52 protein-coding genes and 1 pseudogene (1 of these 53 running past the window's edge) are annotated in these 54,846 nt (G+C 69.4%); 19 read left to right on the top strand and 34 right to left on the bottom strand.

Features of this window, described 5'->3' with window-relative positions; genetic code table 11:
• Positions 1-131: 131 nt before the first annotated feature.
• The 3 genes from NUG21_RS01705 (at position 132) to NUG21_RS01695 (ending at position 3,192) form a co-directional block, all read left to right on the top strand.
• A complete protein-coding gene (locus tag NUG21_RS01705) occupies positions 132-1,091 on the top strand; it encodes an aldo/keto reductase (RefSeq protein WP_160946813.1) in 960 nt (319 codons plus the stop codon).
• Positions 1,088-2,125: an NADPH-dependent curcumin/dihydrocurcumin reductase gene (locus tag NUG21_RS01700; RefSeq protein WP_263392100.1), complete on the top strand. Its 1,038-nt coding sequence runs from the start codon at positions 1,088-1,090 to the stop codon at positions 2,123-2,125. The genes NUG21_RS01705 and NUG21_RS01700 overlap by 4 nt, the downstream gene beginning before the upstream one ends.
• Positions 2,126-2,322: 197 nt before the next feature.
• A complete protein-coding gene (locus tag NUG21_RS01695) occupies positions 2,323-3,192 on the top strand; it encodes an IclR family transcriptional regulator domain-containing protein (protein WP_242081477.1) in 870 nt (289 codons plus the stop codon).
• Between the two features lie 242 nt (positions 3,193-3,434).
• Here NUG21_RS01695 and pcaC read toward each other — a convergent pair whose 3' ends face one another.
• The 8 genes from pcaC to NUG21_RS01655 form a co-directional block, all read right to left on the bottom strand.
• Positions 3,435-3,827 carry a 4-carboxymuconolactone decarboxylase gene (gene pcaC, locus NUG21_RS01690; RefSeq protein ID WP_160946816.1) on the bottom strand — a complete coding sequence of 131 codons (393 nt, stop codon included), beginning with the start codon at positions 3,825-3,827 and terminating at the stop codon, positions 3,435-3,437.
• Positions 3,828-3,867: 40 nt separating this feature from the next.
• Positions 3,868-4,647 carry a 3-oxoadipate enol-lactonase gene (pcaD, locus tag NUG21_RS01685; RefSeq protein ID WP_160946817.1) on the bottom strand — a complete coding sequence of 260 codons (780 nt, stop codon included), beginning with the start codon at positions 4,645-4,647 and terminating at the stop codon, positions 3,868-3,870.
• Positions 4,648-4,758: 111 nt separating this feature from the next.
• Entirely contained in the window at positions 4,759-6,111 is a 1,353-nt protein-coding gene (locus tag NUG21_RS01680) for a 3-carboxy-cis,cis-muconate cycloisomerase (protein ID WP_263392099.1), read from the bottom strand.
• A gap of 66 nt (positions 6,112-6,177) precedes the next feature.
• Positions 6,178-6,735, bottom strand: a complete 558-nt coding sequence (gene pcaG, locus NUG21_RS01675; protein ID WP_263392098.1) for a protocatechuate 3,4-dioxygenase subunit alpha — start codon at positions 6,733-6,735, stop codon at positions 6,178-6,180.
• A 4-nt stretch (positions 6,736-6,739) separates the two neighbouring features.
• Entirely contained in the window at positions 6,740-7,459 is a 720-nt protein-coding gene (gene pcaH, locus NUG21_RS01670) for a protocatechuate 3,4-dioxygenase subunit beta (RefSeq protein ID WP_263392097.1), read from the bottom strand.
• A gap of 86 nt (positions 7,460-7,545) precedes the next feature.
• Positions 7,546-8,754, bottom strand: coding sequence for a 3-oxoadipyl-CoA thiolase (gene pcaF, locus NUG21_RS01665; protein ID WP_263392096.1), 1,209 nt, complete (start codon positions 8,752-8,754; stop codon positions 7,546-7,548).
• A complete protein-coding gene (locus NUG21_RS01660; RefSeq protein WP_184502834.1) occupies positions 8,751-9,422 on the bottom strand; it encodes a 3-oxoacid CoA-transferase subunit B in 672 nt (223 codons plus the stop codon). The genes pcaF and NUG21_RS01660 overlap by 4 nt, the downstream gene beginning before the upstream one ends.
• On the bottom strand, positions 9,410-10,099 hold the full coding sequence (locus NUG21_RS01655; protein WP_160946822.1) for a 3-oxoacid CoA-transferase subunit A: 690 nt from the start codon (positions 10,097-10,099) through the stop codon (positions 9,410-9,412). The genes NUG21_RS01660 and NUG21_RS01655 overlap by 13 nt, the downstream gene beginning before the upstream one ends.
• A 328-nt stretch (positions 10,100-10,427) precedes the next feature.
• On the opposite strand from NUG21_RS01655, the gene NUG21_RS01650 reads away from it, so the two are divergent.
• Genes NUG21_RS01650 through NUG21_RS01640 form a run of 3 tightly spaced genes read left to right on the top strand, consistent with a single transcriptional unit; the run spans position 10,428 to position 13,326 of the window.
• The gene (locus NUG21_RS01650; protein ID WP_160946823.1) at positions 10,428-11,504 is read left to right on the top strand and encodes an aromatic ring-hydroxylating dioxygenase subunit alpha; all 1,077 of its coding nucleotides are present in this window, start codon (positions 10,428-10,430) and stop codon (positions 11,502-11,504) included.
• Between the two features lie 32 nt (positions 11,505-11,536).
• Positions 11,537-12,286, top strand: coding sequence for a GntR family transcriptional regulator (locus NUG21_RS01645; RefSeq protein WP_160946824.1), 750 nt, complete (start codon positions 11,537-11,539; stop codon positions 12,284-12,286).
• A 56-nt stretch (positions 12,287-12,342) separates the two neighbouring features.
• Entirely contained in the window at positions 12,343-13,326 is a 984-nt protein-coding gene (locus NUG21_RS01640; protein WP_263392095.1) for a PDR/VanB family oxidoreductase, read from the top strand.
• Positions 13,327-13,415: 89 nt separating this feature from the next.
• Here NUG21_RS01640 and NUG21_RS01635 read toward each other — a convergent pair whose 3' ends face one another.
• The gene (locus tag NUG21_RS01635; RefSeq protein WP_160946826.1) at positions 13,416-13,904 is read right to left on the bottom strand and encodes a nuclear transport factor 2 family protein; all 489 of its coding nucleotides are present in this window, start codon (positions 13,902-13,904) and stop codon (positions 13,416-13,418) included.
• A gap of 29 nt (positions 13,905-13,933) precedes the next feature.
• On the opposite strand from NUG21_RS01635, the gene NUG21_RS01630 reads away from it, so the two are divergent.
• Positions 13,934-14,125 (top strand): hypothetical protein, encoded by a 192-nt coding sequence (locus tag NUG21_RS01630; protein WP_263392094.1) that lies wholly within the window; start codon positions 13,934-13,936, stop codon positions 14,123-14,125.
• A gap of 225 nt (positions 14,126-14,350) precedes the next feature.
• Here the strand turns inward: NUG21_RS01630 and pobA are convergent, their stop codons facing one another.
• Complete coding sequence (gene pobA, locus NUG21_RS01625) at positions 14,351-15,529, bottom strand: 4-hydroxybenzoate 3-monooxygenase (protein ID WP_263392093.1); 1,179 nt, start codon at positions 15,527-15,529, stop codon at positions 14,351-14,353.
• A gap of 93 nt (positions 15,530-15,622) precedes the next feature.
• On the opposite strand from pobA, the gene NUG21_RS01620 reads away from it, so the two are divergent.
• On the top strand, positions 15,623-16,522 hold the full coding sequence (locus tag NUG21_RS01620) for a helix-turn-helix domain-containing protein (protein WP_263392092.1): 900 nt from the start codon (positions 15,623-15,625) through the stop codon (positions 16,520-16,522).
• A gap of 292 nt (positions 16,523-16,814) precedes the next feature.
• Here the strand turns inward: NUG21_RS01620 and NUG21_RS01615 are convergent, their stop codons facing one another.
• From NUG21_RS01615 to NUG21_RS01580, 8 genes are all read right to left on the bottom strand, one after another.
• Positions 16,815-18,284, bottom strand: coding sequence for a benzaldehyde dehydrogenase (locus NUG21_RS01615; RefSeq protein WP_263392091.1), 1,470 nt, complete (start codon positions 18,282-18,284; stop codon positions 16,815-16,817).
• 37 nt (positions 18,285-18,321) lie between these two features.
• Positions 18,322-19,089 carry a coniferyl-alcohol dehydrogenase gene (locus tag NUG21_RS01610; RefSeq protein WP_160946830.1) on the bottom strand — a complete coding sequence of 256 codons (768 nt, stop codon included), beginning with the start codon at positions 19,087-19,089 and terminating at the stop codon, positions 18,322-18,324.
• A gap of 30 nt (positions 19,090-19,119) precedes the next feature.
• A complete protein-coding gene (locus tag NUG21_RS01605; protein ID WP_263392090.1) occupies positions 19,120-20,082 on the bottom strand; it encodes a SphA family protein in 963 nt (320 codons plus the stop codon).
• 235 nt (positions 20,083-20,317) lie between these two features.
• Positions 20,318-20,803, bottom strand: a complete 486-nt coding sequence (locus tag NUG21_RS01600) for a MarR family winged helix-turn-helix transcriptional regulator (RefSeq protein WP_242081627.1) — start codon at positions 20,801-20,803, stop codon at positions 20,318-20,320.
• Between the two features lie 138 nt (positions 20,804-20,941).
• Entirely contained in the window at positions 20,942-22,264 is a 1,323-nt protein-coding gene (locus NUG21_RS01595; protein WP_263392089.1) for a spinster family MFS transporter, read from the bottom strand.
• A gap of 14 nt (positions 22,265-22,278) precedes the next feature.
• A complete protein-coding gene (locus tag NUG21_RS01590) occupies positions 22,279-23,685 on the bottom strand; it encodes an alginate export family protein (RefSeq protein WP_263392088.1) in 1,407 nt (468 codons plus the stop codon).
• Between the two features lie 79 nt (positions 23,686-23,764).
• Positions 23,765-25,630, bottom strand: a complete 1,866-nt coding sequence (locus tag NUG21_RS01585; protein WP_263392087.1) for a feruloyl-CoA synthase — start codon at positions 25,628-25,630, stop codon at positions 23,765-23,767.
• An 81-nt stretch (positions 25,631-25,711) separates the two neighbouring features.
• Positions 25,712-26,542, bottom strand: coding sequence for a p-hydroxycinnamoyl CoA hydratase/lyase (locus NUG21_RS01580; protein WP_010343733.1), 831 nt, complete (start codon positions 26,540-26,542; stop codon positions 25,712-25,714).
• Positions 26,543-26,852: 310 nt separating this feature from the next.
• On the opposite strand from NUG21_RS01580, the gene NUG21_RS01575 reads away from it, so the two are divergent.
• Positions 26,853-27,170, top strand: a complete 318-nt coding sequence (locus NUG21_RS01575; protein ID WP_317852474.1) for a hypothetical protein — start codon at positions 26,853-26,855, stop codon at positions 27,168-27,170.
• Positions 27,171-27,425: 255 nt separating this feature from the next.
• Here the strand turns inward: NUG21_RS01575 and NUG21_RS01570 are convergent, their stop codons facing one another.
• The 4 genes from NUG21_RS01570 to NUG21_RS01555 all read right to left on the bottom strand — a co-directional run bounded on the left by NUG21_RS01570 (position 27,426) and on the right by NUG21_RS01555 (position 30,305).
• The gene (locus NUG21_RS01570) at positions 27,426-28,316 is read right to left on the bottom strand and encodes an alpha/beta hydrolase family protein (protein WP_263392086.1); all 891 of its coding nucleotides are present in this window, start codon (positions 28,314-28,316) and stop codon (positions 27,426-27,428) included.
• 2 nt (positions 28,317-28,318) lie between these two features.
• Positions 28,319-29,419: a DUF3182 family protein gene (locus tag NUG21_RS01565; protein ID WP_263392085.1), complete on the bottom strand. Its 1,101-nt coding sequence runs from the start codon at positions 29,417-29,419 to the stop codon at positions 28,319-28,321.
• A 41-nt stretch (positions 29,420-29,460) separates the two neighbouring features.
• Positions 29,461-29,661, bottom strand: a complete 201-nt coding sequence (locus NUG21_RS01560; RefSeq protein WP_160946837.1) for a hypothetical protein — start codon at positions 29,659-29,661, stop codon at positions 29,461-29,463.
• 221 nt (positions 29,662-29,882) lie between these two features.
• Positions 29,883-30,305 carry a hypothetical protein gene (locus tag NUG21_RS01555; RefSeq protein ID WP_263392084.1) on the bottom strand — a complete coding sequence of 141 codons (423 nt, stop codon included), beginning with the start codon at positions 30,303-30,305 and terminating at the stop codon, positions 29,883-29,885.
• 312 nt (positions 30,306-30,617) lie between these two features.
• On the opposite strand from NUG21_RS01555, the gene NUG21_RS01550 reads away from it, so the two are divergent.
• Together NUG21_RS01550 and NUG21_RS01545 are read left to right on the top strand one after the other, a co-directional pair.
• Entirely contained in the window at positions 30,618-32,240 is a 1,623-nt protein-coding gene (locus NUG21_RS01550) for a SulP family inorganic anion transporter (protein WP_263392083.1), read from the top strand.
• Positions 32,241-32,409: 169 nt separating this feature from the next.
• Positions 32,410-32,931, top strand: a complete 522-nt coding sequence (locus tag NUG21_RS01545) for a cupin (protein ID WP_263392082.1) — start codon at positions 32,410-32,412, stop codon at positions 32,929-32,931.
• Positions 32,932-32,933: 2 nt separating this feature from the next.
• Here the strand turns inward: NUG21_RS01545 and NUG21_RS01540 are convergent, their stop codons facing one another.
• Positions 32,934-34,106, bottom strand: a complete 1,173-nt coding sequence (locus tag NUG21_RS01540) for a putative peptide maturation dehydrogenase (protein WP_242159143.1) — start codon at positions 34,104-34,106, stop codon at positions 32,934-32,936.
• A gap of 118 nt (positions 34,107-34,224) precedes the next feature.
• On the opposite strand from NUG21_RS01540, the gene NUG21_RS01535 reads away from it, so the two are divergent.
• Positions 34,225-34,542 carry an NHLP-related RiPP peptide gene (locus NUG21_RS01535; protein WP_160946842.1) on the top strand — a complete coding sequence of 106 codons (318 nt, stop codon included), beginning with the start codon at positions 34,225-34,227 and terminating at the stop codon, positions 34,540-34,542.
• On the opposite strand, the gene NUG21_RS01530 is transcribed toward NUG21_RS01535, so the two are convergent.
• The 4 genes from NUG21_RS01530 to aceB form a co-directional block, all read right to left on the bottom strand.
• Positions 34,525-37,053 carry a putative peptide modification system cyclase gene (locus NUG21_RS01530; protein ID WP_263392081.1) on the bottom strand — a complete coding sequence of 843 codons (2,529 nt, stop codon included), beginning with the start codon at positions 37,051-37,053 and terminating at the stop codon, positions 34,525-34,527. The genes NUG21_RS01535 and NUG21_RS01530 overlap by 18 nt on opposite strands.
• Positions 37,054-37,082: 29 nt before the next feature.
• A complete protein-coding gene (locus tag NUG21_RS01525; RefSeq protein ID WP_263392080.1) occupies positions 37,083-38,126 on the bottom strand; it encodes a GGDEF domain-containing protein in 1,044 nt (347 codons plus the stop codon).
• A 232-nt stretch (positions 38,127-38,358) separates the two neighbouring features.
• Entirely contained in the window at positions 38,359-39,654 is a 1,296-nt protein-coding gene (gene aceA, locus NUG21_RS01520; protein ID WP_242081503.1) for an isocitrate lyase, read from the bottom strand.
• 142 nt (positions 39,655-39,796) lie between these two features.
• Positions 39,797-41,440: a malate synthase A gene (gene aceB / locus NUG21_RS01515; protein WP_242159140.1), complete on the bottom strand. Its 1,644-nt coding sequence runs from the start codon at positions 41,438-41,440 to the stop codon at positions 39,797-39,799.
• 108 nt (positions 41,441-41,548) lie between these two features.
• On the opposite strand from aceB, the gene NUG21_RS01510 reads away from it, so the two are divergent.
• The gene (locus tag NUG21_RS01510; RefSeq protein ID WP_160946847.1) at positions 41,549-42,517 is read left to right on the top strand and encodes a LysR family transcriptional regulator; all 969 of its coding nucleotides are present in this window, start codon (positions 41,549-41,551) and stop codon (positions 42,515-42,517) included.
• Positions 42,518-42,553: 36 nt separating this feature from the next.
• Here the strand turns inward: NUG21_RS01510 and NUG21_RS01505 are convergent, their stop codons facing one another.
• Positions 42,554-43,471, bottom strand: coding sequence for a LysR family transcriptional regulator (locus NUG21_RS01505; RefSeq protein ID WP_160946848.1), 918 nt, complete (start codon positions 43,469-43,471; stop codon positions 42,554-42,556).
• 92 nt (positions 43,472-43,563) lie between these two features.
• Between NUG21_RS01505 and NUG21_RS01500 the strand changes: the two genes are divergently transcribed.
• The 4 genes from NUG21_RS01500 (at position 43,564) to NUG21_RS01485 (ending at position 46,586) form a co-directional block, all read left to right on the top strand.
• Entirely contained in the window at positions 43,564-44,481 is a 918-nt protein-coding gene (locus NUG21_RS01500) for an alpha/beta hydrolase (RefSeq protein ID WP_160946849.1), read from the top strand.
• Positions 44,482-44,593: 112 nt separating this feature from the next.
• Positions 44,594-45,316, top strand: coding sequence for a helix-turn-helix domain-containing protein (locus tag NUG21_RS01495; RefSeq protein WP_160946850.1), 723 nt, complete (start codon positions 44,594-44,596; stop codon positions 45,314-45,316).
• Positions 45,317-45,618: 302 nt separating this feature from the next.
• The gene (locus NUG21_RS01490; RefSeq protein WP_263392079.1) at positions 45,619-45,921 is read left to right on the top strand and encodes a TfoX/Sxy family protein; all 303 of its coding nucleotides are present in this window, start codon (positions 45,619-45,621) and stop codon (positions 45,919-45,921) included.
• Positions 45,922-46,235: 314 nt separating this feature from the next.
• Entirely contained in the window at positions 46,236-46,586 is a 351-nt protein-coding gene (locus NUG21_RS01485) for a VOC family protein (RefSeq protein WP_263392078.1), read from the top strand.
• Between the two features lie 33 nt (positions 46,587-46,619).
• Here the strand turns inward: NUG21_RS01485 and NUG21_RS01480 are convergent, their stop codons facing one another.
• Positions 46,620-47,252 carry a TetR/AcrR family transcriptional regulator gene (locus tag NUG21_RS01480; RefSeq protein WP_019796467.1) on the bottom strand — a complete coding sequence of 211 codons (633 nt, stop codon included), beginning with the start codon at positions 47,250-47,252 and terminating at the stop codon, positions 46,620-46,622.
• 96 nt (positions 47,253-47,348) lie between these two features.
• Here NUG21_RS01480 and NUG21_RS01475 point away from each other — a divergent pair, with 96 nt between their 5' ends.
• The gene (locus tag NUG21_RS01475; protein ID WP_263392077.1) at positions 47,349-48,401 is read left to right on the top strand and encodes an MBL fold metallo-hydrolase; all 1,053 of its coding nucleotides are present in this window, start codon (positions 47,349-47,351) and stop codon (positions 48,399-48,401) included.
• The gene (locus NUG21_RS01470; protein ID WP_263392076.1) at positions 48,398-49,327 is read left to right on the top strand and encodes an SDR family oxidoreductase; all 930 of its coding nucleotides are present in this window, start codon (positions 48,398-48,400) and stop codon (positions 49,325-49,327) included. Before NUG21_RS01475 ends, NUG21_RS01470 begins: the two co-directional genes overlap by 4 nt.
• Before the next feature lie 125 nt (positions 49,328-49,452).
• Here NUG21_RS01470 and lepB read toward each other — a convergent pair whose 3' ends face one another.
• The 5 genes and pseudogenes from lepB to NUG21_RS01445 all read right to left on the bottom strand — a co-directional run.
• Entirely contained in the window at positions 49,453-50,082 is a 630-nt protein-coding gene (gene lepB / locus NUG21_RS01465; RefSeq protein WP_263392075.1) for a signal peptidase I, read from the bottom strand.
• Between the two features lie 134 nt (positions 50,083-50,216).
• A complete protein-coding gene (locus tag NUG21_RS01460; protein ID WP_263392074.1) occupies positions 50,217-50,609 on the bottom strand; it encodes a hypothetical protein in 393 nt (130 codons plus the stop codon).
• Positions 50,610-50,828: 219 nt separating this feature from the next.
• Positions 50,829-52,988: a peptidyl-dipeptidase Dcp gene (dcp, locus tag NUG21_RS01455; protein WP_242081515.1), complete on the bottom strand. Its 2,160-nt coding sequence runs from the start codon at positions 52,986-52,988 to the stop codon at positions 50,829-50,831.
• Between the two features lie 233 nt (positions 52,989-53,221).
• The gene (locus tag NUG21_RS01450) at positions 53,222-54,187 is read right to left on the bottom strand and encodes an isoaspartyl peptidase/L-asparaginase family protein (protein ID WP_242081628.1); all 966 of its coding nucleotides are present in this window, start codon (positions 54,185-54,187) and stop codon (positions 53,222-53,224) included.
• A gap of 216 nt (positions 54,188-54,403) precedes the next feature.
• Positions 54,404-54,846, bottom strand: a pseudogene (locus NUG21_RS01445) (cyanophycinase) (its annotated part continues 169 nt past the right edge of the window); the annotation flags it as partial.

Genomic DNA, 54,846 nt, shown 5'->3' with positions numbered 1-54,846 from the left:
CCGGCAAGGCCGAATGTTGCACTCCCGTTAGCGCGGATCACGCTGGCGGAACGCTGTTTTCGCGAGCATTTGACGGTTGCCAAACCCCTGGCGACTATCCTGTCGCCTTTCCCCACAGTGGAGCGTTTTCCATGCTGCACACGCGCGAACTCGGCCGCTCCGGCCTGCATGCGGCACCGTTGGCGTTCGGCGGCAACGTGTTCGGCTGGAGCGCCGACGCCAAGACCTCCTTCGCCCTGCTCGACGCCTTCGTCGAGGCCGGCTGCAACCTCATCGACACCGCCGACATCTACTCGGCCTGGGTGCCCGGCAACCACGGCGGCGAATCGGAAACGCTGATCGGGCAGTGGCTCAAGCGCAGCGGCAAGCGCGACAAGGTGCTGATCGCGACCAAGGTCGGCAAGTGGGCCGAGCGCCCGGGCCTGTCCGCCGACAACATCGCCGCTGCCGCAGAGGACTCGCTGCAGCGCCTGCAGACCGACGTCATCGATCTGTACCAGGCGCACGAAGACGACGATTCGGTACCGCTGGAAGCGACGCTGGCGGCGTTCGGGCGGCTGATCGAACAGGGCAAGGTGCGCGCGATCGGCGCCTCCAACTACAACGCCGCGCGCCTGCGCGAGGCATTGAACGTCTCCGCGCAGTACGGCCTGCCCCGCTACGAGACGCTGCAGCCGGAGTACAACCTGTACGACCGCGCCGGCTACGAGGCCGAGTTGGAGCCGCTGGTGCGCGAACAGGGCCTGGGCGTGCTGTGCTACTACGCGCTGGCCAGCGGCTTCCTCAGCGGCAAATACCGCCGCGCCGAAGACGCCGGCAAGAGCCAGGCACGCGGCGCCAGCGTGGTCGCGCGCTATCTCAACGCGCGCGGCCTGCGCATCCTCGCCGCGCTGGACGACATCGCCGGCAAGCATGCCGCCACGCCCACGCAGGTGGCGCTGGCCTGGTTGATGGCGCGGCCCGGCATCGTCGCGCCGATCGCCAGCGCGACCAGCCTGGACCAGTTGCAGGACCTGCTCGCCGCCGCGCGCCTGCAGCTGTCGGCCGAAGACATCGCGCAATTGAATACCGCAAGTGAGGAAACCGCATGACCGCCCCCACCCAGACCACCCGTATCGTGCTCGCCTCGCGCCCGCAGGGCGCGCCGGGCACCGACAACTTCCGCACCGAGCAGGCGCCGCTGGCGCCACCTGGCCCGGGCCAGGTGCTGCTGCGCAACCGCTGGCTGTCGCTGGACCCGTACATGCGCGGGCGCATGAGCGATGCGCCGTCCTACGCGCCGCCGGTGCAGCTGGGCGAGACCATGGTCGGCAGCACCGTGGCCGAGGTGCTGCAATCCAATTCCCCCGACCACGCGCCGGGCGATCTGGTGCTGGTGCAGAACGGCGGCTGGCAGACCCATCTGGTCGTCGACGGCGCCAGCCTGCGGCGCAAGCTCGATCGCGACTCGCCGCTGCCGCCGAGCACCGCGCTCGGCGTGTACGGCATGCCCGGCTTCACCGCCTATGCCGGCCTGCACGAGATCGGCAAGCCGCAGCCCGGCGAGACCGTCGCGGTGGCCGCGGCCACCGGCCCGGTCGGCGCGACGGTGGCGCAGATCGCCAGGCTGCGTGGGGCGAAGGTGATCGCCATCGCCGGGGGCGCGGAGAAATGCCGCTACCTGCGCGAGGAACTGGGCGTGGACGTGGCCCTGGACCACCGCGCCAAGGACTTCGCCGAGCAGTTGCGCGCCGCCGCGAGCGACGGCATCGACGTGTACTTCGAGAACGTCGGCGGCCACGTGTTCGATGCCGTGCTGCCACTGCTCAACGACTTCGCGCGGGTGCCGGTGTGCGGCACCATCGCCACCTACAACGCCAACGGCGCCCCGCCGCCGGGGCCGGACCGGCTGCCGGCGCTGATGGGCCAGGTGCTGCGCCAGCGCCTGACCTTGCGCGGCTTCATCGTCGGCGACTTCGTCAAGCTGTACCCGGAGTTCCTGCGCGAGATGGGCGCGTGGCTGGCCGAGGGCCGTGTGCGCTATCGCGAACACGTGGTGGACGGGCTGGAGAACGCCCCGCAGGCCTTCATCGACATGCTCAGCGGCGGCAACTTCGGCAAGCTGGTGGTGCGGTTGGGCGACTGAGGCGAGATGTCCCGTAGGAGCGGCTTCAGCCGCGACCGGGCTTCCATGGGAACGCCCGGTCGCGGCTGAAGCCGCTCCTACGAGACGCATGGGGTTCATCCGCTACAGGGTGGATTGCGGCCCTCGCGCGCACCGCGGCATCGACGCCCGCGGATGCAGCCACTACCATCGGACGCATTGCCGCCGCCGCCGCTTCCATGTCCGATTCCCCGCGTCCCCCTCGCGCACGCCGCACCGCGCGTGCCGCCACCGCCCCCACCCCGCCCGAGCGCGGCCTGGCCGCGGAGCTGATGCGGCGCATCGGCGAGTGCGAAGGCGACCCGAACTTCATGACCTCGCTGGCGCGCGGCCTGGCCGTGCTCAGCGCCTTCGGCCAGCACAGCCGCGACGTCAGCATGGCCCAGCTCAGCGCCGACACCGGCATCCCGCGCGCGGCGGTTCGGCGCGTGCTGTACACGCTGGAGAAGCTGGGCTACGCCGGCACCCACGGCCGCGGCTACGTGCTGCTGCCGCGCGCACTGGGCATCGGCAGCGGCTACCTGTCCACCGCCGCCCTGTCGGTGGCGGCGCAGCCGGTGCTGGATGCGCTGCGCGACGACCTGCACGAGTCCTGCTCGCTGGGCGTGCTCGATGGCGACGACCTGCTGTACGTGGCGCGCGCGGAAACCGTGCGGATCATGTCGATCGGCCTGCGCGCCGGCAGCCGCCTGCCCGCCTACTGCACCTCGATGGGCCGGGTGCTGCTGGCGGCGCAGCCGGGCGACACCTTGAACAGCTACCTGGACCGCAATCCGCTGCGCCCGCGCACCGAACGTACCGTCACCGACCGTGCGCAGTTCCAGGCGCTGCTCGAACGCGTGCAGCGCGACGGCCATGCGGTCGTCGACCAGGAACTGGAGATCGGCCTGCGCTCGGTGGCGGTGCCGGTGCGCAACCGCCAGGACCGCGTGGTGGCCGCGCTCAATGTCGGCAGCTCGGTGGCGCGGATGACCCTGGGCAGCCTGCAGAGCACGGTGTTGCCGGCACTGCGCCACGCGGCGCAGCAGTTGAGCCGCGTGCTGGACTGACCCTCATCCGCCCTGCGGGGCAGCTTCCCCGAAGGGCCGTGGTCCCCGGTGGGGCGAAGGGAAAGCCCCTCTCCCTCCGGGAGAGGGGTTGGGGTGAGGGTACGGGGCGCGAAGCGCGCGCGGATCTGGCTTGCGCGAGGCACCCGTCGCAGGACAGACAGCAGGCACACTGCGTGCCGCTTGCGACGAGTCGGCGCTAAACCGCAGGCGCCATCATCCTGCCGCGGCAGCGGCGCCCGCGCTCAGTCCGCCGCTTCGGCGGCCTGCTCGGCCAGGATCGGCGCGGCCAGGGCGAAGGCGTGGTTGGCCGCGGGCACGCCGCAATAGATCGCGGCCTGCAGCAGCACTTCCTTGATCTCGTCGGCGCTGACGCCGTTGTTGCGCGCGGCGCGAACGTGCAGCTTGAACTCCTCGTCGTGGCCGCGGGCCACCATCATCGCCAGGGTCAGCAGCGAACGCGTGTGCCGCGGCAGGCCCTCGCGGGTCCATACCGTGCCCCAGGCGGTGCGGGTGATGAACTCCTGGAATTCCTCGGTGAACGGCGTGCGCGCGGCCAGCGAGCGGTCGACGTGGGCATCGCCGAGCACCGCGCGGCGCACCTGCAGGCCGGCGGCGTAGCGTTCGTTCTCGTGCATCGGGGCAACTCCTGGAACGTGGGGAAAAGGCGAGCGCGATCTACTGCAACAGGAAGCGCAGCAGCGCGTCGTTGAAGGCGTGCGGCGACTCCACGTTGCACAGGTGGCGGCCATGCACCTCGGCATACTCGCCCTGTGCCACCTGCGCGGCGATGGCCTGCAACTCGGTCGGCGGGCACACCGGATCGTCGTGCCCGGCCACGGCCAGCACCGGCACGCGGATCTCGCCCAGGCGCGCACGGAAGTCGGCCTCGGCCAGCGCCTGGCAGCAGCCGATGTAGGCCTGCGCGTCGGTGGCGCGGAAACTCTCCAGGATCGCCTCGACGGTACCCGGCTGCGCCTCGGCAAAGGCCGGGGTGAACCAGCGCGTGCGGGTGCCTTCGCACAGCGGCGCCAGGCCCTCGGCGCGGACCTGATCGATGCGCGCCTGCCAGCTTTCGGCGCTGCCGATCCTGGCCGCGGTGGCGCACAGGGTGAGGCTGAGCAGGCGCTCGCCGGCGTGCAGGCCCAGCCACTGCCCGGTCAGCCCGCCGATCGACAGGCCGCAGAAGTGGCTGCGTTCGATCGACAGTGCATCCCAGAGCGCCACCACGTCGCCGCCGAGATCGGCCATGGCGTACGGTGCGGGCGCGGCGGTGGAAGCGCCGTGGCCGCGGCGGTCGTAGCGCAGCACGCGGAAATGCGGCGCCAGCGCCGCGATCTGCGCGTCCCACATGTGCAGGTCGGTGCCGAGCGAATTGCACAGGGTCAGCCACGGACGGCCTTCGCTGCCGTCGATGCGGTAATGCAGACGATGCGTGGGCAGGTCGAGGATCGGCATGGTCGGCGCTCGCTTGGAGAGGGGATTGGGCCGTCGCGCAGCAAACCGCGCGGCACCGGCAAGTCTAGAACGTGTCGCCGACACTGCGGCAGACAGGCACGGCGCGGCGCCTCACCCGCGCGACTGCGCGGCGAGCACGCGCTCGATCCACACCGCGGCCATGCCGCGCCAGCTATCGCTAGCGAACAGCGCATCCAGTTGCGCCGGCGCCAGCACCGCGGTCACCTGTGGCTCCTCGGCCAGCACCGCGCGCAGGTGCTGCTGCGTGGCCAGCGCACGACGCACCGCCGTTTCCACCAGCGCGTGCGCGGCAGCCTTGCCCAGCTGGGCGGCGAGAGTCACCGCCACCGCCTCGGCGTAGAGCAGGCCGCCGTGGCTGTCCAGATGCGCGGCCATGCGCGCACGGTCCAGTTCCAGGCCCTCGGCCAGCACCCGCACCTGGGCGAGGCTGCCGGCGCTCAGGCGCACCAGTTCCGGCAGGGTCTCCCATTCGGCATGCCAGCCGCCGACCGCGCGTTCGTGTTCCTGCGGCAGCGCCGCGAACAGGGTCGCGAGCAGGCCCGGTGCGCGCGTGGCCGCGGCGATCGCGACCACGCAGCCCACCGGATTGCGCTTGTGCGGCATCGCCGAGGAACCCCCCTTGCCCGCCGCGGCGGGTTCGAAGGCCTCGGCCACTTCCGACTGCATCAGCAGGGCGACGTCGCGGCCGATCTTGCCGAGGCTGCCGGCGAGCAGCGCGAACGCCGCGCCGATCTCGCCGATCCGGTCGCGCGCCGCATGCCAGGGCAGCGCCGGCAGCGGCAGGCGCAACTCCGCCGCCAGCGCCTCGGCCACCGCCAGGCCTTGCGACTGCAGCGCGGCCAGGGTGCCGGCGGCGCCGCCGAACTGCAGCACCAGCGCATCCTCGCGCAGCGCCTGCAGGCGCCGACGACTGCGCTGCAGCGCGTCCAGCCAGCCCGCGGCCTTCAGCCCGAAGGTCACCGGCACCGCCTGCTGCAGCAAGGTGCGTCCGGGCAGGCCGGTGTCGCGCTCGCGCTGCGCCAACGCCGCCAGCGCCGCGCACAGCGCGTCCAGTTGCGCCTCCACACGGTCGAGCGCGGCGCGCAGCTGCAGCACCGCGCCGCTGTCGATGATGTCCTGGCTGGTCGCGCCCCAGTGCACCCAGCGCGCGGCGTCCTCATCGGCGGCGGCAACCTGCGCGGTGAGCGCCTTGACCAGCGGGATCGCCGGATTGCCGGCCAGCGCGGTGGCGGCGGCGAGCGCGGCCACGTCGTAGCGCGCGGCATCGCAGGCGGCGGCGATCGGCGCCACCGCGCTGGCCGGGATCACTCCGCAGCGCGCCTGCGCGCGTGCCAGCGCCGCTTCCACGTCGAGCATGGCCTGCAGGCGCGCGCGGTCATCGAATAGTGCATCGACGGCCGGATCGCCGAACAGCGGACGCAACAGGGACTCGGAGACGCTCATCGGTTCGTATGCGGTGGAGAGATCATGCAGCGTAACCGCTGCGGACTGTGCGGGATGTCGCCGCGCTCAGTAGCGGAAGAACACGGTCTCGTGCTCGCCCTGCATGCGCACGTCCCACTGGTAGCGGTTGGACGCCATCGGTTGCGCGATCAGGGTGGCGCGGCGCTCGGCCGGCACCTGCGCCAGGATCGCATCGCCGTTCAGGTCGTCGTCGCCGAAGTACAGCCGCGTCGGCGCGGCGCGCAGCAGGCCGCGCATGAACACCAGCACCACCAGGTGCGGCGCCTGCAGGCCCTTGGGCCCGGCGACGCGCCCGGGCTTGACCGTGCGGAAGGCGAAGCGGCCCTGCACGTCGGTCGGCACCCGGCCCCAGCCGTGGAAGGCGGGATCGTGTTCGCCGCGGCGCGGATCGGCGGCATGATCGTAGATGCCGGCGGCATCGGCCTGCCAGATTTCCAGCAGCGCATCGCCGACCGGCACGCCATGTCCGTCGAACACGCTGCCGGCGATCTCCACATGGGTGCCCTGCGCCTGCGCCGGCGCGATCTCGGTGCGGTACAGCGGCTCCAGCCCGATCCGGTAGTAGGGGCCGACCGTCTGCGAAGGGGTTGCCTGGAAACTCATCGCCTCACTCCCAAGGGGTCTGCTTGCGTCCGCGCAGGACGATGTCGAAACGGTAGCCCAGCGCGAACTCGTTGGCGGTGTTCTCCCAGTCGAACGTGGAGACCATGCGCTCGCGCGCCTTGGGATCCTCCACGCAGTTGAAGATCGGGTCGAACGCCAGCAGCGGATCGCCGGGGAAATACATCTGCGTGACCAGGCGCTGGCCGATGCCGTCGCCGTGCAGCGAGAAATGGATGTGCGCCGGGCGCCAGGCGTTGTAGTGGTTGCGCCACGGATACGCGCCGGGCTTGATGGTGGTGAAGCGGTAGCGGCCGTGGTCGTCGGTCAGCACCTGGCCGGTACCGGTGAAGTTGGGATCCAGCGGCGCATCGTGCTGGTCGCCGGCGTGCAGGTAACGGCCGGCGGCATTGCACTGCCAGACCTCGACCACGCTGTGGCGCACCGGCTTGCCGTTCTCGTCGAGCAGGCGTCCGCTGACGATGATGCGCTCGCCCAGCGGCGCGCCGGGGAAGCCGGCGGTGAGATCGGCGGCATGTGCGCCCAGGGTGGTGCGGTCCAGGGTCGGGCCGGTGGCCTCGGACAGGGTCAGCGGGATCGCGATCGGATCGCGGGTCGGGCCGCGCGCGCCGGTGGAGGCGTAGGGCGGATGCAGATAGGCCGGCTGCGTCCCGGGGTACGGGCGGCGATAGCCGAGCAGGGGATCGAGGGGGGTGTCGTCGCGCATCGTGCGGTCTCGCTGGCTCCGCGCGGAGCCGGTTGGCTGGAAGGATGATGCAGGCGTGCGGGGCGCAGCGTCGATGGGGCGAGCGGCTACAGCCGCTCGATCGCCAGCGCCACGCCCTGGCCGACGCCGATGCACATGGTCGCCAGCCCGCGGCGGCCACCCGTGGCCTCGAGCTGGCGCAACAGGGTCAGGGCCAGGCGCGCGCCGCTCATGCCGAGCGGGTGGCCGAGCGCGATCGCGCCACCGTTGGCGTTGACGTGCGCGGCATCGTCGGCGACGCCGAGTTCGCGCAGGCAGGCCAGGCCCTGCGCGGCGAAGGCTTCGTTGAGTTCGATCGCATCGAAGTCGCCGATGGACAGCTCCAGCCGCGCCAGCAGCTTGCGCGTGGCCGGCACCGGACCGATGCCCATGTAGGCCGGCTCCACGCCGGCGCTGGCGAAGCCCAGCACGCGCGCGCGCGGGGTCAGGCCCAGCGCCTGCACCTGCGCGGCGCTGGCCAGCAGCAGCGCGGCGGCGCCGTCGTTGATGCCCGAGGCGTTGCCGGCGGTGACCGTACCGGGCTGGCGGAAGATCGGCTTGAGCCTGGCCAGGGCCTCGGGCGTGGTGTCGGCGCGCGGATGTTCGTCGACACCGACCTCGATGGTCTCGCCGCGCTTCCTACCCGGGGCGGTCACCGGCACGATCTCGCCGTCGAAGAAACCGGCCGCCTGCGCGGCGGCGGTACGCTGCTGGCTGCGCAGCGCGAAGGCGTCCTGGTCCTCGCGCGAGATGCCGTGGCGCGCGGCCACGTTCTCGGCGGTCTCGCCCATCAACTCCACACCATAGCGCTGCTGCATCTTCGGATTGACGAAGCGCCAGCCCATGGTGGTGTCCTCGAGCTGCTGGTTGCGGGCGAAGGCGCTCTCGGCCTTGCCCATCACCCACGGCGCGCGCGACATCGACTCCACGCCGCCGGCGATGGCCAGGTCCAACTCGCCGGCGCGGATGCCGCGCGCGACGGTGCCGATGGCATCCAGGCCCGAGCCGCACAGGCGGTTGACCGTGCTGCCCGGCACGCTGAACGGCAGGCCCGCCAGCAGCAGGCTCATGCGTGCCACGTTGCGGTTGTCCTCGCCGGCCTGGTTGGCGCAGCCCAGGTAGACGTCGTCGATGCGCGCCGGATCCAACTGCGGATGCCGCGCCAGCAGCGCCTGCAGCGGCACCGCGCCGAGATCGTCCGCACGCACCCCGGCCAGGGCGCCGCCGTAGCGGCCGATCGGCGTGCGGACGCCGTCGATGATGTAGGCCTCGTTCATGCCGCCTCCGTGGAATCGGCCAGGGTCAGCGCCAGCCCGGTGGCCTGGCGCAGGTCGTCCAGGCTCACGCCGGCGACCAGTTCGAGCACGCGCGCGCCGTCCGGCCCCAGCGCAAACACGCCCAGGTCGGTATACACCCGCGACACGCAGCGCAGCCCGGTCAACGGATAGCTGCAGGCGTTCACCAGCTTCGGTTCGCCGCGCTTGGTCAGCAGTTCCATCATCACGTAGACCTGCTTGGCACCGATCGCCAGGTCCATCGCGCCGCCGACCGCGGGGATGGCATCGGCCGCGCCGGTGCTCCAGTTGGCCAGGTCGCCGTGCACCGACACCTGGAACGCACCGAGCACGCACACGTCCAGGCGCCCGCTGCGCATCATCGCGAACGAGTCGGCGTGGTGGAAATAGCAGCCGCCGGTCAACAGCGTCACCGGTTGCTTGCCGGCGTTGATCAGGTCCAGGTCCTCCTGCCCCGGCGGCGGCGCCGGCCCCATGCCGAGCAGGCCGTTCTCGCTGTGCAGGAAGATTTCCTTGTCCGCCGGCAGGAAGTTGGCCACCGCGGTCGGCAGGCCGATGCCCAGGTTGACGTAGGCGCCCTCGGGGATGTCGCGCGCCACCCGCGCGGCCAGCGCATTGCGGTCGATGCCGCGGCTGCTCAATGCGTGCATGCGTCCTCCCGCGTGGCGCTCACCGCCACCAGCCGTTGCACGAAGATGCCCGGGGTCACCACCGCTTCCGGATCCAGCGCGCCCAGCTCCACCACCGTGTCCACCTGCACGATCGCGCAGGTCGCGGCCATCGCCATCAGCGGGCCGAAGTTGCGCGCGGTCTTGCGGTACACCAGGTTGCCCCAGCGATCGCCGCGGTAGGCCTTGATCAGCGCGAAGTCGGCGCGGATCGGATACTCCAGCACGTAGTGGCGGCCGTCGATCTCGCGGGTCTCCTTGCCGGCGGCCAGTTCGGTGCCGTAGCCGGTGGGGGTGAAGATCGCGCCCAGGCCGTTGCCGGCGGCGTGGATGCGCGCGGCCAGGTTGCCCTGCGGCACCAGTTCCAGTTCCAGCTCGCCGGCGCGGTAGGCCGCGTCGAAGTGCTGCGAATCGCTCTGCCGCGGGAACGAACACACGATCTTGCGCACGCGCTTGTGCTTGATCAGCGCGGCCAGCCCGGTCTCGCCGTTGCCGGCATTGTTGTTGACGATGGTGAGTTCGCGCGCGCCCTGTGCGATCAGCGCGTCGATCAGCGCATCGGGCATGCCCGCGGTGCCGAAACCGCCGATCATCACCGTGGCGCCATCGTGGATGTCGGCCACGGCGGCGGCGCACGAGGCCATGGTCTTGTCGATCATCGGCGCCGCTCCGCCGTCGCCGGCCGGGGGCGCAGCGCACAGGGGCGCAGGCGCATTACGGGGTGTGCCACGACATCCTCCTCCAGGTCGCTTCGGGAGGCCACGTTAGGCCCGCTCCGGCGGGCGGTCAATCCGATTATCGGATGCATAGTTCGATAAACGAACAATTTAACGATGCGGCAACGGCGCGCCGCCTCGTCCCTGTTGTATACATTGGGCCGTCGTCCCGCATCGGGCGACGGTGCGATGGCAGTGCAAGTCCGCCATTCGCCCGCAACACGCAAGGATCTTTCCCCAGCCTGTTGTATACACAATCGAGGTCGCCGCCATGCAGTCGTCCGCTCCGGCATTTCCGCTCAATGCCTGGTACGCCATCGCCTGGGATCACGAGGTCAAGCACGCGCTGCTGCCGCGCAAGGTGTGCAATCTGGACATCGTGCTGTACCGCACCAGCAGCGGCCGCGTCGCCGCGCTCGAGGACGCCTGCTGGCATCGCCTGGTGCCGTTGTCGATGGGCCGGCTGCGCGGCGACGACGTGGTCTGCGGCTACCACGGCCTTGTCTACGACGCGAACGGGCGCTGCGTGCACATGCCCTCGCAGGACACCATCAATCCGTCCGCCTGCGTGCGCCGCTTCCCCACCGTGGAGCGGCACCGCTACGTCTGGGTGTGGCCGGGCGATGCGGCGCTGGCCGATCCGGCGCTGGTGCCGGACCTGCACTGGAACGACGACCCGGCCTGGGCCGGCGACGGCCGCACCATCCACGTCAAATGCGACTACCGGCTGGTGCTGGACAACCTGATGGATCTGACCCACGAGACCTTCGTGCACGGCTCCAGCATCGGCCAGGACGAGGTCGCCGAGGCGCCGTTCGACGTGGTCCACGGCGAACGCAGCACGGTGGTCTCGCGCTGGATGCTCGACATCGACCCGCCGCCGTTCTGGGCCTGGCAGATCGAACACGCGCACGGCTACCGCGGCAAGGTCGACCGCTGGCAGATCATCCGTTTCGAGGCGCCGTGCACCATCGCCATCGATGTCGGCGTGGCGGTGGCCGGCAGCGGCGCGCCGCAGGGCGACCGCTCGCGCGGCGTCAACGGCTACGTGCTCAACACCATTACTCCGGAAACCGACCGCACCTGCCACTACTTCTGGGCGTTCGCGCGCAACCATTCGCTGCACGAGCAGTCGATCACCACGCGCCTGCGCGACAGCGTCAGCGGTGTGTTCGGCGAGGACGAACTGGTGCTGGAAGCGCAGCAGCGCGCCATCGACGCGCACCCGGACCACGTGTTCTACAACCTCAACGTCGATGCTGGCGGCATGTGGGCGCGGCGCCTGATCGAGCGCATGGTCGCCGCCGAGCAGCGCAACCAGGACCTGCAGCTGCGCATGGTCGGCTGAGCCCGCCCCGCCCTGTCGCACAGGAACCCGCCATGCCCGCCGCGCATCCGTTCCGCTCCAGCGCCGCACAGACCACCCGCGCGCTGCTGGAACTGCGCGAACTGATCCTGGCCGGCGAGCTGGCCGCCGGCGAACGCCTGTCCGAGGTCGCCCTGGTGGAGCGCCTGGGCGCCTCGCGCACGCCGGTGCGCGCCGCCCTGCAGCGGCTCGCCGAGGAAGGCCTGGTGCAGCCGCTGCGGGGCGGCGGTTACGCGGTGCAGGCATTCGACGAGCGCGACGTGGACGATGCCATCGAACTGCGCGGCACCCTGGAAGGCCTGGCGGCGCGGCGCGCCGCCGAACGTGGCGCCGATCCGGCACTGCTGGCGCAGGCGCAGGCGCTGCTGGCCCGGATCGACGCGGTGCTGGCGCCGCGACCGCTGAGCGAGCAGGCCTTCGCCCACTATGTCGACTGCAACGCGCAGTTGCACGCGCTGCTGTTCGAGATGGCCGGCAGCGCGCTGTTGTCGCGCGAGTTCGCGCGGGTGACGCAGCTGCCGTTCGCCTCGCCCAGCAGCTTCGTGCTCGAACGCGCCCAGGCTGCCACCGTGCTGTCGATCGCGCAGGACCAGCACCGCCAGGTGCTGGACGCGATCGTGCGCCGCGAAGGCGCGCGCGCCGAAGCGCTGATGCGCGAACACGCGCGGCTGGCGCAGCGCAACGCCCACCACGCCCTGCACGACCAGAACGCGCTGGGCCAGATTCCCGGCAGCCGCCTGCTGCGGCGCCGCCCGCCCGCCTGATCGCGGCGCGCGTCGTACCCGCCTCCCCTCCCCTTCCCCGCCTGCCGGACCCCGCCATGCGCAAAGACACCCAGTGGACCATCGCCCGCGTCGTCGCCGTTGCCACGCCGTGCCAGGACGTACGCGAGATCGTGCTCGATCCGGGCAGCGCCAGCCGCCCCTTCACCGTGGGCAGCCATCTCGACGTGCGCGTGCGCATCGGTGACGCCTGGCACGAGCGCTCCTATTCGCTGGTCGGCGAGCCTGCCGCCGATGGCCACTACCGCATCGCCGTGCGCGCGGTGCCAGACAGCCGCGGCGGTTCGCGCGCGATGTGGGCGCTAGCGCCGGGTGCGCAATTGGAGATCTCCTCGCCCAACAACCATTTCGCCCTGGACGAGACCGCCGAGCACATCGTGCTGGTCGCCGGCGGCATCGGCATCACCCCGATCCTGGGCATGGCGCAACGGCTGGCGCGCGGGCGCATCCCGTTCCAACTGCTCTACGCCGGCCGCAGCCGCGCCAGCATGGCCTACCTGGAGCATCTGCAGGAGCTGCTTGGCGAGCGCCTGCAGCTGTTCTGCCCGGAGCATCTGGGCCAACTCGAGCTGGCCGCGCAGATCGCGCAATGGCCGCGCAACGCCGACGTCTACGCCTGCGGCCCGCTGCCGTTGCTGCACGAACTGCGGCAACGCTGGCGCGACGACGGCCGCGCCCGCGCGCGCCTGCATTTCGAGACCTTCGGCAACAGCGGCAACGCACCGGCGCAGCCGTTCGTGGTGCAGGTGCCGGCGCTGGGCAAGACCGTGCAGGTCGCCGAGAACGAGTCGCTGCTGGATGCGCTGAGCGCGGCCGGCGTAGAAGTCATGGCCGACTGCCGCCGCGGCGAATGCGGCCTGTGCGTGGTCGAGGTGCTGGAAGCCGCCGCGCCGCTGGACCATCGCGACGTGTTCCTCAGCGACGAGCAGCGCCACAGCAACCGCAAGCTGTGCGCCTGCGTCTCGCGCGCGCTCGGCGGCAGCCTCAGCATCGACACGGGCTACCGCGCCGACGCGTTCTGACGCCTGCGCGCATTCCCCTCTCAGCGCGCGCAGGCGCCGTCCACGCGGGTGGACGGTACCTGCCAGCGATCAACGCGCGCGACGCGACCTCACTTGGTCGCCGCGTCCCAATGCTCCTGGATCTTGCCGTTCTGGATGCGGAACATGTCGAACCAGGTGGTGGTGTAGGTCTTGCTGGCGTCCTTGGGATCGGGCAGCGTGCGCACCGACACCAGGGTCACGTAGTCGCCCTCGGCCAGGATCGCCACCAGCGGCAACTGCACGCGCGGCTGGATCGGCGTCGGCTTGACGAAGGAGGTCAGGAACGCCAGGAACGCATCGCGGCCGTTGGCCACATTCGGGTTGTGCTGGATGTAGTCCTTGGCCATGTACAGCGGCGCATATTCGGTGTGCCCGGCTTCGAATACGATGCGCCAGAAGTCGTAGACCAGGCGCTTGTTGGCGGTGGTGCGCCAGTCCTCGCCGTGCAGCAGCTGCGCGTGGTTGGGATTGGCGGTGACCGCGGTCTGCGCGAACGCGGACGCGGCGGGGAGCGCAAGCAGCAGCGCCAGCAGGCAGGCCTGAAAGCGGATCTTCATGGAAGACTCTCCGATGGGGGAACAGGGAAATGCGCGATGACGACGCGCTGCCGCGATGCGCGGCAGCGATGGCACCGGCGCGACTGCAGCGTAGCAACGCGCACGGCCTGCGCAACGCAGGAAACCGCGGAAAACACGCGGATTTACCGGCTTTTTTCCTGGTCTGGGAGAATCGCCACAATTACCTCGACCTCAGAAATGGCGAAGTAACACGCACCTAAATGTGCGTATGCAGCGCATGGCGCAGCGACGCGTTGACGGTCCGCACCATCATCCACCGGCTCGTTTGATCGCCATCATCGATTGCGATGATCGACGACTCTTCTGTCGAGAGCGGGGATTCGGGATTGGGGATTGGAAGAAAGCGGAGACGGGCGCGATCAACATGCGAAGAGGGACTGGGACCCGCGTGGCAAATCCCCAATCCCGACTCCCCAATCCCCGCTCTAAACCGCCAACGGCAGTCCCGCGTAGTTCTCGGCGATGGTCGCGCGGCCGGCCGCGCTGCCGAGCAGGTAGTCCAGTTCCGCATCGTGCAGGCGGCGGCTGAACGCGTCCTCGTCCGGGAAGCGATGCAGCATCGTGGTCATCCACCAGGAGAAGCGCTCGGCCTTCCACACGCGTTGCAAGGCCAGTTCCGAATAGCGCTGCAGCGGCGCGTCGCTGTGCTCTTGCTGCGCTTGCGCGAACAGCTGCGCGAGCAGACCGACGTCACCGGCGGCCAGGTTCAGGCCCTTGGCGCCGGTCGGCGGCACGATGTGCGCGGCATCGCCGGCCAGGAACAGGCGGCCGTACTGCATCGGCTCGGCGACGTAGCTGCGCAGCGGCGCGATGCTCTTCTCCAGCGAGGGGCCGGTGACCAGCGCCTGCGCCACGTCGTCGGGCAGGCGGCGGCGCAGTTCGTCCCAGAAACGCTCGTCCGACCAGTCCTCGACCCGCTCGTCCGCCGGCACCTGCACGTAGTAGCGGGTGCGGGTGGGCGAGCGCATGCTGCACAGCGCGAAGCCGCGCGCGTTGCGCGCATAGATCAGTTCGTCGGCCACCGGCGGGGTGTCCGCCAGCACGCCCAGCCAGCCGAACGGATAGACCCGCTCGTACACGCGCAGCACCTCGGCCGGGATGGCGCGGCGGCTGACCCCGTGGAAGCCGTCGCAGCCGACCACGTAGTCGCAGTCCAGGCGCTGCGCGGCGCCGTCGTGCACGAAGCGCAGCCAGGGCTGCCGCCCGTCGATGTCGTGCAGCTGCACATCCTCGACGGAATAGAGGGTGGTGGCGCCGGCGGCGCGGCGTGCGTCCATCAGGTCGCGGGTCACTTCGGTCTGGCCGTAGACGGTGACCGCACGGCCGCCGGTCGCCGCGCTCAGTTCGATGCGTTCGCGGCGCTGCTCCAGCGCCAGCTCGAAGCCATGGTGGACGATGCCTTCGCGCTGCATGCGCGCGCCGGCACCGGCGGCGCACAGCAGGTCGGCGGTGCCCTGTTCCAGCACGCCGGCGCGGATCCGCGACAGCACGTGCTCGGGCGTCTGCCGCTCGACGATGACGGTGTCGATGCCGTGGCCGTGCAGCAACTGTCCGAGCAGCAGCCCGGCCGGGCCGGCGCCGACGATGGCGACCTGGGTACGCATGCGTCTTCCGAAGGATGGGACCGACGCACAGTGTTCCGGCTGCGGCGTGCCGAGGACATGGATCATTGCGATCGATTTCGGTACTTTTCGCCGATGCCCCGCACCGCTTCAGCTGCCGCCACGTCACCGGTCACGGTCCCGGCCTTCCGCCTGTACGGCGAGACCGGAGACCGCGAGACACCGGACCTGTTGCACTGGGAATCCATCGCCGCGCGCAGCCGCCTGCACGACTGGCACATCCGCCCGCACCGCCACGACGACCTGCTGCAACTGCTGTATCTGCAGCGCGGCAGCGCCGGCCTGCACTTGGACGGAACGCAGCAGCGCCTGCGCGGGCCGTGCCTGCTGCTGTTGCCGCCGCTGTGCGTGCATGGCTTCCGCTTCCAGCGCAACGTGCGCGGCCATATCGTGACCGTGTCGGCACCACTGCGGCAGCGCCTGGCGGCGCAGTGGCCGAGCCTGGAGGAGGCGCTGACGCGGCCGGCCTGCCTGCCGGCGGGCGAGCAGCACCCGATGCTGGACGCCTGCTTCGCCGCCATCGCCGCCGAACACGCGCAGCGCCGCCCCGGCCGCGAACCGATGCTGCAGGCGCTGGCGACGCAGGCCTTGCTGTGGGCCGCGCGCGGCGCGCTGGCGCAGACGCATGCCGATCCGCACGATGCCGACCGCGGCGCGCGCCACGTGCGCGCCTACACCGCGCTGATCGACGCGCACTACCGCGAGCACTGGCCGCTGGCGCGCTATGCCGACCGGCTCGGGCTGAGCCGCAGCCATCTCAACACGCTGTGCCGGCGCCTGGCCGGTGCCTCGGCGCTGGAACTGCTGCAGCGCCGGATCATGCTCGAGGCGCGGCGCAGCCTGGTCTACACCACGTTGACCGTGCAGCAGCTCGCCACGGTGCTGGGCTATGCGGACGCGGCGTATTTCAGCCGCTGCTTCCGCCGGCATGCCGGGTGTTCGCCGATCCAGTTCCGGCAGCGGGCGCAGGGGTGAGCGCGTGGGGTTCGTCGAGATGGCCCGGTCGCGGCTGAAGCCGCTCCTACAAGGATTTACAGGGAGATACCCGCGTCGTCCGGTGTAGGAGCGGCTTCAGCCGCGACGAACGCAGCGGCAATGGCGAGTCACCGCAGAGGCGTCGGGACTGAAGTCCCTCCCACAGTGCAGGGCCGACGCCGTATTGGCCGCGCGTAGCTCAACCCGCAGGCCACCGAGCAGACATCGCTCCTGCGAGCAATGCATCCACACGCATCACCGGGCGCCGATGTGGCGCCCGGTGAACATCCCCTCAGAACGGATACCGCGGCGCGCTGTCCTGGATCGTCACCCACTGCCAGTGCGTGTACTGGCCCCAGTCGGCCGGGCCGCCCATGCTGGTGCCGTTGCCGGAGGCGCCGGTGCCGCCGAACGGGTTGGTGACTTCGTCGGCCACGGTCTGGTCGTTGATGTGCAGCAGGCCGGTGTGCAGGCGTTCGCCCAACGCCATCGCGCGGCCGACCGAGGCCGAGAGGATGCCGGCCGACAGGCCGTATTCGGTCTGGTTGGCCAGCGCCACCGCGTCGTCGTCGCTGTCGAAGGCGATCACGTTGGCGACCGGGCCGAATACTTCTTCCTCGAACGCCGGCATGCCCGGCTGCACGTTCGACAGCACCGTGGCCGCGTAGAACAGGCCATCGTGGGTGCCGCCGGCCTCGATCACGGCGCCCGCCGCCACCGAGGCATCGACCACGTCCTTGACGTGCTGCAGCTGGCGCTGGTCGATGATCGGGCCGAGCGCCACGTGTGCGGTGGCCGGGTCGCCAACCGGCAGGTGCCGCGCCTTCTCCGCCAGGCGCCGGGTCAGCTCGGCGGCGATGCTGCGCTGGACCAGCACGCGGCCGGTGGCCATGCAGATCTGGCCCTGGTGGAAGTAGGCGCCGAAGGCGATCGCCGACACCGCCTTGTCCAGGTCGGCATCGTCGAGCACGATCAGCGAATTCTTGCCGCCCAGTTCCAGCGCGGTCTTCTTCAGGTGCTTGCCGGCCAGCTCGCCGATGCGGCGGCCGGCGGCAGTGGAGCCGGTGAACGCGATCATCGGCACGCCCGGCGCCTCGACCAGGGCCTGGCCAGCATCCGCGCCGCCCGGCAGCACGTGCAGCAGGCCCTTCGGCAGGCCGGCCTGCTGCAGCACCTCGGCGATGACGAAGCCGCCGGCGTACGGCGTGCGCGGATCGGGCTTGAGCACCACCGCATTGCCGACCGCCAGCGCCGGCGCCACCGAGCGCAGCGACAGCACCAGCGGGAAGTTGAACGGCGAGATCACCCCGACCACGCCCAGCGGCAGGCGCCGCGCCAGGCTCAGCCGGCCCGGCGCGGTCGGCAGCACCTGGCCCTGCGCCTGCAGCGGCATCGCCGCGGCCTGCTGCAGCAGCACGATCGCCTCGCGCACCTCGTGCTCGCCCTTGGGCAGGATGCCGCCGGTCTCGCGGGCGATCAGCGCCGCGGCCGCCGCCGCATGCTGCTGCAGCACCTGCGCGGCACGATGGAACACGGCCGCACGCTCACGCGGCGGCGTGGCGGCCCAGGCGCGTTGCGCGGCGCGCGCCTGCACCACCGCCGCGGTCACGTCGGCGGCGTTGGCCTGGCCGACGCGATGCAGCGGCGTGCCGCTGCCCGGTTCGATCACCTCGAGGACGCCGCCCTGGGCGGCGATCCACTCGCCATTGAAAATGCGCTCGCTCCAGGTGGACGCGGCGGCCAGGGGTTCGGTGCTGTGCATGCTGTGTGCTCTCGTGGAAAGAGGAAGAAGAAGTCGTTCAGAGGGCGGTGGCCGCCAGGCCGCCGTCCACCGGCAGGTTGACGCCGTTGATCCAGCGCGCCGCATCGGAGGCCAGGAACACCACCGCCTCGGCGACTTCGTCGGCATAGGCCGGGCGCTTCATCTTGCCGGCGTCGGCCTGGACCCGCTCGGGCCCGAGCATGGTGACGAAATCGCCCAGGATCGGCGTGAACACCGGGCCCGGCGCGACGCTGTTGACGCGCACCGAATGCGTGGCGAACCAGTCGCGCGAGCGCAGCAGCGTCCACACGATCAGCGCTTCCTTGAAGTACTGGTAGCAGGTGTCCTGCGGCACCGGATGCGCCGCCAGCCAGTCGTGGCCGGCGGCGTAGCTGTCGGCGGCGGCCAGCTGCTTGTGCAGGTCCAGCCGCTGCGGCCACTCCGCGCCGAGGATCGAGGCGATGTTGATGATGCTGCCGCCGGGCACGATGCGCGGCAGCAGCGCCTGGCTGAGGTGGCGCAGGCCCAGGTAGTTGACCTTCGCCACCACGTCCACCGGCGCGGTGCCGGGCACGCCAGCGATGTTGGCCAGCGCGTCGATGCGCTCGGGCAACTGCGCCACCAGCGCATCGATCGAAGCCGGGTCGCCGAGGTCGGCCTGGTGGAAGCCGTGCAGGGTCATGTTGACCGGCTGGCGGTCGATGCCGATCACCGTGGCGCCGTGGAAGCGCGCCAGGCGCGCGACCTCGGCGCCGATGCCGGAGGCCACGCCGGTGACGAGGAGGGTCTTGTTGTGCAGGTTCATGGCAGCGCGTGTCCGTTGCGGGGTTGGGCGTCAGAAGACGTGGACGTACTGGACGTTGACGTTGTGGCCGGAAGGCGCGTTCTTGACCTCCACCGGCATGTAGAAATTGGCGTTGAAGATGTTCTTCTGATCGATCCGCCACGACAGGCCGGGGCCGAGATAGAACTGGGTCTGCTTGCTGTCGGCGACGCGTTCGCCATTGGTGCGGTTGTCGCGCAACTGCTTGAGGTAGTAGCCGTTGATGCCCACGTGCAGATCCTTCACCACTTCCAGCGAGCTGGCGAAGTTGAGCCATGCGGCGTCGCCGGCCTGGCCGTTGCGGAACACGAAGCCATCGCCCTGCGGCACGTTGGAGGCCTTGTCGGCGCGGAAGTTGTAGAGGTAGTTCAGGCGCCCGCTGATCTCCCAGCGCGGCGTGGGCAGGATGCTGAAGGCCCAGTTCGGCAGCACCGACCAGTAACCCGAGCCCTGGTTGACGTCGCGATTGCGGTCGAACTTGCCGATCGGCGCCAGCACGTCCAGTTCGAAGCGCTGCGAGAACACCGGGCGGCCGTCGCGGATCACCGGCGCCATCTGCAGGTACGGGCCGATGGTCAGGTCGCCCAGGCCGAGGCCGTTGTCGCGCAGCGCCACCGGGCTGTCGTACGCGAACGAGGTGTCCAGATCGACCAGCGCGGCCAGCGCGGTGATGCCGAGCGAGCCGCCGAACAGCTTGTAGTCGCTGAGGTAGGCGACCTGGGTGACCCACACCGAGGAGCCGATGTGCGGATCCCGGAACACCGGCACGTCGTCGCCGTGCGCATCCTTGATCGCGTCGAAGTCGTAGCGGCGCAGATACTGGATCGCCGTCCAGCCCGGATCGGGTTTGCTGAAACCGTCGAAGAAACTGGTACCGCCGGTATTGATGCCGGTCGGCAGGGTGGCGCTCTGCGGCACCGATTGCGCGGCCGCCGGGGCGACGCAGGCGATGGTCAGCAAGGCAAGCAGGGACACGCGCGCGTGGGCACGCGGCGGCGAGGGAGCACGGTGGCAGACACGGGTCACAGGCAAGCACTCCAAGCGAAAGGAGAACGACGGGGTGCGGGGGGAAAGGAACGCGGACAGGCGCCGCCGCGCACAGGGCACGGCCACGCGGCGACGCGCGCCGTCAGCGGGACGCTGGCGGCGGGTCGGGAATCAACAAGGAAGACGGGCGGGCGGCGCTGGCCGGCCGCGGCAACAAGGACCGCTACAGACGCTCGAGCGCGTCCACCCGGTCCAGCCGGTCCAACGCCTGCAGCAGCGCGCGTGCCGAGGTCGCGCCGAGGGCGGTGCTGAGCTGCTGCTCCATGCGCACCACTTCGGCTTCGGCCTGCGCCAGCAGCGCCGTGCCGGGCGCCGTCAGATGCAGGTGCTGCATGCGCCGATCCTGGCGCCCGCGCACCTGGCGCAGCAGTTTGCGCTTGACCAGGCGCGCGACCACGATCGCCAGGTTCGGCGGCGACACGCTGAGCACCTCGCCCAGCTGGCGCTGGTTGATGCCCGGGTTGGCGTCCACCAGCACCAGCAGCGAATACTCCACCGGCTTCAACTCGAAGGCGCGCACGCACTCCTGGAACAGGCGCCGCACCTGCAGTTCGGTGCGGGTGATGCGATAGCCGATCAGGCTGGTCAGGCGCCGCTGGTCCACGCTGTCCGCCGTGTGCGGATCGGCGGGCAACGCGCTGCTGGACATCTCGGGACTGGGTTTCGAACTCACGGCGCTTCCTGCATGGGGCATCCTGCGACCAGGTCACGGCGGATGCGCACGCATCCATCGGCGCCGGCCGGCAACACCGTCGCCGTTGCATTGTAGGGGCATGGCCGCGCATGGTCACAACGCCGCGTCCACGCGCCGCAGCAGCGCCCGGTACGGCGCGGCCGCAGTCCACAGGCACAGCGCGCCGAGCAGCGCCGCGCCCATGCACACCACGCCCAGCGACAGGCCGACCTGGCGCTCGTCGGCGAGCACGTGGTCGGTGCCCAGCGCCACCAGGTACGGCCCCAGGCCCAGCCCGATCAGGTTGACCAGCAGCAGGTAGATCGAGGTGACCTGGCCGCGCAGGCGATTGGGGGTGACCGCCTGCAGGATCGCCGGCGCCAGCGCCACCGGCATGCCCAGCACGAACGTGGTCAGCGCGATCGCCGCCAGCGCCGGCCACGGCCCCGGTGCCACCGCGAACAGCGCACTGCTGACCACCAGCAGCAAGGCCCCGACCAGCGAGATCTTCAGCGCCGAGTCGCGGCTGCCGCGCGCCGCCAGGCGGTCGGCGAAGAAGCCGCTGAACAGCATGCCGGCGATGCCGAAGGTGAGGATGATGATGCCGTAGGCCGGGCCGATCTCGCCCGGCGTCCATTGCCAGCGGCGGATGAAGGTGGCCGGCAGCCAGGCGGTGATGCCGAAGGTGATCATCGCGATCACCCCGTTGGCCAGGAACAGCGCCACGTACACCCGCGCGTTGTCGCGCAGGTGGCGCAGGTCCGGGCGCACGCTCGGCACCGCCGCGGCCTGCTCGCGCCGCGCCGGTTCGCGCACCGTGGCCATCAGCGCGATCACCGCCAGGCCGGGCAGCGCGACCAGGATGAAGGCCGCCTGCCAGGGCCGGAAGCTGCCCAGCAGCGGCAACACCACCGTGCTCTCCTTGCTGGTGGCCGCGATCACCAGGCCGCCGACGATGAACGCCGCCGCCGAGCCGATGTAGACGCCGGAGGTGTACACGCTCATCGCCCGCGCACGCTTTTCCGGCGGGAAGTAGTCGGCCAGCATCGAGTACGCCGCCGGCGACAGCGAGGCCTCGCCGACGCCGACGAACACCCGCGCCAGGAACAGGGTGAAGAAGCTGGTGACGTAGGCGCCGGCCGCGGTCGCCGCGATCCACACCACCACGCCCAGCACGATCAGGTTGCGGCGGTTGCGGCGGTCGGCGACGCGGCCCAGCATCACCCCGATCAGCGTGTAGAACACCGCGAAGGCGAAACCGTGGACCAGGCTGAAGGCCGAGTCGGACAACTGCAGGTCGCGTTTGATCGGCTGCACCAGCAGTCCCAGGATCTGCCGGTCGACGAAGGACAGCGTGTAGGCCAGCAACAGCACGATGGTGACGTACCACGCATACAGCGGGCGGTACGGCGCAGACGATGGCAGCGGATCGCGCATGGGAAGGCTCCGGCTCAGAAGCGCAGGGTCAGGAAGGGGGCGATGTAGAAGTAGTCGCGGCCGCGGACCGGTCCCTCGCGCAGGAACGGCCCGGCCTGGGTGTAGTGGGCGTACACGTCCAGGCTGGCGAAGGCGTTGAAGCGGTACTTCACCCACAGCACCGAGCGCGTGCCGATGTCGCGCGCATCGTTGGCGTCGCCCGGCTGCAGCACCCGCCAGCCGGCCGCGTACACGCCGTCGTGCAGGCTCTGCCGCTGCAGCTTGAGCACGTACATGTCGATCCACAGCCGTTCGCTGGGACGCAGCACCAGCTCGGGGCCGATGGCGCGCACGTTGCTGCTGATCATGCTGCCGTCGAACACCGAGGCGCGCGCGTACAGGCCGTTGAAGGTGTTCAGTTCGCCATCGCGCGGATCGCGGTCGCCGGAGGACGCCTCCATGCGCCAGCCCAGGCGCGGCGTCCACGCGGTCTTGGCGAAGGTGTAGCCGCCGAACAGCGTGCCCTGCCAGGCGCGCACGCGCTGGCCGGCGAAATGGCCACGCTGGCCGATCAGTTCCAGGTCGTAGTCCCAGCCCTGCACCGCACCGCTCAGGCGCGTGGACAGGGTGTGCCGATGCTCCTCGCCGACCACCCCGCCATAGCGGCGCCCGTCCTGCACGGTGTCCAGGTACAGCGTCTCCAGCAGCGCCGCCTTCGGCTGGCTGGGCGACAACGGCACTTCGGCATGTGCACCCCACAGGCGCTGGTCACGGTTGGTGCGGTCGTCGAAACTGCCGGTACGGGTCAGCACCGGGCGCCCCCACAGCAGGCCGCCGCTCCAGCGCGGCTGCCGGGTCAGCAGGCGCACCGCATCGAACGGCATGCGCGAATTGGCCGGATCGCGCGGGTCGAGCAGGCGCTGCCAGCCGTAGGCGATCTGCTGGCGGCCGGCGCGCAGGCGCCAGGCGGGTTCCTTCTGCCCGTCGGACAGTTCGACGAAGCCCTGCGCCAGGTCCAGCGGATTGCGGTCGGTGGCCTGCACCGGCCGCGTCTGCAGGCCGGCCACGCGGCTGTCGGCCAGTTCGCCGAACAGACGCACATACGCCGAGGGCCGGTAGTCGGCCCACAGCCGCAGGCGCTGCTGCGCGTAGCCGTGCGGATCGGTGGCGAAGCGGCCGAAGCCGGCATGCTCGCGATAGTCGTACAGCGTGCGGCTCTCGCCGCCGAGACTGAGCCAGCCATCGCCGAGCGGGATGTACTTCCACTTCTCCCAACCCTGGCGCGGGTGCGCGGCCAGCGCCGAATAGTCTTCCTGATCGGCCAGCAACTTGCCCTGCGGGCCGTTGTTTTCTGCATCGGCCTGGCCGCAGCCGACGCTGCACAACATTGCCAGGCACACGGCACGGGGCGCACGCCGCGCGCGCGCAAGAGGCACAGTCATCGATTCCCTCCCAAGTCTCGAAGCCAGTGGTGCGAAGAAGCGCGATCCGGCTAGCCGGTGGCGCGGTCGGGTGGCCCGGTCATGACGGCGACGCCGCCACCGCGCCCGGCGCGGTCCCGGCGTAGAGCTGTTCGACCAGCGCCGCACGCGCACGCAGCACGTTGCGCTGGTTGATCGAGCCCTTGTCGGTGATCTCGCCGGTCTCCAGGCTCGGCGGCTGTTCCAGCCAGGCCGCGCATGCGACATGGCTGGCGCTGCCGGTGGCGCTGCGGTTGAGCGTGTCGAGCAGGCGCTGCAGCCAGGCGCGCACCGGCGGCGCCTGCAGCACCTGCGCCGCCTCGGCCTGGGCCGGCAGCCCCGACAACGCCTGCAGTGCGTCCAGCCGCGGGAACAGCAGCAGGCCGATGGCGTCGCGGTCGGCGCCGGTCACCACCACGTCCTGCACGTAGGCGGCGCCTTCCATCAGCACGCGCGTGCGCAGCGGGCCGACGCTGACGAACACGCCGGAGGACAGCTTGAAATCCTCGGCCAGGCGCCCGTCGAACAACAGTCCGCGCTCGGGATGCTGCGGATCGATTGGCTTGAGCGCATCGCCGGAGCGGTAGAAGCCCTCCTCGTCGAAGGCCTCGGCGGTCTGCTGCGGCGCGTTCCAGTAGCCCGGCATCACGTGCGGCCCGCGGAAGCGCGCCTCCAGCTTGTCGCCGACCGGCACCAGCTTGACCTCGCAGCCCGGCGCCGGCACGCCAACGTCGCCAGGCGTGTTGCTGGTGCCGTGGGTGAAGGTGCACGAGGGCGCGCACTCGGTCATGCCCAGGCCGGCGAGCATGCGGATGCGCTCGCCGCAATGCGCCTCGGCGATGCGCTCCAGGCGGTCCCAGACCTCCTGCGACAATGCCGCGGCGGCGAAGAAGAACATGCGCATGCGCGACAGGAAGGTCTCGCGCAGCGCCGCATCCTGTTCCAGCGCCTGCGCCAGCTGTTCCCAGCCGCGCGGCACGCTCAGGTACACGGTGGGCGCGATCTCGCGCAGGTTGCGCAGGGTCTGCTGGAACAGCGCCGGGGTCGGCTTGCCGTCGTCCAGATAGAAGCTGCCGCCGTTGTACAGGGCGATGCCGATGTTGTGGCTGCCGCCGAAGGTGTGGTTCCACGGCAGCCAGTCGACCAGCACCGGCGTCTGCCCGAGCACCGGGAAGGTCTGCAGCAGCATCTGCTGGTTCGCGCACAGCATGCGCTGGGTGGTGATCACCGCCTTGGGCAGCAGGGTGGAGCCGGAGGTGAACAGGAACTTGGCGATGCTGTCCGGGCCGCAGGCGGCGAAGGCGGCATCGGCGGCGTCCAGCGCGCGCGGCGCCAGCAACTCCTCGAAGCGCAGGCAGGCGCGATCGCGCAGGGTGCCGCGCACGCACACTGCCGGTACATCGGCGGGGAACACGGCAGCGATCGCCGGGGCGAACGCGTCGCCGTCGCTGGCGAACAGCAGCCCCGGGCGCAACACCTCGGCCACATGCCGCAGCTTGGCGTAATCGCGCGACAGCAGCGCATAGCCCGGCGACACCGGGCAGTACGGGATGCCGGCGTACATCGCTGCGAACGCGAGCTGCAGGTGCTCCAGATCGTTGCCGGACAGGATCGCCAGCGGCCGTTGCGCCGACAGCCCCATGTCCAGCAGGTGCGCGGCGATGCGGCGGGTGCGCTCGAGCATCTGCGCGTAGCTCAGGCGTCGCCACTGCCCCTCTTCGTCGCGCTGCGCCACGAAGGTCGCATCGGGGGTGTGCAGCGCCCAGTGCTGCAGGCGTTGCAGCAGGTGCCGTGGCAGCGGCGCCAGCGGTTCGCGTGCGCGCAGGCGCAGCACGCCGTCGGCATCGCGGTGGACCTCGGTATCGGCGTGGCTCAGTCCGACAGGACGGTAGCGCACGGCGGTGGCAACGGACTCAGCGGCATTCATCGGAACCATCCGGAGGAGAGAGACGGCACGGCGTGCGGCAGCGCCGCCACGGCCCCCGCGGGCCGCAGGCGACGCGACGGGTCAGCGCTTGTAGGTCTGCAGACCGGGCTTGATGGTTTTGTCGTCCAGGAATTGCTTCAGGCCTTGTTGCCGGCCCTTCTCGGGATCGCGGTGATTGGACTGGTCGACCTTGGCGTACAGGTAGTCCTCGTTCTGCTCCCAGGTCAGTTCGCGGCAGCGCTTGAAGCCGTGCTTGGCGAAGCGCAGCACCACCGGGTTCTTCTGCTGCAGCTCCTGCGCCAGCTTGGTCACCTCGGCGCGCAGCTGCGCGCGCGGCACGCTGGCGTTGACCAGGCCCATCTGCGCCGCCTCGGTGCCGGTGAAGGTACGCCCGGTCATGATGTACAGCATGGCGTTGCGGTGGCCCATGGTGTCGGCGACCGCCTTGCTGACCAGGTTGCCCGGCGGGATGCCCCAGTTGATCTCCGACAGCCCGAATACCGCCTCGTCGGCGGCGATGGCCAGGTCGCAGGCCACCAGCGGCGAGAATGCGCCGCCGAAGCACCAGCCATTGACCGCGGCGATGGTCGGCTTGCTGTAGAAGCGCAGCAGGCGCCACTGCCACTGCGAGCAGTCGCGGCGCATGCGCTCCTGCACGATCTCTTCCTTGCCGTCGGTCTCGCGGAAGTATTCCTTCAGGTCCATGCCGGCCGACCAGGATTCGCCGGCGCCGGTCAGCACCAGCACCTCGGCGTCGCTGTCCAGTTCCAGCGTTTCCAGCACGTCGATCATCTCGCGGTTGAGCGTGGGGCTCATCGCGTTGCGCTTGTCCGGACGGTTCAGGGTGACCCAGGCGATGCCTGCGTCGATCTCGACCTGGACGGTCTGCCAGCGGTCTTGGTAGCTGCTCATGGATAGGCCTGCATGGGGAGGGGGGAGGAGCGGATCACTTAGGACTGATAATAGTTATAGATCATCATTATTTCGGCGCAAGCTGCAGTGCAGCATGCTCGGGCGCCGTGACAGGTCTGCGTCGGCCACGGCGGGCTGCCTCTGCAATCACGCGATGCTGCGACCCGGCGTGCGGGCAATTCCAATACGCTGCGCGCGGCAGGCCAACCTGGCCGCGCTTCACGCCCGCCAAACGCATCCCTCACGGTCAGCCCTGGTTCATCGGCTAGGATCGGCGGCACAGGGGATCGCCACCACCGGAGTGATGTCCATGCACACCGCCTCCGCACTTGCCCAGCCTGTCCAGCCACACCGCACTGTCGATCTGGACTCCGAGATGGCGTATTGGCGTCAGGCCCATGCCGAGGGCCGCCTCGGTCACCAAGGCTTCGCCGACTACGCGCAGTTGCTGAAGATCGGCTACGACGTGTACCTGGCCTACCCGCGCGCCAGCGAGGCGCAGCTATACCGGGTGCTGCAGGACGCCTATCACCAGTGCGCGCCGATGCTGTCGGTGCCATGGGACGAGGCGCGCTGGCTGGTGCGGCACGCGTGGCAGCATCTGGCACATTCGGGGCGTTGTCACTGAGGAGCGCCTCGCGCAGCGGGGCATCTCGTCGTGGCCCGCATAGGAGCGGCGTCAGCCGCGACGGGCGTTACCGAGAATGCCTGTCGCGGCTGAAGCCGCTCCTGCGACGAGTCTTCGGTCGTTACTGGAGGCGCCCGCAAGGCGCCGCGTACCGGCGTGGCGGCGACACCAGGACAGCACACCATCGCGTGCATGGCACACCGCGGCCCTGCGCCGCGGGTTTGCTGTCGCGCGCTCCCCCACGCTGCATGCGGCTCAACGCGACGACGTGGGCGGCGACGCGCTGTGCTCCTTCGCCTCCAGGCGCCCGTGGAACGCGTTCGACCCCTTGCCCGGGGCCGTCGCCGCCTCGCCCTCGCTGCGCTTGAGCCGCTGCTTGCGCTGTTCGACCACGTCGCTGGCCAGGGCCACGCGACGCCCGATCACCATGTCGGTCAACCAGTCGATCAGGTAGCGCGTGTACGCGGCCTGGTGCGCCTTTTCGGTCAGCGCATGATCGGCGCCGGCGATCGTGCGCGTGGTCAGCGAGCGCGCGTTGGAAAAGGCGGCCGCATAGTTGCGCAGCACCTGCATTGGCACGATCACGTCGCGTTCGGCCTCTACCAGCAGCACGTCGCCACGGTAACGCTGGCAGGCCGCCAGGGCGCAGTTGTCCGCCGGCGCCACGACGCGGTTGCGATAGGGCATCAGGTCCGGATCGCGGTTCAGCGCGACCTTCGGCCCGTCCCAGTGCGCGTCCTTGTACAGCGCCGGCGAGCGCAGCGCCAGCCATTCCACCGGCCGCTCCAGGGTCAGCAACGCGGCCAGATAGCCGCCGTAGCTCAGCCCCACCACCGCGATCGCCTCCGGATCCACCTGCGGCGACGCCGCCAGGCGATCGTAGGCGGCCTTGATGTCGTCCAGGTTCTGCGCGCGCGTGACCGTTTCGCGCATCGAGGCCAGGCCTTCGTGCCCGCGCAGGTCGAAGGTCAGGCACACGCAGCCCAGGCCCGCCGCCTCGCGCGCGCGCACCAGGTTGTGGTGCTGGTTGCCGCCCCAACCGTGTACGAACAGCACGCCGGGCAGGCGGCTGGTCGGCGTCAGCAAGGTGCCGCTGAGCGCCGCGCCGTCGACCGGGATGTCGATGCTGGACAGTTCCGCTTCCATGGTCAGGCCACACTGCGCATGTAGCGGTACTTGGTCAACAGGCCGGTGCGCGGCTCCTCGCCGACGTAGTAGACCTGCGCCCCGGGGGGCGGCGGCGGATGCGCGCCGTAGCGCTCGACGGTGGCGGCGATCACGCGCTGCAACGTCGGCGATTGCTGGAACGCGGCGACCGCGGCCAATTCGGCCGGCGTGGCGCCGCCGACACGCCAGGACTGCTCGAGCACGCCGCAGGCAACGCTGCCGTCCGTCAAGAGGCCCTCGATCACGTCGTAGTTGCGCCGCGACGCATAGAACCCGGAATAGGCCGCGGCCACCAGCCGGTCGTAGTCGCGCGCCTTCATCACCGCGGTGCGCTGGCGTGGCGGCAATGGTTGCTCCAGCAGGGTATCGAGGGTGCCGCGGATCACGTGCAGTTCCGAGCCGCCATACGCCTCGCGGCCGCTGCCGTCGCGGGTGACCGATTGCGTGCCCCAATAGGCGATGGTCACGCCGGCGCAGTGGGTTTCGCCGACGCTGAAGGTGGTCGGCTGGTGCACATGCCGTTCCAGCACCACGCCATGCTGGCGCAGCTCGTGCGCGGGCAGGGTCGCCAGTGCCGCGTCCAGCGTCTGCGCGTCGCCAAGCAGCACCTGCCCCAGCCCACCGACGCCGTGCGGCAGCTTCAGTCGCACCGGGCCACCGGCATGCAGGCGCGCAAACGAGCGCCGCGCGTCGCCTGCGCTGAAGGCGGTGTAGCCGGGCAGCGTCATGTCCGCCAGCGCCATCCCCAGGTCCGGCTGCCACCCGTCCGGTGCCTGCGCATTGGCATCGACCAGCGGATGGCTGATCGCCTTGGTGGCGACGAAGGCATACGGCACCACGCCGCCAAGCAGATCGTCCACCGCGTGCACGCCGAGCTGCTGGGCCTGGGCGGCGGTGAGGGTGTCATCGGGCACGCAGAACGCGCACGTCCCGGCGGCGCAGGGATCCTCGTGCAGCGGCAGGCGCATCAGCCGCGCCACTTCCGCGACGACCCAGGCATGCGTGGCCACCTCGTGGCCGCCGGACGCCGCGTCGCGTACGTGGCAGGCGCGCACATTGGCATAAGCGGCAGGTCCGGCCATGCGCGAGGCTCCGTGGGGAGCCGGATGACGCGCCGCCTCGCTCATGTCCCGTACCAGCGCAGCAGCAGCACGACCACCAACGCCAGCAACACCACCACTGCAATCGCACCGAGCCAGCGGCTGCCGCGCAGTTGCCGCCACCAGGCCGCGGCTTCTGAGGTGCCGCTGGCATCGCGGGCGCGGCGGCGCGGCGGCGCAGAGCCGGAAGGGGGAGCCGCAGGATGGCGGTCGTCGTGGCGCATGGACCCAGGCTGTCGCGCAGACCGTCGCACGGGGGTGAACGCAATGTCGTGCGCGCGTCATGCGCGACGACCGGCATCACGAAGCCGAAGGGCACTACGGTCCGCTGCCCGCGGCCGACGTTTGCGGCGGGGACGCATCACTGCGTGCGCATAACGCCCGTGGCGGGATCACTGCCGACCGGACGCGCAGCAACGCGCTCAGGGGGCGCTGTGCACAGTGCTCAGGCAGTCGCCACGGCATGTGCGGGCAGCCGCGCGTCGATGCGGTGCTTGCCGGCCAGCGCCTGCATCCCCTGCAAGGTGGCCTGCACCGCACTGGCGTAGCCGCTGCGCCACAGGTCGGCGCGCGATTGCCGCGACGCGGCCGCATTCAGCGCCAGCGCGAAGGCCGGCACACGCGGATCGGCCAGCATGGCGCGCTCCAGGAACGGCTGCTCCGGCGCGATGACGTCGACCGGCGCCAGCCAGGCATCGGCGACCAATTCGGCCACGCCGACACGGTGCGAGAGTTGATGCATGGCGCTGAGCGTCTCGTGCAGCATTTCCAGGCACGCCCATTGCCACAACGCCGCCTTGTACTGCGGGTCGGCCTGGTCCAGGGCGGACAAGGCGCCATCGACATGATCGATGCGGAGATCCTGCATGGCCGGCTCCATACGGCGTTGCGATCCGCACATTCTGCGCGGCGAAAGTGAGCGCAACGTGAGTCGGGCGGCGGCCTCGACATGCACCCAATCACACGGCGCGCGACGCGGCTGGGTCCCTGGAGAGGCATCGCGTATACTTGCGCACCGCGCCCCGCCGGCGCGCGCCTGCTCTCCACGCTCTCCCATGACGCCACCCTGACACCCGCGACATGCATCGGTCCGCCCTCGACGGCAGGCCGCAGGTTGCTGGTTTTCCCTTGCATCTAGCGAGCACTGCCCTGCGACAGGGTGGTGTCAGGAGCGTTCACCTTGAAGTTTTCCTCTTCCCTGCGCCAGTCATGGTGCGGCAATCTCCGTGGCGACGTGCTCGCCGGCCTGGTGGTGGCACTGGCGCTGATTCCCGAGGCGATCGCGTTCTCGATCATCGCCGGGGTCGACCCCAAGATCGGCCTCTATGCCGCCTTCTGCATCTGCGTGACCATCGCCTTCGCCGGTGGACGCCCCGGCATGATCTCCGCCGCCACCGGCGCGATGGCGTTGCTGATGATCGGCCTGGTCAAGCAGCACGGCCTGCCCTACCTGCTGGCGGCCACGCTGCTGACCGGCGTGCTGCAGATCCTGGCCGGGCTGTTCAAGCTCGGCGCGCTGATGCGCTTCGTTTCGCGCTCGGTGATCACCGGTTTCGTCAACGCCCTGGCGATCCTGATCTTCATGGCGCAACTGCCCGAACTGATCGGCGTGCCGGCGCCGGTGTATCCGTTGGTGGCGCTGGGCTTGCTGCTGATCTACGGCCTGCCCTGGCTGTCGCGGCGCAGCTTCCCCGGCATCGGCCTGTGGCTGCTGGTGCTGGGCGCGGCATTGACGGCGGGCAGCATGGCGCCGTGGACGCTGCTGCCGGTGGCAGTGGGTGGCGCGGTGGCGTTGGTGCTCGGGCACCGCTGGACGCGCGGCCTGGCCGTGCCGCCACCGTTGGTGACGATCGTGCTGCTGACCGGGCTGGCGCTGTATTTCGGCATCTACGTGCCCACCGTCGGCGACAAGGGGCAACTGCCCGACCGCCTGCCCAGCCTGCTGTTGCCGGCGGTGCCGTGGACGCTGGAGACGCTGCGGATCGTGTTCCCGGTCGCGGCGACGATGGCGGTGGTCGGCCTGCTAGAGTCGATGATGACCGCGCAGATCGTCGACGACATGACCGATACGCCCAGCGACAAGAACCGCGAATGCGTGGGCCAGGGCGTGGCCAACATCGTCAGCGGCCTGTTCGGCGGCATGGCCGGCTGCGCGATGATCGGGCAGTCGGTGATCAACGTGAAGTCCGGCGGGCGCGGCCGCCTGTCCGCACTGGTCGCCGGCAGCGTGCTGTTGCTGCTGGTGGTGTTTGCCGGCGCCTGGGTGCGGCAGATCCCGATGGCTGCGCTGGTGGCGGTGATGATCATGGTCTCGGTCGGCACCTTCAGCTGGCGCTCGCTGGCGCAGTTGCGCACCCACCCGGCCAGCTCCAGCGTGGTGATGCTCGGCACCGTCGCGGTGACCGTGGCCACCCACGATCTGGCGCGCGGCGTCCTCACCGGCGTGCTGCTGTCGGCGCTGTTCTTCGCGCGCAAGGTCGGGCGCATGCTCGACATCGAGCGGAGCGAGGACGCGGACGGCGGCCACACCTACCGCATCCGCGGCCAGTTGTTCTTCGCCTCGGCCGGCAGCTTCGCCGGCGCCTTCGACTTCGCCCATGCGCCAGCGCGGGTCACCGTGGATCTGAGCCATGCGCATGTCTGGGACATCAGCGCCATCGGCGCGCTGGACCAGGTGGTGCTGAAATTCCGCCGCCACGGCGCCCAGGTCCACGTGGTGGGACTGAACCCAGGCAGTGCGGCGATGGTCGGTCGACTGGGCACCCATCATCGGGGCGACGTGGAGCACGTGCCTCTGCACTGAGGCATGGGCGGGATAGTCTCGACGCTGCGGCGACACCGCGCATGGCATTGGCCACCACGCGATCCGTAGGCCGCCGCGCGATCGCCGCCGCTCGCCTCCCCTCGGTGACACGGCGACGACATCGGCCGATTAGCATCGAACTGCTAACGGCCACGCAGGAGATCCGCCGATGTCACTGGACCACTGGCAATTGCCGCCACACGATTGGGTGCCCAACCACCCGTTCCTGCCGGTGCTGCACTACCGGCAATGTGTCGGCGCCCTCGACGCCGATGGGTTCGAACGCCGCTTCGCGGCGCACGGCTGGCCGCCGCAATGGCGCGACGGCATCTACGACTATCACCACTACCATTCCACCGCCCACGAGGTGCTGGGTGTCGCGCGCGGCAGCGCCCGCGTGCTGCTCGGCGGCCCGGGCGGCATCGAGGTTGCGCTCGCGGCCGGCGACGCCCTGCTGCTGCCGGCCGGTACCGGCCATTGCCGGCTCTCCGCCAGCACCGACTTCCTGGTGGTCGGTGCTTATCCCGACGGGCAGGACTGGGATATCTGCCGGGAACCGCCCAGCGCCGAGAGGCTGCAACGGATCGCCAACGTGCCGTTTCCGCAGAGCGATCCGCTGCTCGGGGCGGAGGGGCCGTTGCTGACGTATTGGCAGAAGCAGGCAAATCCGCAAACTGGTCGCCCTGGCTAAGCTTACCGTTGGCCCGACCACACCTCATTGAGGGGGTCAAACTCTGTCGTCACCATCGATTTCGACCTCCAACCAAAGCCGCAGATGGCGAGCGGCCCCTCCAGCAAAGGGTCGAGACCAAACGCATTCTCAATATTGACGTCGTTTATGGCCGACGTGACAAAAGCACCGAGCCCGAGTTGGGTAGCACTTGAATAAATCGCCTGGGAGATATGGCCGACGTCGAGCGTCACCGCGCGGTAGGCTTTCGAATGAAGCCGGTACTTCCAAAAGCTACGCGCATAGCGCGGGGCCAGAATGAGTTGCACATGCGCATCCGCAAACCAATGCTGGCCCGCCAACATCTTCCTCGCCAAGTCAGCCAAACCGGCCGACGGGACAGAAATCAGTTCCAAGGCATGGTTCACGGGGTGATAATGATAGAGACCGGGCGCAATGCCCTCCACCCGTTGGACTACCAGATATACCTCTGTCGGATGCAGTCCACCGGCCGAAGGAACATTCTTTTTTAGAAACGCCGTATCGTCCTGTAGGCGGACAACGGATTGCGCCATCACCACTCGCTGCATCATTCGCGAAAAGAGATCGACCGGAAGATGTCGCTCTTGATCGAAATTTCTGCACGTCGTCCTCGACGCCATCAGCTTTTCGTACTCGTCGACCGCGAGCCTGGGGAGCTCAATATCGTCTCCCAAGCGCGATCTTGAGATGACCTCGGGAGGCGGCGGACCGAGTTTGTCGCGCAGCTCAGGCGCCGTGGTCAACTTGTTGGCCTCCATGGAAGCAACGCTATCAAGATCCTTCCAGCGACAAAACTTGTGTAGCATCGCCGCTGCAGGCCACCAATACGCCGAGCGCACAGTGTCATCGCGCTCGCGCATTGCGCTGTGCGCGCTTGTATCGCCTATCAGTAGACCTTTTTCCAAAAGTCCATCAATTAAGCTTACGCCGTACCCAACAACGGATGCCATGTCGATCCAGTTGCTTGGGCTGACAGCGCCCAAGACCTCCCGCTCGCCCTGATCCACTTCGACCTCATCGTCCAGATGAGGAGCCAGCGCGAGCCAACGGGTTTGACGACTAAGGCCAGCTGCGCCAGCAAGCAGTGACATCAAGTCGAAGCCAACCGATTCCCTTGGCTCAAAAAATACAACTCCGCAGCGACGCAGCTTCATACCATCCTCATTGCAACCTCGGGGCTAAACTTTACCGGCTTTCTGCCGATATGCACTCCGTTGCACCGCAAACCTGGTCAAATCCAAGCCCTAATCTCACAATCAGAGCAAACTGGTCATGGCAAATAATCAGCCCCCGCACCCCTCTCCCCTGGATCCGGTTAGTGCAGCAGCGCTACTTGACGCTCTTATTAACGACGACGCCTTCCGCGCCGCATTCCAAAGCGACCCTGTCGCTGCACTCGCGTCCATCGGCATCATTTTGGACGCCGATGCCGACACAAGCTGCCTGGAAGTCGGAATAATGGCATCCAAGGAGGAGCTGATCGCTGCAAGAGAGCAACTTCTGTCCTACCTCGTTTCCGACACGGCGTTCCACAACCCGCATTGCTTCGAAGCAAACAAGGTTGAAAACTACCTAAAGACGAGCAGTTGACCGATCGAGGTTCAGCCCCTTAATTCTTCGCATTGCTGCAGCAGCATCTGCGACATTAAGGGGCTGAAAAATAGAGCTACCCGCAACTTCCGCGTACCCCTGCCCACGGGCGGCCGCGATCGCACGATCCTGCGCAAGAACCGCCTCAGAATCTCCAATACGATCCAATGCATCTCTCATGACAATCCTGGACTGGAACAGCTCTTTTCCATTCATTTGCGATTGAAGCAAAGTGACGGCCAATCGGGGATTTCCCTCTTGCAACAGTTGCTTTGCCCTGATCAGACCAGCCATTCTACTGGCTGTCGCATCGCTAGAACGCTCAGCCATGCGAACGAGGCCTTGCAATTCATTTGGAAGCTTTTTTAGACCGGCACGTTGCAGCAGATACACTGAAGCAAGTGCCAAGGCCGCGTAGTCAGACCTTTCAACACTTGGCTTTGCAGATACACTTTTTGATAGCTCGCTCGCGCACTTTAGAAGCTCACTCTGCAAATCGGCATCTTGCATTTCCGTTGCGCGCAAAGACAAGGCGATCAACTTGAAGTCATGGTACAGCAGTTCAGACTCTGGCTTGGCCTGCCTGGCCTCCTGATCCGCCAGGGACGCGGCTTCCACCAGATTGCCGCTCTGAGCAAGAACGGCAATGCGTGTAATGATGTCCGCCGGCCTAGCTTGATACCCGTTGCCTTCCACACGATGATCGATGAGACGTTGAGCCGCCAGAAGATCGCCGGATGCAGCCAGTGCGAGCGCGCTTCCCAGACCAGGGGATGCGCCGAACTCCTCCTCCGATTGTCGAAAGTACTCGAAGGACTCTTGGTATCTGCCCTGCGCAAGCTCCGCTCTCGCCAATTGATCGAGAGCATAGCCTCGTAGTGGATTGTTTGCCACGACAGCCGATTTCAAATATTTAATGGCCTCTGGATAGTCGCCATTCTCCATTGAAATCCAGGCGTAATTAGCAGCGCCCGCATAATAATCTGGATACAGCTGCGCCAGAAGCTTCCACCTGCGTGCGGGATCATCTCCCTTCTGTGGAAAGTATTGAGATTTCCACGCCAAGAGATAGAGCTGATCTCGCTTTGGGAGCCGTTCCAAGTGGCTCAATGCCGCAGAAAGGTGCGATTCGGCTAACGCGGGTGCAGCACGGCTCACATATATCCGCATGATAGCGGCATGAGCCAGGGCAAAATCTTTGTCGAGCTCCAAAGCCCGATTAAAATATTCAAGTGCCGAGTCGTTTTCTTTTCGGGCGTAGGCCTCGACACCCAGTGAGTACGCTCGCAGCGCATCGATGCTGGGGGTGGTGACCTGTGGCAAGGGCTGTGCGCTCTGGGCAATGGAATCCATGGCTTCGCCCAACTGGTCGCGCAACTGGGCGGTGACGTCGTCGATCGACGCCAAGGCTGAATCCAACCCTTTTCCGTCTTTCGACAGCGCGAGGACCGTTGCACCGCTTGTAGGATCGACGACGTCGACGCTTACCCTCAATCGCCGCCCTACCTCAGCGACCGTCGGCAAGAGGACGGCTTTTGCTCCGTCGCGCTGAGCAATTTCCGACGCGGTGGCGCGATCAATACGACTGTCGGGGCTACGCTGCATCCGCACCAAGGTGTCCCGTACCTTGAGGTCACTCAGCAGATTCACGTAACGGGACTGTTCAAGGCTGATCCGGAACGCTTGGTCCAGCGATTCGTCAAGTACCTGATTGCCAGTGAGATTCCGCAAATCCCCCACCACGACCCAGTCGCGCTCGGCGAAGGCGATGGCCGGCTGCGGGCGGGTGACGAACCAGGCGCCGACCGCGAACGCGGCGATCAGCGCCGCTTCCGCCGCCAGCGCCGCCGGCCGGCGCCACAGCGGGATGTCGCGCCAGGCCTTGGGCGTGGGCTTGGGCGCGCGCAGCGGGGTGTGGCCGATCTCGCCGACTTCGTAGATCTCCAGCGGCGTCGGCACGCCCTTGAAGCGCCAGCGGCCGTGCGACTTCCACAGCAGGCGTTCGCCGCGCTCGCCCAATTCGCGCGCGGCGCGGTGGGTCAGCGATTCGGCCACCGCCGAGAGCAGGATCTGCCCGGGCCGGGCCAGGGTCATCAGCCGCGCCGCGGTCGGCTTGGCCAGGCCTTCCACTTCCAGCGGCTTGGCGCCCACCTGCACCGCGGCGTCGCTGTTGCGCCAGGTCAGCACTTCGCCGACGTGCAGGCCGGCGCGCACCTTCAGGTCGAGCTTGCGCTGCGCGCCCAGGTCGCGGAGGCCGCGGCTGTAGTCCAGGGCGAAGCCGAGGCCGTCGATGGGCCGTTCGAACAGCAGCAGCAGGCCGTCGGAGCGATCGATCAGGCGACCGCGCCAGCGTTGCTGCAGTTCCAGCACCAGCGAGTCGTGGCGCTTGAAGAGTTCGGCCGCGTTGGCGTCGCCGAGCTTTTCCACCAGCGCCACCGAGTCGCACAGGTCGGTCAGCAGCAGGGTGCGGAGCTGCGGGACCTCGGACGGCGGTGCGGGGACGTCGGTCATGGCGGCGGCTCGGCGGACGCGGGCGTGGCTCAGCAGTTGGCGGAGGCGAGGTCGTGCCAGTACAGCCGGTTGCCGCCCTGGCGTTTGGCCTCGTACAACGCCGCGTCGGCGTTGGCGTACCAGTCGTTCCAGTCCGAATGCGGGTCGACCCGGCTGATGCCGATGCTGACCGGGCAGATGTGCGGCGCCGGGTGCGGCACGCCCAGCAGGTTCTGCACGGTGGCGAGCACGAACTCGCCGATGCGGCGCAGGTCTTCGACGTTGCCGGCGGCCACCAGCAGGCAGAACTCGTCGCCGCCCAGGCGGCAGGCGATGTCGTCCGGCCCGGCCACCGAACGCAGGATGTTGGCGACGTTCTGCAGCACGCGGTCCCCAACCAGGTGGCCGTGCGCATCGTTGATGTGCTTGAAGCGGTCGCAGTCGATCAGCAGCAGGCCCGGGCCGGGCGAGCGGCCGTCGCGGCGACATTCCTGCAGGCGCAGGATCAGCCCGCGGCGGTTGTGCAGGCCGGTGAGTTCGTCGGTGCGCACCAGCTCTTCGGTCTGGGTCAACTGGTGGGTGGTGGCGTAGAGGTTGTCCAGCGCCGCTTCCAGGTCGCGATTGCGCCGGCGCAGTTGGCGGATCAGGGTCTGCTCGTTCATCACCACGCGCACGATGGTGCGGCGGAGGAAGTAGGCGACCACGCCCGGGTCGCGCTCGACCAGGCGCTGGAAGTCGTCGTGGTCCAGTTCCACCAGCGCGCCGTCGCTGGCGGCGATGGCGTCGGCGCTGCGCATGTGGTTGCCGATCAGCAGGCCCAGTTCGCCGAAGAATTCGCCGTGGCCGAGATGCTTCACCACCAGGTCCTCGCCGAAATCCAGATCGATCACGCCACTGGTGATCACGAACATGGCGCTGCCGCCGTCGCCGCGGCGGAACAGCACCTCGCCGGCGCGCACCGTACGGGCGCGGCCGAATTCGGAAAACAGGCGCAATTCCGCCGCGGTCAGCACCGCCAGCTCGTTCGGCTTCGGAGAGACCGCAGCGTTGGAAATTGTGCCGCGTGCGGTGGATGCGGCGCTGTCGCAGCTCATCCGGCCCCCTCATGTGACGTCGCTGCCCCTGTCCGCGGAGCATAGCACCTACACGCGGCACTCACGATACGCTTCACAGCCAATCTCACGCCCGGAGAGACGATAACGCAAGCTGTCGCACACGGTAGACACCGCCTCGCCTTGGCAGCAAAGCGCGTAAAAAAAAGCCCGGGCGAACCCGGGCTTCCCACCTCCTGCCAGGGAGGGGCGATCGAAGGCGGCTGGCTGCAGGTCAGGCCGCTTTCTCGCCATGGAACTGCTCTTCCTCGGTCGAGCCGGTCAGTGCGGTGGTCGAGGACTGGCCCTGCTGGATCGCCTGGGTCACCGCATCGAAATAGCCGGTGCCGACCTCGCGCTGGTGCTTGACCGCGGTGAAGCCACGGTCGGCGGCAGCGAACTCGGCTTCCTGCAACTCGACGAAGGCGCTCATCTGCCGGCGCGCATAGCCGTGCGCCAGATTGAACATCGAGTAGTTCAGCGCGTGGAAGCCGGCCAGGGTGATGAACTGGAACTTGTAGCCGTAGCTGGCGATCTCGCGCTGGAACTTGGCGATGGTGGCGTCGTCCAGGTTCTTCTTCCAGTTGAAGCTGGGCGAGCAGTTGTAGGCCAGCAGCTTGCCGGGGAACTTGGCATGGATGGCCTCGGCGAACTTGCGCGCGAACTCCAGGTCCGGCTTGCCGGTTTCGCACCAGATCAGGTCGGCGTAGGGCGCATACGCCAGGCCGCGGCTGATCGCCTGGTCCAGGCCCTTGCGGGTGCGGAAGAAGCCTTCGACGGTGCGCTCGCCGGTGGTGAACGGGCGGTCGTTGGCGTCGATGTCGCTGGTCACCAGGTCGGCGGCCTCGGCATCGGTACGCGCCACCAGCAGGGTCGGCACGCCCATCACGTCGGCGGCCAGGCGCGCAGCGTTCAACTTCTCGATCGCCTCGCGGGTCGGCACCAGCACCTTGCCGCCCATGTGCCCGCACTTCTTCACCGAGGCCAGTTGGTCCTCGAAGTGCACGCCGGCGGCGCCGGCCTCGATCATCGCCTTCATCAGCTCGAAGGCGTTGAGCACGCCGCCGAAGCCGGCCTCGGCGTCGGCCACGATCGGCTGCAGGAAGTCGATCTCGTCCTTGCCCTCGGCGTGGTGCAATTGGTCGGCACGCAGCAGCGTGTTGTTGATGCGCTTGACCACCGCCGGCACCGAGTCGGCCGGGTACAGCGACTGATCCGGGTACATCTGCCCGGCCAGGTTGGCGTCGGCGGCCACCTGCCAGCCGGACAGGTAGATGGCGTTGAGCCCGGCCTTGACCTGCTGCATCGCCTGGTTGCCGGTCAGCGCGCCCAGCGCGTTGACGAAGTCCTTCTCGTGCAGGTACTTCCACAGTTTCTCGGCACCGAGCCGGGCCAGCGAATGCTCCACGTGCACCGTGCCGCGCAGGCGCACCACGTCGGCGGCGGTGTAGTTGCGGGTAATCCCGGCCCAGCGCGGATCGGTGTCCCAGTCGCGCTGGATCTGTTCGGCGGTCTGCAGCGTGGTGCTCATCTGGCGTTCTCCTCGAAATGGATGCAGCGATGAAACGGTGGGGCGGTGGTTGGCTAAAGGCTTGCCAGGCACGGAAGGGGTCAGAGACAGGGACATCGCTTTCACGAATCCCCAATCCCGATTCCCCAATCCCGGCTTCCCATCAATCAATCAACTGATAGGCCGGCAAGGTCAGGAAGTCGGCCAGTTCTTCGTCGCGGGTCAGCCGGTCGAGCAGCGCGATGGCCTCGTCCACGCGTGCCCCGCCCGGCAGCAGCGCGCGCTCGCCCAGCCGCGCCGGCAGTTGCCGCAGGCAGGCGTCGAACAGGGCGAAGTCGATGGCGGTGCCGTCGTCCAGGTGCAGGCCGCCCACGTGCAGCCACTGCCACAGCTGGCTGCGGCTGATCTCGGCGGTGGCGGCGTCCTCCATCAGGTGGTGGATCGGCACGCAGCCGTTGCCGTCCAGCCACGCCGCCAGGTAGCGCACGCACACTTCGATGTTGCCCTCGAAGCCGGCGCGGGTGATGGTGCCGGCGGACGGGGCGATCAGCGTGTCGCGGTCGGCCTGCACGTCCTCGCGGCGCACCGCGTGCTGGTTGGGCGTGCGCATGTGCTCGTCGAACACGGCGCGGGCGATCGGGATCAGCGCCGGGTGCGCCACCCAGGTGCCGTCGTGGCCGGCGGTGACTTCGCGCAGCTTGTCCGCGCGCACCCGCGCCATCGCCTGCTCGTTGGCCGCCTCGTCGTGGCTGATCGGGATCTGCGCGGCCATGCCACCCATCGCGTGCGCGCCGCGGCGGTGGCAGGTGCGGATCAGCAGTTCCGAGTAGGCCTTCAGGAACGGCTGGGTCATGGTCACCTGGCCGCGCTCGGGCAGCACCCGGTCCGGATGCCGGCGGAAGGTCTTCAGGTAGGAAAAGATGTAGTCCCAGCGGCCGCAGTTCAGGCCGACGATGCGCCCGCGCAGCGCGTGCAGGATCTCGTCCATCTCGAACACCGCCGGCAGCGTCTCGATCAGCACGGTGACCTTGATCTGGCCCTGCGGCAGGCCGAGCATGTCCTCGATGTGGGCCAGCGCGGTTTCCCACAGCGCCGCCTCCTCCATCGACTGCAGCTTGGGCAGGTACAGGTACGGGCCGCGGTCCTTGGCCTGCAGCGCGCGGCCGTTGTGGAAGGCGAACAGCGCCGCGTCGAACAGGCCGCCGGCCAGCGGCTGCCCGTCGACCAGCACGTGCTTCTCGTCCAGGTGCCAGCCGCGCGGGCGCACGATCAGCACCGCCTGTTCCTCGTAGGGGCGCAGCGCGTAGCGCTTGCCCGGGGTGCCGTCGCGCGCGGCCGGCGCGGTGAAGGTCAGGGTCCCGGCCACCGCCTCGGCCAGGGCGCGCTGGCCCGCGACCAGGTTGCGCCAGGTCGGCGCGGTCGAGTCCTCGAAGTCGGCCATGTACACCTTGGCGCCGGAGTTCAGCGCATTGATGACCATCTTCGGATCGGTCGGGCCGGTGATCTCGACCCGGCGGTCCTGCAGCGCCTCGGGCAGCGGCGCCACCTGCCAGTCGCCCTCGCGGATCGCGCGGGTGTCGTCGCGGAAGTCCGGCAGGCCGCCCGCGTCGAAGAAGGCCTGGCGCTCGCGCCGCGCCGCCAGCCGCGCCTGGCGCTCCGGCTCGATCGCCCGGTGCAGCGACACCAGCAGGCCGAGCAGCGGCGGCGGCAGCAGGGCGTCCTGGCCGGCCAGCGAGGCGGTGAGCGCGATGCCCGGCGTGGAGCGCGTGGACGGGTCGGGAACGGCAGCGAAAGCGGGGGCGGACATGTGGGGATTCCTCGATGTTTCCGGGGCTCCACCGTGCTGCCACCGCATGTATTTGACAAAGCAGTTTTGTCAATGCTTTATATAAGTCAGCCTTATATCCGTCACGTCATGGCCACGGGCAGCGCTGCAACCCCTCGATTTCCTTACAAATCCGACCGGCTCAAACCCCTGCGCGCGTTCTGCCAGACGGTGCGCCTGGGGGCGGTGTCGCGGGCGGCGGAGGCCTTGTTCGTCAGCCAGCCGGCGGTGACCCTGCAGTTGCAGGCGCTGGAACGGGAGCTGGGAGTGGTGCTGTTCGAGCGCAGCGGCCGCCGCCTGGTGCCCAGCCGCGAGGGCCAGTTGCTGTACGAGATGGCACAGCCGCTGGTGGAGAGCCTGGACCGGCTGGAGGCGGACTTCCGCGAGAAGGCGCGCGGGCTGGACGCCGGCGAGCTCAACGTGGCCGCCAACAGTTCCACCATCCTCTATCTGCTGCCGAAGATCGTGGAAGCCTTCCGTGCCCGCCACCCACAGGTGCGGCTGACCCTGCACAACGCGATCAGCGCCGACGGCACCGATCTGCTGCGCGAGGACGCGGTGGACCTGGCGGTCGGCTCCATGCTCGACGTGCCGGCCGACCTCAGCTACGCCCCGGTGTACCGCTTCGAACAGCTGCTGATCGCCCCGCACGACCACCCGCTGGCCCGCAAGCCGACGCTGGCGCTGGAAGACCTGTCGCCCTACCCGCTGATCCTGCCGCCGCGGCGCCAGGTCACCTACCGCCTGGTCGACCTGGTGTTCCAGCAGGCGCGCGTGCCCTACACCGTCGCCCTGGAAGTGGGCGGCTGGGAGGTGATCAAGCAGTACGTGGCGATGGGCATGGGCGTGTCCATCGTCAGTTCGATCTGCCTCACCGACGCCGACCGCGCGCGCCTGGCCACCCGCGCGCTGGGCGACTACTTCCCGGCGCGCAGCTATGGCGTGGTGGTGCGCAAGGGCAAGTACCTGTCGCCGCAGGCACGCGCCTTCATCGAACTGATCCAGCCGGACCTGTTCACCCCGCGCGGCTACGACGAGAGCGGGCCGTCGGAGCGCTGAGCGCGGCGGCGCACGCCGCCGCCGACATCGCGCCACTCAGCCTGGGCGATCCCAGTGCGGCGGCTGGCCGATCGCCTGCCGCAGCACATGCGCCAATCGCGCCACCCGCGCCGGCAGCGGCGTCTGGCTCGGCACCAGCCACAGCCATTGCTGCGGCCCGGACGGCAACGCCGCCTCGTGGAACAGCGCACGCAGGCGATGCCGGCGCAGGTCCTCGCCGACCAGCCAGGTCGGCAGGCAGGCCACGCCCAGGCCATCCAGCGCGGCCAGGCGCAGGGTTTCCAGATCGTCGCAGCGCAGCCGTCGCGGCGGCAGCGCCACGTCCGCGCCGAGCACATGCCGCCAACTGATGACCGTGTCGTCGTGGCGCTTGTCCAGCAACGCGTGCGTGGCCAGCGCCGGCAAGCGGTCGACCGGCCCGGCGCCATGCAGATAGGCGGGACTGGCGCAGACCACCCGCCGCAACGGGGCCAGCCGCAGCGCGCCGGCCGGCGCCGGGTCCGGGCCGAGCCGGATCACCGCATCCAGGCGCCTGCGCAGCGGGATGTCGAACCGCTCCACCAGGTCCAGGTCGACGTGCAACTGCGGGTGCCGCCGCGACAGCGCCGCCAGCAACGGCATCAGTTGCGTGCGGCCGAACGACGGCAGGCAGCTCAAGCGCAAGGTGCCTGCCACCTCGCCCTGCAGCTGCGCCAGTTCCGCGCGCGTCTCGGCCAGGCCGCCGAGCAGCGCGGCGGCACGCGCCTGCAGCACGCGTCCGGCCTCGGTGAGGCTCAGGCTGCGGCTGGAACGGATCAGCAGCTGCGTGCCCAGCGCCTTTTCCAGCGCATCCAGGCTGCGACTGAGCGAGGACGTGGCGACGCCGCGATGACGCGCCGCGGCGGACAGGCTGCCCGCCTCGACCACGTCTAGGAACGCCTGCAACTGGCCGAATATCCGTTCGAAATCGTGCATCGTTGCAGTTTACGCAATGCCGGATTGCAGCGGTGCGCGTGCATGGTGAGTGCCCCGCCGCGGCACCGCGGCCCTGCACAGGAGCCTGTCCGATGCATTCCCATTCCCGCGCCGACATCGCCTTCGACGCCGACGGCGTCACCCTGCGTGGCTGGCTGTACCGGCCCACGCCAACCACCGCCACGCCCGCGCCGATCGTGGTGATGGCGCACGGCTGGTCGCTGGTCAAGGAGGCGTACCTGGATCGCTATGCCGAGGTGTTCGCCGCCGCCGGCCTGGCTGTGCTGGTGTACGACCACCGCGGCTTCGGCGACAGCGACGGCACCCCACGGCAGGAGATCGATCCCTGGCGCCAGATCGAGGATTGCCGCCACGCCATCACCTATGCCGGCAGCCTGGACGGCATCGACCCGATGCGCCTCGGCGTGTGGGGCACCAGCTACAGCGGCGCGCACGCCATGCAGGTCGCGGCCACCGATCGGCGGGTCAAGGCGGTGGTCGCGCAGGTGCCCGGCCTGGCCGGCTATCGCAACGGGCTGCGCCGCGGCAGCTACGAGCGCGCCGAGGCCCTGCAGGCCGCGTTCGCCGCGGATCGCCTGTCGGTGTTGCGCGGTGGCGAGCCCGCACGCAAGGCCGTGGTCGGTGCCGCGGACGCGCTCTTTCCCAGCGACGACGCGCGCGCCTTCTTCGAGGGCGCCGGTGCGATCGCACCGAACTGGCGCAACTGGACCACCCTGCGCTCGGCGGAGTGGAGCCGCGGCTACGAGCCGGCGATCTTCGCCGCGGCGATCAGCCCGACTCCGTTGCTGATGATCGTCGCCGACCGCGACTACATCTCCGGCACCGACTTCCAACTGCAAGCCTACGCGCAGGCGCTGGAACCGAAGCAGTTGCTGATGCTGCGCGGCGGCCACTTCGTGCCGTACGTCGAACAGTTCGAGGTCTCCAGCGGCGCCGCACGCGACTGGTTCGTCGCGCACCTGGCGCCGGCGCCACGCAGCGGCGTCTGATCCGCCGGCGCGGCGGCGGTGCTGGTGCAGCGCGCGTCGCGCCGGCGCGGCCATGCCTGCGCGACGACGCGGCCTGCTACCGTGGCGGCTGCTCCCGTCGCCTTGCCGCCGCATGTCCCTGCCCTCCCGCTATGCCGAATGCGATGCGCCAGCGGCGCTGCGCGACCGCCTGCGCTGCAGTTGGCGATTCCGTCAGGGCGACGCCGACGCTGCCGCCACGCAGGTGCTGCCCGACGGCTGCGTCGACCTGATCTGGGACGGTCGCTCGCTGTTCGTGGCCGGACCGGATCGGCGCGCCACCGAGGCCATGTTGGCGCCAGGCAGCGTACTCACCGGCGTACGCCTGGCAGCCGGGGCCGGCACCAGCCTGCTCGGCGTGCCGTTGCATGCCGTCGCCGACCAGCGCGTGCCGCTGGACGCGCTGTGGGGCGTGCGCGGCCGCGACTGGCAGTCGCGTCTGGAGGATGCCGCCGATCCGCTGGCGGCCTTGCACGCGCTTTGCGCGAGCCGGCCGCTGCAGGCCGATCCTGCAATGGTCTGGCTGTTCGCGCAGCTCGCCGGCACCGCGCCACCGCGACTGGCTGCACTGACCAACACGCTGGGCGTCAGCGAGCGCACGCTGCGCCGGCGCAGCCATGACGCGTTCGGCTACGGCGCCAAGACCCTGGAGCGCATCCTGCGCCTGCAACGCTTCCTGGGCCTGGCCGGCCGGCATCCCAGCCTGACCGCGGCGGCGCTCGAGGCCGGCTATGGCGACGCGCCGCATCTGGTGCGCGACAGCCGGCAACTGACCGGGCTGAGCCCGCGCGAACTTGTGCAGCGGCACGCACGCTGACAGGGTCTGCGACAACGGTACGCCGCTGCTAGCCACGGAAGGCGCGGCGTTGCCCGCTGTAGGGGCGGCTTCAGCCGCGACAGGCATTATCGTGACCGCCTGTCGCGGCTGAAGCCGCTCCTACAGGGCGCTGCACCTGCATCCGCTTGGATTGCGGCAAAAACGCGTGATACGGGCCGGCTCGCCTGCACGCCGACGCCGCGCTGCATCGAGTGCAGGCTGTGGTGTGGCGCCGTTTGCTAACGTGCCGCCAGGTGCGAAGACCCAGGTGACACATGGCCAGAGATGCAGGCTTGGAACACATGCTGCGCGACACACTCGGCGCGCAGCGCGGGCTGACCGAGAAACCGATGTTCGGTGGCTGGGCCTGGCTGCTGCACGGCCATCTGCTGTGCGGCGCGCGCGACGACGGCGTGCTGGTGCGGCTCGGCAAGGGTCACGACGCGTGGGCGCTGGCGCTGCCCGGGATCGCGCCGATGCTGTCGCGCGGCCGGGCGATGGCCGGCTGGGTCCGGGTCGCGCCGGAGACCTTCGCCGGCGACGCGCTCGCTGCGCGCCTGCTGCGCGAGGCCATCGCCTTCGTGCGCACGCTGCCGGCGAAGTGAAGGCGGTACAGGTCTTCGTGCAAATCGACCGCGATCGCCGCCGGCGCAGCGTCGACCCTGTTCAACCTCGCACCGATCAGGCCGCCATCGACCCGTGCGTCGAGATCAGCCACCGAAACGACCGGATTTCCCAGGCCATGATCTTTTAGAAGTCGGCAAGAACCGCACGGCGGAAGATCGGCGTGGCATACAACCGACGCGCGGGCACCGCCACCCCGGAACCGTCGAGCGCGACGGCCAACCCGCTGACCGTTTTCGCCAAGCCGGCGCCGCCCGAATGAAGGACACTGCCGGCTCTTCCACAGGAGCCGCCCATGTCCCGCGCCGAGCAGCATCACCGCATCGACTATCTCGAATTCGCCGTCGCCTCGATCGCCGCGGCCAAAGCCTTCTACGGCCAGGCCTTCGACTGGACCTTCCAGGACTACGGCCCGGACTACTGCGAGTTCCGCGACGGCCGCCTGAGCGGCGGCTTCTTCCACGGCACGCCACAGCCCGGCGGCGCCCTGGTGGTGCTGTCCTCCAACGACCTGGCCGCCACCCAGGCGCGCATCGAGGCCGCTGGCGGCCGCATCGTGCGCCCCGTGTTCGCCTTCCCCGGCGGACGCCGCTTCCACTTCGCCGACCGCGACGGCTACGAACTGGCGGTGTGGTGCGAGGGCTGATACCCGCGGCGCACGCGCGGTGACGCGGACGGGCTAGTCCGGATCCCGCGCGTAATGCCCCAGGAACATGTCCGTCGCCGACGCGGCGACCTGGGCCTGCTGCTCAGGGCTGAGCGGCGGCTGGCCCATGCTCATCTGCGGCCAGAATGCCAGGCCCTTGATCAGCGCCTGCAGTTGCTGCGCGGCGAACTCCGGCTGCATGGGCCTGAGCCGCCCATCGGCCAGCGCCGCACGCAGCCACACCAGGGTGCCCTCCTCCTTGCTGCCCAGGCGCGCGACCAGATCGCGCGCACGCTCGGGGGCGCGCATGCCCTCGACCATCGCCATCCGCGACAAGTCGAGAAAGGCCGGATCGTCGAACAACCGCAGCTTCTGCTCCAGCAACTGCAGCAACTGCGCGCGCAGCGGCTGCTGCGGGTCGTACGGCACGCCGACGGTGTCCAGGCTGCGCTGCCAGAGCTGCACCAGGATCTCGTCGAACAGCGCGTCCTTGCTGGGGAAATGGTTGTAGACGGTGCGCTTGGACACGCCGGCGCTGGCCGCGATGCGGTCCATGCTGGTGGCCTCGAAGCCATGGCCGCGGAACTCGGCGATCGCCGCCTCCAGGATCGCCTGGCGCTTGCGCTCGGTCAGCCGTGCCGATGCGGGCGTGGAAAGAGAAGCCATGGGCGCATGTTACACCGCGCAGTTTACTTTCACGAAAAGGAAACTACACTGTGTAGTGTAATTCTCGTGCCAGATCGTCTTCCAAGGATTGCCGCCATGTCCGCGTCCGCTTCCTCGCTGTCCCCTGTTCCGCCCTCGTATCGGGAGTCGCCGCAGTATCGCCACGGCCGCTTCCGCAACGCCACCCCGGGCACCAGCGGCGCGCCCGGCCTGGCCGGGACCCTGCGGATCATGTGGCATCTGTTGACACGCAAGTCGCCCGAGGCGGTGCCCGCGCAGCCGCTGCCGGTGCTGCCGCTGACCGCCGCTCAGTTGCTGGCGGCGCCCGACCGCAGCCTGTACCGGCTCGGGCATTCCACGGTATTGCTCAAGCTGCGCGAGCGTTTGTGGCTCACCGACCCGGTGTTTTCCGAACGCGCCTCGCCGTTTCCGTTCGCCGGCCCACGCCGCTTCCACGCACCGCCGATCGCGCTGGACGCGTTGCCGCCGATCGCCGGGGTGATCCTCTCGCACGATCACTACGACCACCTGGACCGGGCCAGCATCCGCCGCCTGGCCGAGCGTGTCGGGACCTTCGTGACGCCGCTGGGCGTGGGCGACCTGCTGCAGCGCTGGGGCGTGGCCGCGGACAGGATCCGGCAACTGGACTGGTGGCAGTCGACCATGGTGGACGGCGTGACGCTGACCGCCACCCCGGCGCAGCACTTCTCCGGCCGCGGCATGTTCGATCGCGGGCGCCGGCTGTGGTGCTCGTGGGCGATCGAGACGCCCGAGCTGAAGCTGTTCTTCAGCGGCGACGGCGGCTACTCCGACGGCTTCAAGGCGATCGGCGAGCGGCTGGGGCCCTTCGACGTGAGCCTGATCGAAAACGGCGCCTACGACGTCGACTGGCCGCACGTGCACATGCAGCCGGAGCAGACCCTGCAGGCGCACCTGGACATCGGGGGACGCACGCTGCTGCCGATCCACAACGGCACCTTCGACCTGGCGATGCATGCCTGGCACGAACCCTTCGAACGCCTCGCGGCGCTGGCCGATGCCGCTGGCGTGGCGCTGGCCACGCCGCGCATGGGCGAGCGCGTCGACCTGACGCAGCCGGCAAGCGGCGAGCGCTGGTGGCGCGCACTGGCGCAGGCGGTGGCGCCGTGAGCCGCTGGACCCTGGCCGACCTGCCGTCGCTGCGCGACAAGATCGCCATCGTCACCGGCGCCAGCCCTGGCGGACTCGGCTACGAAACCGCCCTGGCCCTGGCCGGCGCGGGCGCCAGCGTGGTGCTGGCGGCGCGTAACCCGGGCAAGGCCGAGACTGCGCGGCAGGCGATCCTGGCCGCACATCCGGCGGCCGACGTGCGCGTGGAAGCCCTGGACCTGGCACAACTCGCGTCGGTGGCCGCCTTCGCCGAGCGCATCGCGGCGCGCTCCCCGCGGCTGGATCTGCTGATCAACAACGCCGGGGTGATGGCGCCGCCGCAGCGGCAGACCACTGCCGACGGCCTGGAACTGCAGTTCGGCAGCAACTACCTCGGCCACTTCGCGCTGACCGCGCGCCTGTTGCCGCTGCTGCGCGCCGCGCCGGGCGCACGCGTGGTGAACCTGTCGAGCCTGGCGCACCGCCAGGGCCGCATTGACTTCGACGACCTGCAATGCGAACGCCCGTACCGTCCATGGAAGGCCTACGGGCAGTCCAAGCTGGCGATGCTGATCTTCTCGCTGGAACTGCAGCGGCGCAGCGACGCGCAGGGCTGGGGCGTGTGCGCGCTCGCCGCGCATCCCGGCATTGCGCAGACCGCGCTGATCGCCAATGGCCCGGCGGTCGACGGTCGCCGCACCGCGATCGGCGCAGCGACCCAGTGGCTCGCACCGTGGATCAGCCATTCCGCCGCCGCCGGCGCCCTGCCCACCCTCTACGTCGCCACCTCGCCAAACGCCCAGCCCGGCGGGTACTACGGGCCCGACGGCCCGTTCGAGCTGAAAGGCGACCCGGCCCCGGCCAGGATCGCCCGGCAGGCGCGCGACCCGCAGGTGGCCGCGCGGTTGTGGGAGGTGGCGTGCACGCTGGCCGGCGTGGCGTTCTGACTGCACAGCGGCACCAGCACATTGCCTCCGTAGGAGCGGCTTCAGCCGCGACAGGCGTTACCGGGATCGCGCGTCGCGGCTGAAGCCGCTCCTACGGATCACGTCGCGTCGTTGCGAGCGGTGCCTTACAGACGCGTCCACTCCAATCCCTCGCCGCGTCGGTAGAACACCGCCAGCGCCTTGCCATAGACGCTATCGGCATCGACGAAGCCGAAATAGCGGCCATCGAAACTGTCGCCGCGATGGTCGCCCATGACCAGCAGCTTGCCGGGCGGCACCCGCACGTCGTGCAGGTCCGGGCCACCGCCCGCGTCCAGATCCAGCCGCGCAATGCGCGCACCGAACCGCTCGGCATCGCCCGCGGCGCCCACCTGCAGCGGCTGGCCATTGATGGAGAGATGGCCATCGCGCACATCCACACGGTCGCCCGCCACCGCCACCACGCGCTTGATCAGGCGGGTGCCGTCGTGCGGCGAATCGAACACCGCCACGTCACCGCGCTGCGGCCGGCCGCGTTCGAGCACGCGGTACTCGGTGAACGGCACGCGCAGCCCGTAGGCGCTCATGTCCACGGCAACACGATCACCGGGCTGCAGCGTCGGCTGCATCGAGCCGGAGGGCACCACGTAGTGATTGGCGAAGGACGACCGCGCGGCGGTGAGCAGCACCAGCATCACCGCCATCGGCACCAGTTCCTTGCGGGTCCAGCGCGCGGCGCGCTGCAGGCGGGTGGCATGCGGATCGGCGTGGGTCATGGGGCACCTGGGATGAGCGAGGGCGGCACGGGACATGTCATCGCGACAGTGCGCGCTCGGCGGCTCGAGGGCCAGTGACGAAAGACATGGCGTCGCCCGGCACAGACGCGTGCAGACGCCATGCGCACGGCAACTCATTTGCAGTTCGGAAATTCACCCAAGATGAGGACGGGAGAGAGTCTTTCTTCATGCCCGCCGTCGCGCCCCTCTTCGCCATCGAGATACGTGATCCGCGCACCTTTGCCGTCGCGACGCACGGCGTAGAGCGGCTCGTTGTGGTCGGAGTGCGCCACGATCCGGTCACCCTCGACACGCGCGGAAAGCAAGCGCGGGGCCAAAGGCCCTGCCTCGTAGCGCTGGACCAGGAGCCGTGTGCCGTCAACCGCAGGCAGGATCCAGAGCATCGTCCCCAGCAGCTCTCCCTCTTCCTCGACGCGGCACACGTTGGAAAAGCTTTGCGGCCGCGATGCGCTGAAATGCGCAGGCCCCGTCGCCGCACCCATCAGGAGCGCCATGACAAACATCATGCTTCGATACTCCTGACGTCAGATGGATGACTCAGCGGCAAGCATGCCGCATCTGTCGAGACACGCCACGCAGACGCTCAAGCATGCCTTTCCCAACGGCAATTGCCAGCGCCGGCGCGGGAACGCACCTGACGATTTCCGCTGCGAAAGTGCACCCCAACAAAAACGGGATGGCCAAGGCCATCCCGTTCTCGATCACCATGACCGGCGTAGCCCCGATCAGTTCTTCAAACCGCGGTTTTCCAACAGCGGCTCGACGCTGGGGTCCTTGCCGCGGAAGTCGCGGTACAGGGTGGCCAGGTCGACGGTGTTGCCGCGCGAGAGGATCTTGTCGCGGAAGATGTCGCCGTTGGCGCGGGTCAGGCCGCCGTGTTCCTTGAACCACTGGAACGCGTCGTCGTCGAGCACTTCCGACCAGAAGTAGGCGTAGTAGCCGGCCGAGTAGCCGCCGCCCCAGATGTGGTCGAAATAGGTGGTGCGGTAGCGCGGCGGCACTTCCGGCAGGTCCACCTTGTACTTCTTCAGCGAGTCGGCCTCGTACTTGTCCACGTCCTGCAGCGGCGCGTCGGCCGGCAGGGTGTGCCAGGACAGGTCGAGCAGCGCCGCCGACAGGTATTCGGTGGTGGCGTAGCCCTGGTTGAAGGTGCGCGACTTCTTGATCTTCTCCACCAGGTCGGCCGGCATCGCCTCGCCGGTCTGGTAGTGCTTGGCGTAGTGCGCGAACACCTTCGGATCCGACGCCCAGTGCTCGTTGAACTGCGAGGGGAACTCGACGAAGTCGCGCGAGGTGGCGGTGCCGGCCAGGGTCGGGTACTTCACGTTGGAGAACATGCCGTGCAGCGCATGGCCGAACTCGTGGAACATGGTGGTGACGTCGTCGAAGCTCAGCAGCGCCGGCTGGCCCGGGGCGGGCTTGGTGAAGTTGCAGACGTTGTAGACCACCGGCTTGGTGCCGGTCAGGCCGTTCTGGCCGACGAACTCGTCCATCCAGGCGCCGCCGGACTTGCTGTCGCGCTTGAAGTAGTCGGTGTAGAACAGCGCCAGCGACTTGCCGTCCTTGTCGAACACTTCATAGACCTTCATCCCGTCGTGGTAGGTGGGGATGTCGGTGCGCTCCTTGAAGGTGAGGCCGTACAGCTGGTTGGCGGCGTAGAAGACGCCGTTCTGCAGCACGTTGTCCAGTTCGAAGTACGGCTTGATCTGCGCTTCGTCGAGGTCGTACTTGGCCTTGCGCACCTGCTCGGCGTAGAAGTCCCAGTCGGCGGCGGTGAGCTTGAAGCCGCCCTTCTGGGCGTCGATCACCTTCTGCATCTCGGCCGCTTCGCTGCGCGCCTTGGCGGTGGCGGCGGGCACGGTGTCGGTGAGCAGCTTCAGCGCAGCGGCCGGGGTCTTGGCCATCTGGTCGCTGAGGCTGTAGGCGGCGTAGCTGTCGAAGCCGAGCAGCTTGGCCTTCTGTGCGCGCAGCTGCGCCAGGCGCTGCACGGTCTGGCGGGTGTCGTTGGCATCGCCCTTCTCGGCGCGCGACTGCGAAGCGGCCATCACCTGCTGGCGCAGGTCGCGGTCCTTCAGCGAGGCCAGCACCGGCTGCTGGGTGGTGTTCTGCAGGGCCAGCAGGTACTTGCCGTCGAGCTTGCGCGCGGTGGCGTCCTGCGACGCCGAGGCGATGTCGCCGTCGGACAGGCCGTCGAGCTTGGCCTTGTCGTCCACCACCACCGCGCCGGCGGCGGTGGCCGCGACCAGCTTGGTGTGGAACTGCGTGGCCAGGGTGGTCTCTTCGACGTTGAGCTTGCGCAGGGTGGCCTTGTCGGCGTCGGACAGCTGCGCGCCGGCGCGCACGAACTCCTGGTATTCGTACTCGACCAGGCGCTTCTGCTCCGGGTCCAGGTTCAGCGTGTCGCGCTGGTCGTACAGGCTCTTGATGCGCGCGAACAGCTTGGGATCCAGGCTGATCTCGTCCTGGTGCGCGGCCAGCTTGGGCGCGATCTCTTCCTGGATCTTCTGGCGGGCATCGTTGGTATCGGCCTGCACCAGGCCGAAGAAGATGCGCGACACGCGGGTCAGGGTCTCGCCGCTGCGCTCCATCGCTTCGAGGGTGTTGGCGAAGGTGGCCGGCTCCGGGTTGTCGGCGATCTTGCGGATCTCGGCCAGGTGCTGCTTCATGCCTTCTTCGAACGCCGGCAGGTAGTCGCTGTCCTTGATCTTGTCGAACGGCGGCGCCTGGAACGGCAGCGTGCTGGGGGTCAGCAGCGGGTTGGTGGCGGCGGCGGGCTGCGCGGCGGCCGGAGCAGCGGGGGCGGCGGGCACGGGGGTGGACTCCTTACCGGAACAGGCGGCCAGCGCCAAGCTGATGGCAGCGGCCAGAACGACGTTACGCGACATGAGGTGGAACTCCTGGGAGGACCTGGGGCCAAGACAGCCGTGCACGTTACCGGGTTTGGATGGCAGCGGCATGTGCCATTGGCTCGGCCCGGCGCGGCAGCCAGCCGGCGTACAGATCGCCGGGCGCGGCCAGCCCGCCGCTGCATCGGCGGGCTGGCCGCGGTGGGACGCACCGGGCCGGATGGACCACGCACGCGCCCGGGCCGGCGGCACCGCCGGCCCGGGAGCACCCCTCACTGCCCGCCGGGCAGCGGCAGCGCCTCGTCCTTGAAGATGGCCACGTGCGGCACGCCGTCGGCGCCGATCCAGCCGCGGTACATGCCCTCGGTGTTGAACGGGAAGGCCACGCTGCCGTCGGCGCCCAGCGCGATGGCGCCGCCGTCGCCGCCGGCCTTGGGGATCTGCTGGTCGATCACCGCATCGGCGGCCTCGGCCAGGCTCTGCCCGGCGTACTTCACCCGCGCACAGATGTCGTAGGCGGCCACCGCGCGGATGTAGAACTCGCCCCAGCCGGTGCCGGACACCGCGCAGCGGCTGTCGGCGAAGGTGCCGGCGCCGATGATCGGCGAGTCGCCGACGCGGCCGTAGCGCTTGTTGGTCATGCCGCCGGTGGAGGTGCCGGCGGCCAGGTTGCCCTGCAGGTCCAGCGCCAGCGCGCCGACCGTACCGAAGTGCTTGGCGGTCTCCAGGTCGGCATGCGCCTGCTTGTTGGCCTCTTCCTTCAGCGCCTGCTGCAGTTGCTGCCAGCGCTTCTCGGTGCGGAAGTAGGACGGATCGACCAGGGCGATGCCGTGCTGCTTTGCGAAGACCTCGGCGCCATCGCCGACCAGCATCACGTGCTCGGACTGCTCCATCACCGCGCGCGCCAGTGCGATCGGGTTCCTGACCCGGTGCACGCCGGCCACCGCGCCGGCCTTGCCGGTGCGCCCGTCCATGATCGCCGCGTCCAGTTCGTTGCGGCCGTCGTGGGTGAACACCGCGCCCTTGCCCGCGTTGAACTGCGGCGAGTCCTCCAGCACGGTGATCGCCTCGGCCACCGCATCCACGGCCGGCTTGCCCTGCGCCAGCAGCGCCTGCCCGGTGCGCAACGCCTGCTCCATCGCCGCGCGCGCCTCGGCCAGGTCGGCGGCGCTGCTGCTGGCGCGCTCGACACCGGCACCGCCATGGATCACCAGCGTGGTGGCAGGAATCTCGCGCATGCGCCCGTCCTGCACGGCGTAGTAGCGGTGGAACACCGGCGCGTCGACGCGGCCGTCGGGCAGGTGCAGGGTGGAGCCGGGGCCGACGCCAACGGTCTCGATGCGGGCGGCCTGCAGCGGCTGCCCGGCCGGGGTGGGCGGTTGCAACGGCCCGGCGACCACGGTGGCCACGGCCTGCGGATCGGTGGCATAGACGCGCGCGGTGCCGTCGCCCTCCACCGCCACCGCGGCGCTCTCGTCCACGCCCAGGCCGATCAGCGGTTCTCCCTTCGGCGCCAGCGTGGCGGCCTTGGCGCGGAACGCGAACAGGCGGCCGAGGCGGTCGCGCTCGCGGAAGTGGGTGTCGGTGATGACCCGCTTGAGCAGGTCCAGGTGCAGGAAGTCGGTCTCGAGGGTGACCGCCGGCCCCAGCGGATCGGCCAGCGCCGCCGGGCTGGTGATGCTGCCGCCGTCCATCGAACCGTACAGATACTCGCCGAGCATCGCCAGGCCGGCGCTGGTGCCGCCCAGCGGCTTGCCGGCGCGCACGTGCGCGTCCAGCGCGTCGGCCACCGGCGTGTTCTTCCAATAGCGCACGTAGCGCGATTGGTCGCCTCCGGCGATGAAGATACCATCGGCGCGCGCCAGCGCGCGCAGCAGTGCCGGATCGCTGGAGGCGC

Source organism: Xanthomonas sp. CFBP 8445 (assembly GCF_025666235.1).
In the GTDB taxonomy this organism is placed as follows: domain Bacteria; phylum Pseudomonadota; class Gammaproteobacteria; order Xanthomonadales; family Xanthomonadaceae; genus Xanthomonas_A; species Xanthomonas_A indica.
Note: the sequence above shows the minus strand (reverse complement) of the source record. Positions and strands in the feature narration are given on the sequence as shown.

Bases quoted from the DNA above. Each gene is read 5' to 3' on its own strand.
- NUG21_RS01635 (WP_160946826.1), bottom strand. From the start codon at position 13,904: ATGAAGATCCGCTTTCAGGCCTGCCTGCTGGCGCTGCTGCTTGCGCTC.
- NUG21_RS01610 (WP_160946830.1), bottom strand. From the start codon at position 19,089: ATGAACCTGCACAACAAGACCCTCCTCGTCACCGGCGTGGCCTCCGGC.
- NUG21_RS01510 (WP_160946847.1), top strand. From the start codon at position 41,549: ATGGCCACGGGCAGCGCTGCAACCCCTCGATTTCCTTACAAATCCGAC.
- pcaF (WP_263392096.1), bottom strand. From the start codon at position 8,754: ATGAACGAGGCCTACATCATCGACGGCGTCCGCACGCCGATCGGCCGC.
- NUG21_RS01700 (WP_263392100.1), top strand. From the start codon at position 1,088: ATGACCGCCCCCACCCAGACCACCCGTATCGTGCTCGCCTCGCGCCCG.
- NUG21_RS01555 (WP_263392084.1), bottom strand. From the start codon at position 30,305: ATGCAGGATCTCCGCATCGATCATGTCGATGGCGCCTTGTCCGCCCTG.
- NUG21_RS01630 (WP_263392094.1), top strand. From the start codon at position 13,934: ATGCGCGATGACGACGCGCTGCCGCGATGCGCGGCAGCGATGGCACCG.
- NUG21_RS01485 (WP_263392078.1), top strand. From the start codon at position 46,236: ATGTCCCGCGCCGAGCAGCATCACCGCATCGACTATCTCGAATTCGCC.
- pcaD (WP_160946817.1), bottom strand. From the start codon at position 4,647: ATGCCGATCCTCGACCTGCCCACGCATCGTCTGCATTACCGCATCGAC.
- NUG21_RS01460 (WP_263392074.1), bottom strand. From the start codon at position 50,609: ATGATGTTTGTCATGGCGCTCCTGATGGGTGCGGCGACGGGGCCTGCG.
- NUG21_RS01695 (WP_242081477.1), top strand. From the start codon at position 2,323: ATGTCCGATTCCCCGCGTCCCCCTCGCGCACGCCGCACCGCGCGTGCC.
- NUG21_RS01565 (WP_263392085.1), bottom strand. From the start codon at position 29,419: ATGGCCGGACCTGCCGCTTATGCCAATGTGCGCGCCTGCCACGTACGC.
- NUG21_RS01615 (WP_263392091.1), bottom strand. From the start codon at position 18,284: ATGCACAGCACCGAACCCCTGGCCGCCGCGTCCACCTGGAGCGAGCGC.
- NUG21_RS01600 (WP_242081627.1), bottom strand. From the start codon at position 20,803: ATGTCCAGCAGCGCGTTGCCCGCCGATCCGCACACGGCGGACAGCGTG.
- dcp (WP_242081515.1), bottom strand. From the start codon at position 52,988: ATGTCGCGTAACGTCGTTCTGGCCGCTGCCATCAGCTTGGCGCTGGCC.
- NUG21_RS01705 (WP_160946813.1), top strand. From the start codon at position 132: ATGCTGCACACGCGCGAACTCGGCCGCTCCGGCCTGCATGCGGCACCG.
- NUG21_RS01535 (WP_160946842.1), top strand. From the start codon at position 34,225: ATGGCAAATAATCAGCCCCCGCACCCCTCTCCCCTGGATCCGGTTAGT.
- NUG21_RS01595 (WP_263392089.1), bottom strand. From the start codon at position 22,264: ATGCGCGATCCGCTGCCATCGTCTGCGCCGTACCGCCCGCTGTATGCG.
- pcaC (WP_160946816.1), bottom strand. From the start codon at position 3,827: ATGCACGAGAACGAACGCTACGCCGCCGGCCTGCAGGTGCGCCGCGCG.
- NUG21_RS01530 (WP_263392081.1), bottom strand. From the start codon at position 37,053: ATGACCGACGTCCCCGCACCGCCGTCCGAGGTCCCGCAGCTCCGCACC.
- pobA (WP_263392093.1), bottom strand. From the start codon at position 15,529: ATGCGTACCCAGGTCGCCATCGTCGGCGCCGGCCCGGCCGGGCTGCTG.
- NUG21_RS01660 (WP_184502834.1), bottom strand. From the start codon at position 9,422: ATGCACGCATTGAGCAGCCGCGGCATCGACCGCAATGCGCTGGCCGCG.
- NUG21_RS01560 (WP_160946837.1), bottom strand. From the start codon at position 29,661: ATGCGCCACGACGACCGCCATCCTGCGGCTCCCCCTTCCGGCTCTGCG.
- aceB (WP_242159140.1), bottom strand. From the start codon at position 41,440: ATGTCCGCCCCCGCTTTCGCTGCCGTTCCCGACCCGTCCACGCGCTCC.
- NUG21_RS01525 (WP_263392080.1), bottom strand. From the start codon at position 38,126: ATGAGCTGCGACAGCGCCGCATCCACCGCACGCGGCACAATTTCCAAC.
- NUG21_RS01640 (WP_263392095.1), top strand. From the start codon at position 12,343: ATGCGCAAAGACACCCAGTGGACCATCGCCCGCGTCGTCGCCGTTGCC.
- NUG21_RS01475 (WP_263392077.1), top strand. From the start codon at position 47,349: ATGTCCGCGTCCGCTTCCTCGCTGTCCCCTGTTCCGCCCTCGTATCGG.
- NUG21_RS01650 (WP_160946823.1), top strand. From the start codon at position 10,428: ATGCAGTCGTCCGCTCCGGCATTTCCGCTCAATGCCTGGTACGCCATC.
- NUG21_RS01570 (WP_263392086.1), bottom strand. From the start codon at position 28,316: ATGGAAGCGGAACTGTCCAGCATCGACATCCCGGTCGACGGCGCGGCG.
- NUG21_RS01680 (WP_263392099.1), bottom strand. From the start codon at position 6,111: ATGAGCGTCTCCGAGTCCCTGTTGCGTCCGCTGTTCGGCGATCCGGCC.
- NUG21_RS01500 (WP_160946849.1), top strand. From the start codon at position 43,564: ATGCATTCCCATTCCCGCGCCGACATCGCCTTCGACGCCGACGGCGTC.
- aceA (WP_242081503.1), bottom strand. From the start codon at position 39,654: ATGAGCACCACGCTGCAGACCGCCGAACAGATCCAGCGCGACTGGGAC.
- NUG21_RS01590 (WP_263392088.1), bottom strand. From the start codon at position 23,685: ATGACTGTGCCTCTTGCGCGCGCGCGGCGTGCGCCCCGTGCCGTGTGC.
- NUG21_RS01575 (WP_317852474.1), top strand. From the start codon at position 26,853: ATGCACACCGCCTCCGCACTTGCCCAGCCTGTCCAGCCACACCGCACT.
- NUG21_RS01495 (WP_160946850.1), top strand. From the start codon at position 44,594: ATGTCCCTGCCCTCCCGCTATGCCGAATGCGATGCGCCAGCGGCGCTG.
- NUG21_RS01480 (WP_019796467.1), bottom strand. From the start codon at position 47,252: ATGGCTTCTCTTTCCACGCCCGCATCGGCACGGCTGACCGAGCGCAAG.
- NUG21_RS01620 (WP_263392092.1), top strand. From the start codon at position 15,623: ATGCCCCGCACCGCTTCAGCTGCCGCCACGTCACCGGTCACGGTCCCG.
- NUG21_RS01540 (WP_242159143.1), bottom strand. From the start codon at position 34,106: ATGAAGCTGCGTCGCTGCGGAGTTGTATTTTTTGAGCCAAGGGAATCG.
- NUG21_RS01450 (WP_242081628.1), bottom strand. From the start codon at position 54,187: ATGCGCGAGATTCCTGCCACCACGCTGGTGATCCATGGCGGTGCCGGT.
- NUG21_RS01645 (WP_160946824.1), top strand. From the start codon at position 11,537: ATGCCCGCCGCGCATCCGTTCCGCTCCAGCGCCGCACAGACCACCCGC.
- NUG21_RS01505 (WP_160946848.1), bottom strand. From the start codon at position 43,471: ATGCACGATTTCGAACGGATATTCGGCCAGTTGCAGGCGTTCCTAGAC.
- NUG21_RS01545 (WP_263392082.1), top strand. From the start codon at position 32,410: ATGTCACTGGACCACTGGCAATTGCCGCCACACGATTGGGTGCCCAAC.
- NUG21_RS01580 (WP_010343733.1), bottom strand. From the start codon at position 26,542: ATGAGCAGCTACCAAGACCGCTGGCAGACCGTCCAGGTCGAGATCGAC.
- NUG21_RS01585 (WP_263392087.1), bottom strand. From the start codon at position 25,630: ATGAATGCCGCTGAGTCCGTTGCCACCGCCGTGCGCTACCGTCCTGTC.
- lepB (WP_263392075.1), bottom strand. From the start codon at position 50,082: ATGACCCACGCCGATCCGCATGCCACCCGCCTGCAGCGCGCCGCGCGC.
- NUG21_RS01655 (WP_160946822.1), bottom strand. From the start codon at position 10,099: ATGATCGACAAGACCATGGCCTCGTGCGCCGCCGCCGTGGCCGACATC.
- NUG21_RS01490 (WP_263392079.1), top strand. From the start codon at position 45,619: ATGCTGCGCGACACACTCGGCGCGCAGCGCGGGCTGACCGAGAAACCG.
- pcaG (WP_263392098.1), bottom strand. From the start codon at position 6,735: ATGAGTTTCCAGGCAACCCCTTCGCAGACGGTCGGCCCCTACTACCGG.
- pcaH (WP_263392097.1), bottom strand. From the start codon at position 7,459: ATGCGCGACGACACCCCCCTCGATCCCCTGCTCGGCTATCGCCGCCCG.